This window comes from Clostridioides sp. ZZV15-6383 (assembly GCF_020657735.1).
Taxonomy (GTDB): Bacteria; Bacillota; Clostridia; order Peptostreptococcales; family Peptostreptococcaceae; genus Clostridioides; species Clostridioides difficile_D.
On the sequence record NZ_JAGWCV010000018.1, the window covers coordinates 1 to 57,671 of the forward strand.

A 57,671-nucleotide genomic window follows, 5' to 3' on the forward strand; every position below is an offset into this window, starting at 1 on the left:
AGCTGGGAGAGCACCTGCCTTACAAGCAGGGGGTCACAGGTTCGAGCCCTGTTGGTCCCACCATTTGCGGCCTGGTAGTTCAGTTGGTTAGAATGCCAGCCTGTCACGCTGGAGGTCGAGGGTTCGAGCCCCTTCCAGGTCGCCAAATTAAATAAGCGGGAATAGTTCAGTGGTAGAGCGCAACCTTGCCAAGGTTGAAGTCGCGAGTTCGAATCTCGTTTCCCGCTCCATAATAATTTGGGTGCATAGCTCAGCTGGATAGAGCAACGCCCTTCTAAGGCGTGTGTCCGGGGTTCGAATCCCTGTGCGCTCATTAAGAAAAGTTTACTATAGAATATAGTAAACTTTTATATTGTTTAAAAAGACACAGGATACATGTATATTACCTGTGTCTTTTTCTTTATAAACTTTAAACTATGTAAGAGTTACAGTATATTCATTAATATTGTAAACGTATGAAGGCTAATGTATAATAGTCTACAAGAAGTTTATGAAGGTATAAGTTATATGAAGTCTCAATTGGATAGGAGCTATATACATTATATTGTATAGTATTAATATATTTAAATAGCTTATGAATTTATTTATAAAGAAATTCATTTTACCTAAATAATAAGTATAAGTAATTATAAAAGAAAATTAGATACTATAAAGAATTGACAATTTAATGTAATATTTATAAGTTATGCTAAATGAATTATTATACTATGGATAATAGATATATGACTTTGAAAATATATGTGTTATTTTGGTTATAGAACAACTTACTTAGGTATAGAAGATAAATTTTGATGGTGATTTATAGTAAGACTATTAAAATAAATTTATCTAAACTAAATATCAAATAAATTACTACTTCAATATAAAAATGATATTAATAGGACAATGTTGATAATAGATAATATTTAAATTTTGCAGTTGTTTGTAGTTGATAAGTAGATTATTAAATTTTTACTAATGAATATATATTAAGTAAAGATATATTAAAGATATTTTATAGCATAAAATTGCATTAAGGCGCGAGTACTATTTTGTATTCGCGCCTTGATGGTTTGAATTATTTGAGTAAAAACTAACTTTAATAAAAATATATATTTATTGAATTGATATTTTTGATGTGTTTAGAGATTATTTAACAATCTCTGAATATAAAACTAGAATTATTTACACAAAAGTTAAATAGTTTGTATAGAGTTAGATTTATATAGTATAATACTTAGTGTAAATAATTAAGAAGTTATCAAACAGGAGGATAAAACTGTGTTAGATATAAATTCTTTTTTAAATGGATTTTTTAATATAATATTAAGAATGAGTATATATGATTTAATTGACATATCTATAGTAGCGTATATTTTTTACAAAATATTTATGTTTATAAAAGATACAAGAGCAGAACAAGTATTTAAAGGGATAATATTTCTTTTGTTAGCAACTCAACTTAGTAACACCTTTAAATTGCATACCGTTTATTGGATATCTCTTAAAGCTTTAGATTATGGAGTTATAGCTGCTCTTATAATTTTTCAACCAGAATTTAGAGCAGGGCTTGAGCATATAGGAAGAGCAAAGTTTAATTTATTTGGAAAGAATGTAAATACTTCTGAAGAAACTCTTAATAGAAATATAGAAGAAATTGTAGAAGCTTTATATTCACTTTCTAGACAAAAAATAGGAGCCCTTATCATAATGGAGAGAGAAACTAGAATAAGTGATATAATAAATACAGGAACTATTATTGATGCTGAAATTTCTAGACAACTATTAATAAATATATTTATACCAAATACACCATTACATGATGGAGCAGTTGTAATTAGAGATTCTAAGGTAAAAGCAGCTGCATGTTTCTTGCCATTGACAGAAAGTAAGGACTTAAGTAAAGATTTAGGTACTAGACATAGAGCGGGAATAGGTGTAAGTGAGGTGTCTGACTGTATAACACTGATTGTATCAGAGGAAACAGGAGGCGTATCAATTGCTAAAGCAGGTAAGTTATATAGAGATATTTCTAGAGAAAGAATGATGAATATATTACGTAGTAATTTAAAAACAAATACAGAAACAAGAAGTTTTTTCAAAGGTGGTATATTTAAATGATAAATAGACTAAAAAATAATACCAAAATAAAAATAATATCATTTTTAAGTGCGATTGCACTATGGATGTATGTTATGGCTGTAGTTGACCCTGAAGAAACTAAAGGGTTTGAAGATATACCTGTATCTATAAGTAATATAAGTGATTTAAAAGATAAAAATCTTGTTATATATCCAGACGAAAAATTAACAGCAGATGTATATATAAAAGGTAGTCTATCAAAAGTACAAAGTGTTAAGAAAGAGGACATACATGTATATGGAACTATTGAAGATCCAATACAAGGACAAAAGGAAGTTTATTTAAAAGCAAACATTCCTCAAGGTGTCACTATAGAATTTAAGCATGATGTCTTAGTAGTAAACCTTGAAAAGAATATAAAAGAAAAAAGAGATATAAAGGTAGAAGTAAGTGGAAATTCAAAAAGAAATATAAATAAAATTGAACTTAATAAGGATTTTGTCGATGTATCGGGGCCAAGAACTCTAGTTAAAGAAGTAAAAAGTGTAAGAGCTAATTTAGATGTTGGCAATGAAACAGAAGATTTCTCTAAAAAATTGGAATTAATACCATTAAATAGCGATGGGACTAAAGTTGAAGGTGTAAAATTAAGTTCATCTTTTGTAACTGCGAAAATAGAATTATTAAAGGAAAAAACTGTACCAATAAGAGTAAATTTAAGTGATAATAAATATAATGATACATTGAAAAATTATAAATTAAGTAAGGAACAAGTTACAATAAAAGGTAAAAAAGAAAATATAGACAAAATAAATTATATTAAGACAAAACCTGTTGATTTAGCTGATTTAGCTAATGGAGAAGAAAAAGAAGTGAGCTTAGATGTTCCAGAAGGGATAACTCTCGAGGATAGTTCTATAACAATAAAATTGAATGAGACAAAACAATTGAGTGCAGATTTTCTATATACTGCAGGTGATATTGAGTTAAGGAATATTCCAGCAAATATGGATAATCCAAGTATAATTTCTGATATAGATATAAAAGTTGTCGTAGAATCGACAGAAGATTTGAGTAAGTTAAATAAAAAAGATATTTCATTGTATGTTGATTTATCACAAAGCCCTGAGAAAGATAGTAAATATAAAATAAAATATGAAACAACATATCAATTTAAAAAAATAAATATAGAACCTAATATTGTTGAAGTGGAATGAACAAATATTTTGAATATTTAGTTGTTACAAGATGTGACAAAAAAACCTATAAAATTAAGTTTGTTAATTTTATGTTTTTGTTGCATCTTGTTTATTTTAGTTATATTATAAAATAAGGACAATGAGATATTTGTTAAATCTAAAAAGCACTAAATATATGAAAAAAGACTGCTCAATAGATTTAAATAAATATTTTTGAATTAAATATTTCAATTATATCTAGGAAAACGTTGCTAAACGAGTTATAATTTAATTGAGATATAAAAAGTTCTATTTCAAAAAATTCAAGATGAGGTGGAAATGCATGAGAAGTTTTGAAGAAGTAATTAAATTTGCAAAAGAAAGAGGTCCTAAAACTATATCAGTAGCATGTTGTCAAGATAAAGAAGTCTTAATGGCAGTTGAAATGGCTAGAAAAGAAAAAATAGCAAATGCTATTTTAGTAGGTGATATAGAAAAGACTAAAGAAATTGCAAAAAGCATAGACATGGATATCGAAAATTATGAACTGATAGATATAAAAGATTTAGCAGAGGCATCTCTAAAATCTGTTGAATTAGTTTCACAAGGAAAAGCCGACATGGTAATGAAAGGCTTAGTAGACACATCAATAATACTAAAAGCAGTTTTAAACAAAGAAGTAGGTCTTAGAACTGGAAATGTATTAAGTCATGTAGCAGTATTTGATGTAGAGGGATATGACAGATTATTTTTCGTAACTGACGCAGCTATGAACTTAGCTCCTGATACAAATACTAAAAAGCAAATCATAGAAAATGCTTGCACAGTAGCACATTCATTAGATATAAAAGAACCAAAAGTTGCTGCAATATGCGCAAAAGAAAAAGTAAATCCAAAAATGAAAGATACAGTTGAAGCGAAAGAGTTAGAAGAAATGTATGAACGAGGAGAAATCAAAGGTTGTATGGTTGGTGGACCTTTTGCAATTGATAATGCAGTGTCTTTAGAAGCTGCTAAACATAAAGGTATAAACCATCCTGTAGCAGGAAGAGCTGATATATTGTTAGCTCCAGATATAGAAGGTGGTAATATATTATATAAAGCTTTGGTATTCTTCTCAAAATCAAAAAATGCAGGAGTTATAGTTGGGGCTAAAGCGCCAATAATATTAACTTCTAGAGCAGACAGTGAAGAAACTAAACTTAACTCAATAGCTTTAGGTGTTTTAATGGCAGCGAAGGCTTAATTTTAAGGGGGAAATAGGCAAATGAGCAAAATATTTAAAATCTTAACAATAAATCCTGGTTCAACATCAACTAAAATAGCTGTATTTGATAATGAGGATTTAGTATTTGAAAAAACTTTAAGACATTCTTCAGAAGAAATAGGAAAATATGAGAAGGTGTCAGACCAATTTGAATTCCGTAAACAAGTAATAGAAGAAGCTCTAAAAGAAGGTGGAGTAAAAATATCTGAATTAGATGCTGTAGTAGGTAGAGGAGGACTTCTTAAACCTATAAAAGGTGGTACTTATTCAGTAAGTGCTGCTATGATTGAAGATTTAAAAGTAGGAGTTTTAGGAGAACATGCTTCAAACTTAGGTGGAATAATAGCAAAACAAATAGGTGAAGAAGTAAATGTTCCTTCATACATAGTAGACCCTGTTGTTGTGGATGAATTAGAAGATGTTGCTAGAATTTCTGGTATGCCTGAAATAAGTAGAGCAAGTGTAGTGCATGCTTTAAATCAAAAAGCAATAGCAAGAAGATATTCTAGAGAAATAAACGAGAAATATGAAGATATAAATCTTATAGTTGCCCACATGGGTGGAGGAGTTTCTGTTGGAGCTCATAAAAATGGTAGAATAGTAGATGTTGCAAACGCATTAGATGGGGAAGGACCTTTCTCTCCAGAAAGAAGTGGTGGATTACCAGTAGGTGCATTAGTAAAAATGTGCTTTAGTGGAAAATATACTCAAGATGAAATCAAAAAGAAAATAAAAGGTAATGGTGGGTTAGTTGCATACTTAAATACTAATGATGCTAGAGAAGTTGAAGAAAGAATAGAAGCTGGTGATGAAAAAGCTAAATTAGTATATGAAGCTATGGCATATCAAATCTCTAAAGAAATAGGAGCTAGTGCAGCAGTTCTTAAGGGAGATGTAAAAGCAATACTATTAACTGGTGGAATCGCATATTCAAAAATGTTTACAGAAATGATTGCAGATAGAGTTAAATTTGTAGCAGATGTAAAAGTTTATCCAGGTGAAGATGAAATGATTGCATTAGCTCAAGGTGGACTTAGAGTTTTAACTGGTGAAGAAGAGGCTCAAGTTTATGATAACTAATGATAAAAGAATAAGAATCATAACTGGTCACTATGGAAGTGGTAAAAGTGAATTTGCGATGAACTATGTTGTTAAGTTAAGAGATATGGTTTCTGGCAAAGTTGCTATAGCCGATTTAGATGTGGTAAATGTATACTTTAGAACTAGAGAAAAGAAAGAGTTAATGAAATCTTTAGGTATACAACCAATAGATAGCTCAATTAATGCTCCAACATTAGATTTACCAGCAGTATCAGCAGAAGTAATGTCTCCTATGGTGGATCATTCATACAATTCTGTTATAGATTTAGGTGGAGATAATGTGGGTGCTAGAGTTATAGGAAGATTTAGTCATTTGTTAAAAGAAGGCGACTATGATATGCTTTTTGTAATAAATGCAAATAGGGAGAAAACTCAAACTTCTGAAGAAGTTATCCAATATATAAAAGAAATAGAAAAATCTTCTAAATTAAAGGTAACAGGTCTAATTAATAATACTCATCTTATTAGATTTACTACTATTGATGATGTTTTAAGAGGTCAAAAAGTTGCAAAAGAAGTTTCTGAAAAATGTAATATACCTATAAGATATGTTGCATGTTTAGAAAATCTTGTTGAACAGTTACCAAAAGATTTAGAAGGAGAAATTTTTCCTATAAAATTATATATGAGAGAAGACTGGATGTAGTTTGAGCTCAAATATATAGAAAGTTTAAGGAGGCTTAGGTAAATGGCTAAAGGAAAAGTATCTTTTAATCAAGAACGTTGTAAAGGTTGTGGATTATGTGTTGAAGCATGTCCAGTAAAAATCATACAATTAGACTCAAATGTAATAAACAAAAAAGGGTATAACCCAGCAACTGTTTTTGAAATGGAAAAATGCATAGGATGTGCAAGTTGTGCAACTATGTGTCCAGATGTAGTTATAACAGTAGAAAGAGATTAATTTAATTAATATTTAAGGGGGAATTTTAATGGCTAAGATACTTATGAAAGGTAACGAAGCATTTGGAAAAGCAGCTATAGAAGCTGGCTGCAAGTATTTCTTCGGTTACCCAATAACTCCACAAAGTGAATTACCAGAATATTTATCAAGAGAGTTACCTAAAATAGGTGGAGCGTTCGTTCAAGCTGAATCAGAAGTTTCTGCGATAAACATGGTTTATGGTGGAGCAGGTGCAGGAGCAAGAGTTATGACTTCTTCATCTTCACCAGGAGTTGCTTTAAAACAAGAAGGTATAACATATGCAGTAGGAGCAGAAGTTCCTTGTGTTGTACTTAACGTAATGAGAGGTGGTCCAGGACTTGGAAGTATACAACCTTCACAAGCTGACTACTTCATGTCTACAAGAGGTGGAGGAAATGGAGATTACAGAACTCCAGTATTTGCACCAGCTACAGTTCAAGAAGCTGTTGATATGATAATGGAAGCTTTTGATGTTGCAGACTATTATAGATCACCAGTTATGGTAGTTGCAGATGGTATGATAGGTCAAATGATGGAGCCAGTTGAATTTAGAGCTCCTGAAAAGAAAAGAGAATTGCCTCCTAAAGATTGGGCAACTGTTGGAACTAAAGGAAAAAGAAAACCTAATGTAATAAACTCTCTATACTTAGAGCCAGAAGTACTAGAAGACCACTGCTGGCATTTACAAGAAAAATTTGATGCAATGGAAAAAAATGAAGTACAATACGAAATGTACAAAACAGAAGATGCTGAATTTGTATTTGCAGCTTATGGAACTACTTCAAGAGTAGTAAAAAGCGCAATTGATATATTAAGAGAAGAAGGAATAAAAGCAGGTCTTATAAGACCTAAAGTATTATGGCCATTCCCATTCGAAGCATTTAACCAAATTCCTAATGCTAGAAACATATTAACTGTTGAAATGAGTATGGGACAAATGGTGGAAGATGTTAAAATGGCAGTAGAAGGTAAATTACCAGTTTACTTCCATGGAAGACCAGGAGGAATGACTCCAACACCAGCAGAAATAGTTGAAAAAGCTAAAAAAATTATTGCCGGAGAATTGGTTGCAGGAGGTGCTAGATAATGGCTGTTGTATTTAAGAAAACTGAAGGATTACAAGATACTCAAACTCACTACTGTCCAGGATGTACACATGGTATAATCCATAGATTAGTTGGTGAAGTATTAGAAGAATTAGGAGTATTAGGTGATGCTGTAGGTGTTGTTCCAGTTGGATGTTCAGTTTTAGGATATAAATATTTTAACTGTGATACTCAAGAAGCTGCTCATGGTAGAGCACCAGCTGCAGCTACAGGAATAAAAAGAGTTCATCCTGAAAATACAGTATTCACTTATCAAGGTGATGGAGATTTAGCTTCAATCGGTACTGCTGAAATAGTTCATGCAGCTGCTAGAGGAGAGAAAATAACTACTATATTTGTAAACAATACAACTTATGGTATGACTGGTGGACAAATGGCTCCAACTACATTAGTTGGACAAAGAGCTACTACTGCTCAATCAGGAAGAAATGCTGAAACTCAAGGTTATCCAATAAGAGTAAGTGAAATGTTAGCTACATTAACAGGAGCTGTATTTGTAGAAAGAGTAGCAGTTGATACTCCAGCCCATGTTAGACAAGCTAAAAAAGCTATAAAGAAAGCATTCCAAGTTCAACAAGCAGGATTAGGATTTGGAATAGTAGAAGTATTATCTACTTGTCCTACAAACTGGGGACTGGCTCCAAACGATGCTTTACAATGGTTAAGAGACAATATGATACCATACTATCCATTAGGAAATTTCAAAAATGTTGAAGTTGAGGAGGTGAAGTAAATGTCTACAGCTAGAGTAATATGTGCAGGCTTCGGAGGCCAAGGTGTTATGTCTATGGGACAATTACTTACTTATGCAGGAATGCTAGAAGGAAAAGAAGTTTCTTGGTTACCATCTTATGGGCCAGAAATGCGTGGAGGTACAGCAAACTGTGCAGTAACTGTATCTAATGAGCCAGTTGGTTCTCCACTTATAACAGATGATGCAACTGCAGCTATATTATTAAATATACCAGCATTTGAAAAATTCAAAGATGATGTTGTTCCTGGTGGAAAAATAATAGTAAATAGTTCTTTAATAAAAGAAAAAGTTGATAGAACAGATGTAGATGTTTATTATATACCAGCAAATGAATTAGCAGTTGAGTTAGGAAATGACAAAGTTGCTAATATGATAATGTTAGGAGCTTACTTAAAAGTAGCTGATACTGTAGATATAGAATCTGTATTAGAAGCATTTAAGAAAGTTTTCGGACCTAGAAAAGAAAAATTCGTTCCATTAAACAGAGAAGCTCTACAAAAAGGTATGGATGCTGCATGTTCTGGAGCAACTAACTAATAAAGAAAAAAGATGTCAAAAAAAAGACAATAGAATTATTTCTATTGTCTTTTTTGATGATAAGTATTAAAATGTTTTTATGACTGAAATTAAGAGTATAATGATATTTTATGAACTGTAAAAATATAATACAAATTGCAAGCTTTTCAATTATGAAAGGAGAATCTTTAGTGAGAAAGTATTTTGGAACTGATGGAGTCAGAGGAGTAGCAAATACAGAATTAACATGTGACTTAGCATATAAACTTGGTAGAGCTGGTGGTTTTGTTTTAGCTCAAGGAGACCACAGAGTAAAAGTAGTAGTAGGTAAAGATACAAGAATATCAGGAGATATGTTAGAAGCATCTTTGATAGCAGGACTTATGTCTGTTGGATGTGATGTTATTACTGTTGGAATAATACCAACACCTGCAGTGGCATATTTAACTAGAAAATATGGTGCTGATTGTGGCGTGGTTATATCTGCATCTCATAATCCTGTTGAATATAATGGAATCAAATTCTTTAATAAGAATGGATATAAATTAGATGATGAAATTGAATTAAAAATAGAAGAGTATATAGATGATATAGACAAAATTGAATGTTTACCAATTGGTGAAAATGTAGGAAGAAGATTACATGAACATTATGCACAAAGGGACTATGTAGACTATTTGAAATCAATAATAAGCACTGATTTTAAAGGGTTAAAAGTAGTATTGGATTGTGCAAATGGTGCATCATATAAAGTAGCACCAATAGTGTTTGACGAATTAGGAGCAAGTGTAATTTCAATAAATAGTTCACCAGATGGAAATAATATAAATTATAAATGTGGTTCTACACATCCAGAACAACTTCAAAAAGCTGTTTTAGAACATAATGCTGACCTAGGTCTTGCGTATGATGGAGATGCTGATAGATTAATTGCAGTAAATGAAAAGGGTCAAATTGTTGATGGAGACCATATAATGATATTGAGTGCTTTAAGTTTAAAGAAAAATAATAAATTAGCACAAGATACTTTAGTAGTTACAGTTATGAGTAATATAGGATTGACAATAGCTGCCAAAGATAATGGAATAAATTTATCTACTACAGCAGTTGGAGATAGATATGTTTTAGAAGATATGGTTAAGAATGGATATAATCTTGGTGGAGAGCAATCTGGACACATGATATTTTTAGATTACAATACTACTGGAGATGGAGTGCTTAGTTCTCTAATACTTGCAAATATAATCTTGCAAGAAAAGAAACCTTTATCAGAACTTGCATCAATAATGAGTCAATATCCACAAGTATTAGTAAATGCAACAATAAAAAATGAAAATAAGAACAAATATATGGAATATCCAGAAATAAAAACTGAGATAGAAAGAATAGAATCTATTTTAGATGGAAATGGTAGAGTTTTGATAAGACCATCAGGAACTGAGCCATTAGTTAGAGTTATGTTAGAGGGTAAAGAGGAAGGTCAAATAAAAGAATTAGCAACAAATTTAGCTAATCTTATACAAGAAAAATTATCGTAATTTACAAGGGTATTCTCAGATATAAAGACTGAGGACACCTTTCTAAGCGCCAGAACTTAGTTATAGACATAATTATTAAGTAATATAGGAAACTAAGTTGACGAGGTCAGAGTTAATCGAATTGTCGGCGGATGCTCTGCGGTGTGTTTACCATCGAAAAACTTCTTTAAATAATAGGAGTAATCCTATGGACAAAGGGAAGCCAAAGTAAACTTATATGACCTAACTCTTAAAATATATAAATAATATTTTTAGGAGGACACAAATAATGTGTGGAATAGTTGGATATTTAGGAAGTAGAAAGGCAGCAGAAGTTATAGTAGAAGGGCTTTCTAAGTTAGAGTACAGAGGTTATGACTCAGCAGGAGTAGCAGTTAATAGTTCTAATGGAGAAGAGCTTAATATTAGAAAGTTTAAAGGTAGACTTTCTGTACTGGCAGAAGATTTAGAAAAGAATCCTATTGATGGAAATTTAGGAATAGGGCATACAAGATGGGCAACTCATGGAGAACCATCTGATGTAAACTCACACCCTCATTTTAATCAAGCTAAAACAATAGCAGTTGTTCACAATGGGATAATAGAAAACTATATGGAAATAAAAGAAGAACTAATTGCTGAAGGTGTTAAGTTTGAATCTCAAACAGATACAGAAGTAATAGCACATTTAGTAGATAAATACTATGAGGGTAATTTATTAGATGCTGTATACAAAACTATATCAAAATTAAGAGGAGCTTATGCATTAGGTGTTATATGTAAAGAACATGGAAATGAATTAGTTGCAGTAAGAAAAGATAGTCCTCTTGTAGTTGGTGTTGGTGATGGTGAAAACTTTGTAGCATCAGATATACCTGCTTTATTAAAATATACTAGAGATGTTTATTTCTTAGAAAATGGAGAAGTAGTTCATCTAAAAAATGAAAATGTAACAGTTTATGACTCTAATAGAAATCTTGTAGAAAAAGAAGTATTTCATGTAACTTGGGATGTAGAGGCTGCATCTAAAGGTGGATATGATTACTTTATGTTAAAAGAAATTCATGAGCAGCCAACAGGAGTTAGAGAAACTCTAGAAAGAAGACTTGATGATAATGGAAATATAATCTTAGATAGTATAAATATTTCTAAGGAAGATTTAGAAAAAATAAATAAAGTTTATATTGTGGCTTGTGGAACAGCATATAATGCTGGTTTACTTGGCAAGTATGCTATAGAAAAATTGGTAAATATACCAGTAATAACTGATATAGCATCAGAATTTAGATATAGTGACCCATTTGTAGATGAAAATTCATTAGTAATATTAGTTAGCCAATCTGGTGAGACAGCAGATACTTTAGCAGTATTGAGGGATTCAAAGGCTAAAGGAGCAAGAATACTTTCAATAACTAATGTTGTAGGTTCATCTATAGCAAGAGAATCAGATGATGTATTCTATACTTGGGCAGGACCTGAAGTAGCAGTTGCATCGACTAAGGCATATACTACTCAAATAACTTCTTTATATATGATAGCTTTAGACTTTGCTATCAAAAAAGGAACAATAACTAGAGAATCTTATGATAGTATGATTTCTAAGATGAAAGAAATACCATCAAAAATACAAGAGATACTGGACAATGAAGAATATATAAAAGATGTTGCTAAAACAGTTGTTAGTTCTGAACATGCATTCTATTTAGGAAGAGGAATAGATTATAGTTTATCAATGGAAGGTTCATTAAAATTAAAAGAGATTTCATATATACATGCAGAAGCTTTTGCAGCAGGAGAGTTAAAGCATGGAACAATAGCTCTAATAGAAAAAGGAACTCCTGTAATTGCTATAGCTACTCAAGAGAAATTATTTGAAAAAATGGTTTCTAATATGGAAGAAGTGAGAGCAAGAGGAGCTTATGTTGTAGCAATCGCTCAAAGTCATAATAAAGATGTCGAGAAAGCTGCTGATAAAATAATCTATATACCAAATTCAGATGATATTTTATCTCCTATATTGGCTGTTGTACCAATGCAATTACTCGCTTACCATGTTTCTGTATTAAGAGGATGCGATGTTGATAAACCAAGAAATCTAGCAAAGTCAGTAACAGTTGAATAAAAACAGATTAAAAAGTGCATAGATAATATCTATTAGAAAAAACTCATTCTATTTGTTATAATGTTATAGAATGAGTTTTTTATTATAGATTAAAACTATTGATAATCTGGAGGTGTATTTGTATAAAAGAAGTAAAACTAGAGACATTAAAAAAAATCGAAAAAAATAATGATAATTGTATAAATTGCAAAAAATGTTTTAATGTATGCCCTATGATGAAAGAATTTGGAAACTCACCAAGAGAACTTATGATAGATATTTTACAAAATAAATCAATAGATAAAAATATACCATATTCCTGCATGCTATGTGGAATATGTAAGATAGAGTGTCCAAAAGATATAGATTTAAAAGAAATGTTTTTTAATATAAGGAAAGAAATATTCCAAGAGAATCAGAAAGAATTAAATGATATAGGATATAGAACAATAAAATTCCATCAAACTAATAGTTTCTCTCGATTATTCTCAAAACAATTTATTAAAAAAAACACTAAGAAAATTTTTTTCCCAGGGTGTAGCTTTTCTAGCTATAGTAGTGACTTAGTATTAAAAACATATAAGTATTTAGAAAATCATATAGAAAATATATCATTAGTTTTTGAATGTTGTGGCAAGCCTACTTTTTCTATGGGAGATACAAATAAATTTGATGAATATTATTCTAAAATAGACAAGCTATTTAGAGAAAATGATATAGAGGAAGTAATCGTTGCTTGTCCAAATTGTTTTAATACTATAAGAAATAATAGTGATATAAAAGTGATTTCAATATGGGAGGTAATAAAAGAATTTGGACTTCCAGAAAAACTAAACAATCATTATGATGATCTAAATCAGAAATTTTTATTACATGACCCATGTCCTATAAGAAATGAACATAATATACATGAGTCAGTTAGAGAGATACTAGATTTTATGGGAATAAAAGTAATTGAATTTGAAAAAAATAGAGAGAATACAGAATGTTGTGGTTCTGGAGGTATGGTAAGGGTTACTAATAGTAAAGTTGCTATAAACCAGACCCAAAATAGAGCAAATAATGAAAAAACAGATTATGTAATCTCATACTGTCAATCTTGTTGTGAGTCTATGTTAATGGCAGATAAAAAAGTACTACATGTATTAGATTTTATTTTTGATGTTGATGTTATAAATAAAAATAGATTAACCCAGAAAAAAACATTATCTATTAAAAAATGGAGCACAAGATATAAAGGAATAGCATTAGCAAAGAAGATGAATATAGAAACTTAATAAATGCACATAAAAAGTATATAAGCTAATGAAAGGAAATGATATGTTAGATACACATGCAAGAAAATATGTAGAGCCATTTATAAGCAAAGGAGCAGAGTTCTTTTTAAAACTTAAATTAACCCCAAATAACGTAACAATAATAGCGCTTATAGTTGGAATATCTACGTCTTTATTTATATATCTCGATATGAAAGTGCTAGCAATAATTACATTATGGGTTTCAGGATACTTAGATGCTGTAGATGGTGATATGGCTAGAAGTAGTAATAAAACATCCTTATTTGGAACATTAATGGATATTACTTTTGATAGAATAGTAGAAATAAGTATGATTTTAGTATTTGGTTTGAAGATGATTGATGTAAGATTAAATCTAATGATTCTTTTAAGTAGTATTCTTATGTCAATGACTATATTTTTAACTGTTGGTGCTTTAACTGATAAAAAAGGTATGAAATCATTTTATTATCAAGCTGGCGTAGCTGAAAGGAGTGAGGGATTTATACTTTTTACTTTGATGATTTTATTTCAAAGTTATATTGGGATAATAGCAAATATATTTTCTATAGTAGTTTTATTTACAGCAGTTCAAAGATTACTAGAAGCAAAAAAAATATTATAAATTAATTTTCGAGAGGGGAAAAAATGAAAAAAAGGATATTAACAATACTATTATGTTTAGGACTTATATTTGGATTGGTAGGGTGCTCAAATAACGATAAAAAAGAAGAGCCTCAAAAAGACATATTAGAAAGTAGCAATGAAGAGATTTTAAAATCTGCAAAAGGTACAACAGTTAACTTTTATGGATATGGTGGAAATGAAGTAATGAATAAATGGTTTGATAGTTATGTAATTCCAAAGATGAAAGAAGACTATGACATAACTGTAAAAAGAGTAGGAATGGATATAGAAAACATTCTTAATAAACTATTGTCAGAAAAACAAGCTGGAAATGCTAACGGCACTATAGATGTAGTTTGGATAAATGGAGAAAACTTTAAAACAGCAAAAGAAAATGAATTACTATTTGGACCCTTTGTAGATAAACTTTCTAATTATAAAAAGTATATTGATTCATCTTCTGAGGATATTACTACAGATTTTGGAGTGAAAGTAGATGGTATGGAAGCTCCTTGGGGTAAATCTCAATTTGCAGTTGTAACAGATACGTCTAAGATTAATACAAAAATAACTAATGCAGAAACACTAAAAGAAGTAATTGCATCTAATCCTGGTAAATTTACTTATCCAGCTCCACCGGATTTTACAGGAAGTGCATTTGTTAGAAATATAATATATGATGTAGTAGGATATGAGAAAGTAAAAAATTTACCAGAAGATGAAGCTAAAGTAAAACAAGCCATACAACCAGCTATGGACTATCTTAAAGAAATAAAACCATACTTATGGAATAAAGGTAAAACCTATCCTGCGACATCTTCTCAGTTAGATAATATGTATTCAGATAATGAAACTTATTTTACAATGACTTATGCTCCAAATGTATTATTAGGAAGAATCGCAAATGGAGAGTTTAGTAAATCTACAAAAGCAATAGAATTTGAAAAAGGAAATATAAGCAATACACATTTTGTTGCTATACCAGATAATTCTCAAAATAAAGAAGGTGCAATAGCATTAATAGATTTCTTAATGAGTATAGATGCACAGTCTTCTAAAACAGAAACTAAAAATTGGGGAGACACATCTGTTTTAGATATGAAAAAGATTCCAAGTGAAGATGTTAAGAAATTTAGTGAAACTATAGTATTAAAAAATTCAGTCCCAGAATTAAAAGCAGGAATAGTACCAATAATAGAAAAAATATGGATTCAAGAGGTATTAGAAAGTGAAAAGTAAAATAATTAATGATAAAATAATGCCATACTTATTAATAGCACCTGTATCTGTAATCTTGATACTTATAATGGGTGTAGGAATTATAAATTGTATCTCGCAAAGCCTAGGATTTTTTCCTCAGATTGGTCTTAATCAAATTACACTAAGTTATTATAGAGAAATTTTTAGAGATTCTAATTTTTTAGAGTCTCTTATCTTTAGTTTGAAGATTTCTTTAGTATCATCAATTCTAGCTGTTATTATAGGAATACTTTTAGCATATATAATGTCTCAAAATAGATTTTCTAAAGTTAGATATATGATTCTAAATATTCCACTAATAGTTCCACATATAATAGTTGTATTATTAGTATTTATAATATTTTCTCAAACAGGCATAGTTTCAAGAGTATTTTACTTTTTCCATATAATAAAAGATTCATATGAATTTATATCAATGGTTTCTGATAAAAATGGAATAGGAATAATTTTAGTTTACCTGTGGAAAGGAGTACCATATATAACCCTAATGGTTTATAATATATTGAAAAATATAAATGATAATCTACAACAAGTATCTATAAATTTAGGTGCGAGTAAACTTCAAACTTTTAGATATATAGTGTTACCACTTGCAATGCCAACAATAATTTCTTCATTTATAATAATTTTTGCTTTTTCGTTTGGTTCTTTTGAAGTTCCTTTTTTAATAGGAGCATCAACTCCAAAAGCATTACCAGTTCAAGCATATCTAATCTATACTAGCTCAGATTTAATGCAAAGACCAATCTCAATGTGTATCAATGTTGTATTATCTGGAATAAGTTTCATACTATTAATAATTTATAATAGATTTTTTAATAAAATATCAAAATATAATGTATAGGAGTATTTATGAATAAAAAATTTAATATAGTTCTCAATATCATGCTTGTAGTTATTATAGCTCCTATAATACTATTGGCAATATGGGGAGTTGTAAATACATGGCCATTTCCAAATCTTTTACCTAAGGAGTTTTCATTAAGAGGATTTAGATATATTTTGGATATAAGTAATCTGAATATTATTTTGAGAAGTATTATAATATCAATAATTGTAGTCTTAATCACTATTTTACTAAGCATACCAGCATCTAAAGCATTAGCATTATATAATTTTAAAGGAAAGAGATTTTGTGAGTTACTAATATTATCTCCAATTATAATTCCACTAATATCTATTGCTATGGGTATACATATAGCATTTATAAGAATAGGTCTAGCCAATAATATTTTGGGAGTCATTATTATAAATATACTTCCATGCATACCCTATTCAGTTCGAATAATAACAGATGTCTATAAATTAATAGGTGATAATTTAGAGATACAAGCTAAAGTACTTGGTGCAAATAGATTTAATACATTTAGATATGTTACTTTACCTTTGATTTTACCAGGGATATTGGGTGCATCAAGTATGTCTTTTATAATATCCTTTAGTCAATATTTTTTGACTCTTCTTATAAGCGGAGGTAGTGTCATAACTTATCCAATGATTATGTTTCCGTATATACAAAGTGGTGACAGAACAATAGCATCTTTGTATGGTATGTTATTTTTAACAATAAGTTTATTTATCTTAATAATAATAGAATACAATGTAAAAAAGAAATATAAGTATATTCAAAATACAAGGCTATTTTAGTTTGATTGGAGGTGTAACAATTGTCATCAGTTAAACTTGTAAATTTATGTAAAAGTTTTAACAAAATAAAAGTTTTAAACAATATAAATTTGGATATAAAAGAAGGAGAAATAGTTTCTCTTTTAGGTCCATCCGGTTGTGGGAAAAGTACTACTTTAAAATTAATTGCCGGTATTTTACATCCTGATTACGGAGATATACTTTTAAATAATGAATCCATATTAGATATACCTATAGGAAAAAGAGATACTGTAATAGTTTTTCAAGATTATTTACTATTTCCCCATATGACTTTATATGAAAATATAGAATTTGGACTTAAGATGAAAAAAATAAACACGAACATAAGAAAAAGTAAAATAAATAATCTTATAAATTTAGTTAAGTTAAAAGGATATGAAAATAAATATCCAAGTGAACTCTCAGGAGGACAACAACAACGTGTGGCAATAGCGAGGTCTTTAGCAATAAATCCAAAGGTGTTATTATTAGATGAGCCATTCTCAAATTTAGATATTAATTTACGAAATGATATGAGAGAATTTGTATTAGGATTACAAAAACATCTAAAGATAACAACCATATTAGTAACACATGACAAAGAAGAAGCGTTGATGATGAGTGATAGAATAGCAGTTATATTAAATGGTGAAGTTAAACAATTCGACACTCCATGCAATCTTTATGAAAATCCTAAGAGCAGAGAAGTTGCGAATATATTTGGAGAAAAAAATTATTTAATAGGAAATATAAGAAACGGCGAGTTTATAAATGATATAATTTCTATTAAATTAAATAAATATGAAAATATAAATATAGATAATGTCGAGTTAATGATACCAAAAGAAAATATAATCCTAAAAACGATTAATAATGATATAGGAAGAGAAGGGACTATATTAAAAAAGAGATATGCAGGAGATAAAGTTTACTATGATGTAGATATTGATGGAATGGTATTAAAAGCTAGTAGTAACAATAATTTATATGATATAAATGAAAAGGTAGATGTGCTTATAGAACCAAAAAAAATTCTATTCTTTTCGCTTGAAATATAGAAAAAAACTATAGATGTAAATTAAGTAAATAAGTATCAAATATATTTTAATTTTGTTATAATGAATTCGAATACCATAATAAAATAAGATTTTATATAAAAAAGGAATATTTTTAATATTTGGAGGGTAATTTTATGAAGTTTAGTAAAAGATTTAAAGTTTTAGTTATTGGTTTAACTTTAGTATTAACATTAGGGAGTGTAGTTGGTTGTAATTCTAAAGAATCAGAAAAATCAAAAGAATCTTATCAAAGCCAAGATAAGGCTAGTTATAAGGAAGCTACAGGGGAAGAAGCTGTAAAAATGATGAAGAAAAATAAAGAGTTATTGATACTAGATGTAAGAGGTGCAGAGGACTATGCTAAAGGTCATATTACAAATGGTATAAATATATCAGTAGATGATTTAGAAGATAAATTAAGTGATTTAGAGGGATATAAGGATAAAACTATATTAGCATATTGTAATTCAGGTAATAAAAGTGCAAAAGCTGCTGAAATATTAGTAAAAAATGGATTTAAAGATGTATATAATGCAGAAGGTGTAAAGGATTTTGATTATGGATTAGTTACGTATAATGATATAACTGCACCTGAAATGTTGAAGTTAATAAGTGAAAATAAAGATGCTATAGTAATAGATTCTAGAAAGTCAAAAGAGTTTGAAACTGGACACTTAAAAGAATCTATCAATATACCATTGGAAGATACAGAAAAGAAAATGGGAGAACTTGATAAAAATAAGAATATAATCTTATACTGTAGAACTGGAAATAGAAGTGGACAAGCAGCTAAAATACTTTCAGAGAATGGATTTACAAAAGTATACAATTCAATTGATGGCGTAGATGAATATGATTTTGATTTAGTTAAGTAGATTTAAAATAATAAAAGATTGAGTAGAAATCCGAGTACAAATTATGTTAAAGAAATTCAGAGAAGAATATAGGAGAAGATTTTTTGCTAATGTTAAATCAATTTCTATAGAAGATTTTGAAGAGAAAGTACAAGATGAGTCTTTGGATATAGTTTATACTCGTTTAAATGAGGTATTAACATATGCAAATTTTATGGTATGGAGTATTGATGATTTAAATACAATTGAAACAGGAGAGCAAGATAGAATTTTGTAAAAAATATAATAGAATTGTTTAAAATGAAGGTATATTCAGTTTATTGAGTTGAATATACCTTTATTATGTTTTAAAATATAAATGTAGTTATAATATGATTATATAAATATAACTTATTTAAACATATTATTAGCAACATAGAATTATAAATTTGTATTATGAGGTGTGAGATATGATTAGCAAAGACAAAAAAGTAAAGTTAAAAGCGGAAGGTATATTGGCTCAAAGCCAGGAAGGATATTTCTCAATAAGAATATTGAGTAGAGCTGGAAACTTTACAGCAGAACAACTTATCAATTTATCAAAGTTATCTGAAAAATACGGCAGAGGTTATTTAGGTGTTACAACTAGATTAGCTGTTGAAATACCATGGATAAAGTATGAAGATATAGATTCAATAAAAGAAGATTTGAAAGCAGTAGGTTTAAAACATGGTGGTACAGGAAAAAAAGTAAGACCATTAGTTGCATGTAAAGGCACTGTATGTCAACATGGAATCTATGATACACAAGAACTATGTGGAAAGTTACATGATTCATATTTTGGGTATGATTTGCCATCTAAAACTAAGATTACTTTAGTTGGATGTCCAAACAATTGTGCAAAGGCTAATACTAATGATGTGGGTATTGTAGGACAAGTATATGTAAAATTTAATGAAGATAAATGTAAGAATTGTGGATTGTGTACATCATCTTGTAGACAAAAATCAGTTTATATGGAAAACAACAAATTAGTGTGGAACGAAGAAGAGTGTGTAAATTGTGGTAAATGTGCTCAAGTATGTCCATTTGGAGCTATGGAAGTTGATAAAAAAGGGTTAGCCGTTTATCTTGGTGGTAGAATGGGAAGAGGTTATAGATTTGGGGATAGACTTAGCAATTTATATACAGAAGAAAATATAGAAGAATTAGTGCAAGACATATTTGATACATATAAAAAATTAGCAAGCCCAGGAGAAAGAATAAGTAAAGTGTTAGAGAGAATTGGTATTGAAGAGTTTGAAAGACATTTAATGAATATAAAATCCCAAAGTGCATAAAAATATATATTGAGAAAGTATATCTCTCTTAAATTTGTTAATAATTCTATTATACAGAAAAACATATTTAAGGGGGATTTTTTATTATGAAAAGAATAAAATTAGCTATAAGCTTTTTTATATTAATGATTATAGGAGTAACAATATCTTATGCAGATACAAGTATAAATACTAGATATAATAGATTAACTAATGCTCTTGAAATTTCAGAAGCAGATTTCAAATTTTATAATGTCAAAATTAATTCTGTTATAAATTATAATTTATCAAATCAGGAATTTTATAATATTTTTATAGAAATAATTAACAATCTAAAGTTAGATGAAAAAGGAATAAATTGGAACAAAAAAGGGTCTGGCGATAAAATGCAATTGTGTGTTACTATAAAAGGTAGCGATAAAGAAATTTCTATAAAAGGAATAAACAAAAATAATAAAGAAAGTTACATAATAGTTGACATATTGGATAACAAAGTATATAAACATAAAGAGGATATTTGTAATAACGTAGAAAATGTGTTAAATAAATATTCATATCAAGTAGATGTGTCTGCTTGTATTGTTGGAGAATACACAAAAAGGTTACAAAACAACAAATATGATGATATTTTACAAAAAATATTATATAATATGAGTGCTAAGCAAATAGATAAAGTGAAGGACGTAAACTTTTTATCTATAACAGCATATAGTAAAGTATTAAATGATGATGATTTAGAATATTTAGGGGAAAAAATTAATTTAAATATAGGAATCAAATACAATGAGGATGATGAAAAAACACTCATATATATTGCCACACCAATTATAAAATTAGATTATTAATTATGAGGAGATCAAAAAATATGGCTAAGATAATAGTAAAAAAGAGTAATCCACTTAAAGGTAGTGTTAAAATAGATGGTGCAAAAAATGCAGTTTTACCAATAATAGCAGCGACTTTATTAGCAAACGGAAAATCAACATTAAATGGAGTACCAAATTTAAGAGATGTTCATGTTATATCAGATTTATTGAGACATATAGGAGCAGAAGTTGAATATAAAGAAAATACACTTACTGTTGATGCAAGTAATATAAAAACTTGTGAAGCTCCATATGAGCTTGTAAGAAAAATGAGGGCTTCTTTTTTGGTTATGGGACCATTACTTGCTAGATTTAATAGTACAAAAATTTCTATGCCAGGAGGATGTGCTATAGGAACAAGACCTATAGACTTACATCTAAAAGGATTTAAAGCTTTAGGAGCAAAGATAGAGATGGACCATGGTTTTGTTGAAGCAGCAACAGAAAAATTAGTAGGAAATAAATTATATTTAGACTTTCCATCTGTTGGAGCAACTGAAAACATAATGATGGCAGCTTCTTTAGCAGAAGGTACTACAATAATAGAAAATGCAGCAGAGGAGCCAGAAATAGTAGATTTAGCAAATTTCTTGAATGAAATGGGAGCAGATGTTAAAGGCGCAGGTACTAACACTATAAAGATAAACGGTGTTAAAGAGTTAAAAGGAGCAGAGCATAATGTAATTCCAGACAGAATAGAAGCAGCAACTTATATGGTTGCAGCAGCTATGACAAAAGGTGATATAACTGTTGAAAATGTTTTAATGGAGCATTTAAAACCAGTCGTAGCTAAATTAAGAGAAGCTGGTTGTGAAATTACAGAAATGGACAATTCTGTAAGAGTAGTAGGTCCTAAAGTATTAAAACCAATAGATATAAAAACTTTACCACATCCAGGATTTCCTACAGATGTTCAAGCACAATTTATGGCTATGCTTACTGTAGCTAATGGAACTGGTGTAGTTATAGAAACTGTTTTTGAAAATAGATTTATGCATGTTGCTGAGTTCAATAGAATGGGTGCTAATATAAAAATAGATGGAAGAAGTGCGGTTGTTAATGGTGTAGATGAGCTACATGGTGCAGCAGTAAATGCTACTGATTTAAGAGCAGGGGCAGCACTTATTTTATGTGGTCTTATAGCAGAAGGAGAAACTCAAATAGGAGAAATATACCATATTCAAAGAGGCTATGTTGATATAGATAAGAAGATAACAGCATTAGGTGGTCAAATCGAAATAGTAGAAGATTAATAATTGGTTTAGAGAAGAAAGTTATAAATTAATAGGGTTGTTCATATACTTAAATACAAGGTTTTAAAAGCTAAGGAGGAGAGTATATGAAGAACTCATTGGTTGTTTTGTTAGGATTTGTGACTTGCTCTGTGTTAGTTCCATCACTTATAACTTTAGTGTCTTATAAAAATATAGAATTAACTGAAAAACCAGAGAGACCAGTATCTATAAACAAAACTATTAAAAAAAGTGATATTAAGGACAAAAGTAATAAAGAAGAAAAAAAAATAGTGAACTATGAAACTGTAAATAAAAAAACACCAGTCATCAACGTTTATAATCATATAACAGGAAAAACTGAAAAAATGGACATGGAGAACTATTTATGTGGCGTACTAGCTGGTGAGATGTCATCAGAGTTTGATATAGAAGCTTTAAAAGCTCAATCTGTAGCAGCTAGAACATATGTAGTATATAAACAGGAACATAGTAAATCAAGTAAACATAAAAATGCAGTAGTATGTACTGATTATAAACACTGCCAAGAATATAAGAGTTATGATACTCTTAAAAAGCTGAATGGTGAAGAATGGATTAAAAATAAATATTCTAAAATCCAAGAAGCAGTTAGAGAAACTAAAGGGCAGATAATAACTTATAATGATAAGGCAATACTTCCTCTTTATTTTTCTACATCTTCAGGGAAAACTGAAAATAGTGAAGAAGTATTTTCTGCAAAATATCCTTATCTAAAGTCTGTAGAAAGCCCTTATGATAAGTATTCTCCTAAATTTGCATCAACTCTTAAAATAAGTAATACTGATTTTGTTAAGAGTCTTAGAAGATCATATAGCACTATTGTTATAGATGTGAATAATTTAAGCAAACAAGTTTTAATAACTAAAAGAAGTGATGCTGGAACTGTAGAAAAAATAAAATTAGGAAATAAAGAATTGACTGGAAAAGAAATTAGAACTGTTTTTAAGTTGAACTCTGCAAACTTTGACATAAAATTTGGAGAAGGATACATAGATTTTGTAGTAAAAGGATATGGTCATGGCGTTGGAATGAGCCAGTGGGGAGCAGAAGGAATGGCAGAAGAAGGCTATAAATATTATGATATATTATCACATTACTACACAGATACAAAAATAAAAGATATATACTAATAATTGTATAAAATGCTAAAAACACGTCAATAATCCAAATGTAGAAATATATTTGGAGGTGCAAAATGAAGAAAAAGCTGTTAGAAAAAGATGGTTTTTATTTATCTTTATTTGTATGTGTTTGTTTATTAGCAGTAGGTGGAGTTTGGTTTACAAATAATAATGTAGATAAATTGGCTTCTAATAAAGGCATGATAGAAAATGCTAATAAAGATAGTGAAGAGGAAATACATTTAATTGAAAAAGATAAGAAAGATGCTATTCCTACTGCAACGGATTCAAAACAAAACTTAGAAAAAGCTAAGTCAAAAGAGGAAAATAAGTTAAGTGCAACAAAATTAAATTACATTGGAGATAAAGTAATAAAAGGCTATTCAGAAAAAGAACCTAGTTATTCTAAAACACTTGATGTTTGGGAAACTCATAAAGGTGTAGATATTAGTTGTACTAAAGGTAAAGAAATAAAATCTCTATTAAACGGAATAGTAGTAGATGTATTTAACGATGAAGAATATGGAGAATCAGTAAAAATAAAAAGTGACAATAATATTGTAGTAGTATATTCAAATCTAGATAAAAATGTTAGTGTTAAAAAAGATCAGAAAATAACAGAAGGACAATCTCTAGGTACTGTAGGAAGTACTTCACAGGTAGAAAGTGAAGAAGGTATACATGTACATTTGGAGGCATATAATGGAGATAAATCTATAGACCCAATGAGTCTAATTAAGTAAAAGTATAACAAGTTTAATCATATTTGGTTAAGCTTGTTATATTTTTTGGTGTTTTTACATATATATCATTAAAGCTATTATGTGAGGGGGGTAATCTTTGAGATCTCATATAGAGGAAAGGGCCATAGTGGTAGCAAAATATATACTTGAAAAAAACACTACAGTAAGACAAACCGCCAAGACATTTGGAGTAAGTAAAAGTACAATTCATAAGGATGTTACAGAAAGATTGAAGGAAATAAATCCATCCCTTGCCAAAGAAGTTAAAAATGTGCTAGACAAAAATAAATCAGAGAGACATATTAGAGGGGGATTAGCAACGAAATTAAAATATGAGAAAGAACATAAAAAAATGTAGGTTAAAAACCTACTTTTTTTATTGAATTAAATTATTGTAAGAAATATATTAAATAATTATAAATAGCAAAATAATAATGCTCTCAAAACATTTATTTTCTCTTGATTAAAGCGAGTTTTTTGTATATGCTTTATTATAGGAGTATTAAAATAGGCTTATAATATAACCTAATATAGAAATGAAGGAGTTGAAAAAATGGCTGGAGCTGATATAGGCATAGATTTAGGTACTGCAAATGTACTTGTTTATGTTAGTGGTAAAGGAATCGTTTTAGAAGAACCATCTGTTGTGGCGATAGACAACAGAACAGATTCTGTTTTAGCTGTAGGAGAAGAAGCTAAAAAAATGATAGGGAGAACACCAGGTAACATAGTTGCTATAAGACCTTTAAGGGATGGTGTAATTTCAGATTATGATGTAACTGAGAAGATGTTAAAATCTTTTATAGATAAGATAGCTGATAAAAAGGGATTTGGAAGATTTTTTATGCCAAGAATTATGGTATGTGTACCAACAGGTGTTACAGAAGTAGAAAAAAGAGCAGTAGAAGATGCAACTAGACAAGCTGGAGCTAGAGAAGTATATATCATAGAAGAGCCAATAGCAGCAGCCATAGGAGCTGGTGTAGACATATCACAACCTAATGGTAATATGATTATAGATATTGGTGGAGGTACTGTAGATATAGCTGTAATATCTTTAGGAGGAGCTGTTGTAAGTGAATCTATAAAAGTTGGTGGAGATAGATTTGACGATGCTATAGTCAAATACATGAAAAAACAACACAATCTTCTTATAGGAGAAAGAACAGCAGAAAAAATCAAGTTTGAAATAGGTTCTGCATTTAAGAGAGAAGAAGAAAAATATATGAAGATAACAGGAAGAAATTTAATTACAGGGCTTCCTAGTTCTATAACTATAAATTCAACAGAAATGTTAGAAGCACTTAGAGAATGTGTTGAGCAAATAGTAGTGGCTACTCATGCTGTTTTAGAAAAAACACCTCCCGAGCTAGCAGCAGATATAGGAGATGTTGGTATAATAATGACTGGTGGAGGTTCATTATTATATGGATTAGATAAAATAATAGAACAAAGAACAGGAATAACTGTTACAATAGCAGATGAACCATTATCTTGTGTTGCAAAAGGTACAGGAATAGCTTTAGGTTCAATAGACTTACTTGAAACTGGTGGGTCTTTTAAAAGAAAATAATTAGGAGAGTTTTAGGATGCTAAATATAGATGAAATAAAAAAATTAATACCACATAGATATCCATTTTTATTGGTAGACAAGATTATAGAGTTAGAAGTTGGAAAAAGAGCTGTTGGCATAAAAAATGTAACAGTTAATGAGCCATTTTTTCAAGGTCACTTTCCAGAATATCCTTTAATGCCAGGAGTATTAATAGTAGAAGCTCTAGCACAAGTGTGTGGAGTTGCAATGATGTCTGTAGAGGAAAATAAAGGAAAATTAGGTGTATTTGCAGGTATAGATAAAGTTAGAATTAAGAGAGAAGTAAGACCAGGAGATACATTAACTATGGAAGTTGAAATGACAACTCTTAGAAGAAATATAGCTAAGGCAGATGCTAAGGCATATGTCGGTGAAGAACTTGTCTGTAAAGGTGAATTAATGTTTGCTTTAGTAGAAAAGTAAAAACTTGAAATATAAAAGTAAAAAGGTAGATAATTTAGAGTATTTAATCAGATGCTCTAAAATATCTACCTTTTTATATAAAGAATTTTATCAGTTAGTTTATATTGGGATTAAGTGGATACCAATAAAGCTAAGGCTATTGTTTCAGCTAAGTCCAATATAAAGCTAAGACGTATATTATTAAATGAAAGTCTATTATTTTCATCAATTTTATCTACAATTCCTACTATAGAATAATTTCCTATTTGAGGTAGTTTTTTGCCAACACCTTTTCCGGGCAGGATAGGTCCTTCTCTAATCTGTATATTACCTATGTTACTCTGCGACCCCAAGCAAGCATCTATAGCCAAGAAGTTACCTTGTATATGTGTATTTTTTATAGTATCTAGAGACTCATATATATTTAAGGCGTGAATAGGGTTATCTAGTGTACCGTAAACGGGGTATTTAAAGTTACTGTTTTTAAGTATTGTTCCAACTAAAGGGCCCAAAGTATCACCTATAGCCCTGTCTGTTCCTATGCAAACAACAATCGTATTTTCATTAATTATAGTTTTTAGAACTGAACTTAGCATCTGTATAACATCATCATCGCTGTAATTTACTTTAGCTAAATACAATAGGAACACCCCCTTCAAAAAAATATATGAATAAAAAGCATTAAAAAGACCTAACTTTGAATTTCAGATAGATAGAATATTTTATTTGTCTTACAAAAAAAGGAATAAAAAAAATATGACTAAAAATCTTGACAAAATTTTAAAAAAATAGTAAGCTGATAAAGTAAAACAAAACTTAAATCTTGATTACCTTATCAAGAGAGGCTGAGGGATAGGCCCTGTGAAGCCCAGCAACCACCCAAATGGGAAAAGGTGCTAATTCCTACAAGACAAAAGTCTTGAAAGATGAGGTCAGTTAATTAGTATGTAATTACGATTATTAACCTCTTCTTATTAAGGAGAGGTTTTTTATTTTGAGTAAAATTTCTAAAATTAAAAATAAGGTAAAACCTATAATAAAAATTAAGAATGAATAAGGGGGAATAAAAATGGCAAGACATTTATTTACGTCAGAATCAGTTACAGAAGGACATCCTGATAAGATATGTGACCAAATATCAGATTCAATATTAGATGCATTATTAGAAAAAGACCCACAATCCAGAGTAGCTTGTGAAACTACAGTTACAACTGGTTTAGTTTTAGTAGCAGGAGAAATAAGTACATCTGCTTATGTAGACATTCCTAAGTTAGTAAGAGAAACAGTAAGAGAAATTGGATATACAAGAGCAAAATATGGATTTGATTGTGATACTTGTGCAGTTATAACTTCTATTGACGAGCAATCTGGAGATATAGCTATGGGAGTTGATGAAGGTCTAGAAAGTAAGACTGGAGAAGAGATGGAAGAAGAAATAGAAAAGGTTGGAGCTGGAGACCAAGGTATAATGTTTGGATTTGCATGTAATGAAACTCCAGAGTTAATGCCACTTCCAATATCTTTAGCACATAAATTATCAAGAAGACTTACAGAAGTTAGAAAGACAGGTCTAGTTGATTATTTAAGACCAGATGGAAAAACTCAAGTTACTGTTGAATATGAAGGAAGTAAAGCTGTAAGAGTACATACAGTTCTTATATCAGCTCAACATTGTGAAACAGTATCAAATGATAAGATAAGACAAGATTTAATTGAGCATGTTATAAAATCAGTTATACCAGCTGAATTACTTGATGAAGATACTAAAATTTATATAAATCCAACTGGAAGATTTGTTATAGGAGGACCTCAAGGAGATACAGGTCTTACAGGAAGAAAAATAATAATAGATACTTATGGTGGATATTCTAGACATGGTGGAGGAGCTTTCTCAGGAAAAGACCCTACAAAAGTTGATAGATCTGCTGCTTATGCAGCTAGATATGTTGCAAAAAATATTGTTGCAGCTGGTCTTGCAGATAAATGTGAGATAGAACTTGCATATGCTATAGGTATAGCTAGACCATTATCTATATTTATAGATACTTTTGGGACAGGTAAAGTTTCAGAAGAAAAACTTGTTGAATTAGTAAATAAACACTTTGATTTAAGACCAGGAGCTATAATAAGAGACTTAGATTTAAGAAAGCCTCTTTATAAAAAAGTTGCTGCTTATGGTCACTTTGGTAGAACTGATATAGATTTACCTTGGGAAAGAACTGACAAAGTTGAACAGTTAAGAAAAGATGCTTTAGGTGAATAATTTTTAACTAAAAAGCTGTTAGAATGTAATTTTATGATTACTTTCTAACAGCTTTTTTATTATGAGTTAAATATTTTTAATAAATATTAATTTCTCATCATATAATAAATTAAACAATATTTAATTAGATTAGTACATTTTGTTTTACAATACTATATTAAATTTATACATATTATAGGATATATGTTAAAAACTAGTTAAGATTGTGTTAACTGATGTTAAATAATTAAAAATATATTGAAACATAACAATAATGAGTCTAATATAATCTTAATAAACTTACACTTTAAAAATAATTTTAATTAGGGGGAGTAGTGTATGTCAGGTAAAGTAAATATTAAAACTGTTATAAGCTTTGCTGGAGCTTATGTAGCTACTGTAATAGGTTCTGGATTTGCAACTGGTCAAGAAATACTGCAATTTTTTACGTTTTATGGATATGCTGGTATTATAGGAGGAATCATATCTATGATACTATTTTCATGGTTTGGAGCAGAAGTTATAGAGAAGGGAAGAGAATTGAAGCTTAAAGAACCAATAAAGATTTATCAAGTATATTGTGGAAAGTATCTTGGAACATTCTTTGAATGGTTTGGACCATTGTTTTTATTTGGAACATTAGTAATAATGATTGCAGGAGCAGGAGCTACATTATCAGAATACTATGGATTAAATCCATATGTAGGTAGAATTGGTATGGCAATCGTTTCTCTAATAACTGTTTCATTAGGTTTGACAAGACTTTCTAAGATACTAGGTAATATAGGTCCTATAATAATAATATTTACACTTTTAGTAGGAGCAATTAGTTTATTTAGTAATATTGATGCTTTATCAAATGCAGGAACTATGGTCGATAGCTTAAACATTAAAACTGCTACATCAAATGGATATTTCTCAGGAGTGCTTTATACATGTTATAATGTAATAATAGTAATAACATTCTTGACAGGAATGGGAGCTTCTGCAGTAAATAAGAAAGACGCTGTGTGGGGTGGTATAGTAGGTGGAGTAGCACTTATGGCAGCAGCTATAATGATGAATTTAGCATTACTTTCAGACATAGGAAATATATATACAAAAGAGATACCAGCACTTTACTTAGCTGATAAAATATCTCCAATAATAGGTATTTTATTCTCAGTAGTACTTTTGTTAGGGATATATACTACAGCTGTACCATTACTATGGTCAGTAACTAACAGATTTGTAGAAGATGACCACCCTAAATTTAAAATTATAACAATAGTAGTAAGTATATTAGCTTGTATAGGAGGTCTACTGCCATTTGATAAACTAGTAGGTACACTATATCCGTATACAGGTTATATGGGAATTTTAATTTTATTATGCATGCTTTATAGAAGAATCACTAAAACCGAGGGGTACAAAGAAAATAAATCTGAAATAAGTTAGTATTATGAATACATTTATGAAATCTAATTTGTACGCTAAACATAGAGTAATTAAAATAAAATAGCTATTTAAACATGGTACCTGTATCTTATGGTACCATATTTTTTGGATGCAGATTTTTTTTGTTTCTGATAAAATGTATAATAGTTGGAAATTACGTTAAGTATAAAAATATAAAACTTTTCTAGGACTATCATAGTTTTAACAGATAAGGTATACTAACGTTTAAACGGAGCGATTATTAGTATTTTTAGGAGATAAAAATGGAAAAATTAGAAGGAATGATAAGTGAAATAGTCTTTAAAAATGAAGATAATGGCTATACAATAGCTCATCTGGTAAATGAAAGTGATGAAATTGTCGTTGTAGGATGTATGCCTACTTTGGCAATTGGAGAAAGTATAGAAGTTGAAGGAAAGTGGGTAAACCATAAGATTTATGGGACTCAATTTGAAGTTAATAGTTTTATGCCAGTGACACCATCATCCTTAGAAGGAATTTATGTTTACTTATCTTCTGGAATGATACATGGTATTGGTGAAAAAATGGCTAAGAGAATAATTGATAAGTTTGGTGTAGATACATTAAATGTGATACAAAATTCGCCAGAAAAGCTACAAGAAGTAGAGGGGATAGGAAGTAAAAAAGTAAAACAAATAGTAAAAAGTTATGAAGAAGATAGAGAATTGAGAAATATAATAATAGAGTTGTCTCCTTTTGGAATAACACCAAATTACTGTCTAAAAATATATAAGAAATATAAAAGTAGTGCAATAGAAATTATAAATAAAAACCCATATCAACTTGCTGAAGATATAAGAGGAATTGGATTTAAGGTAGCTGATAGTATAGCAAATAAAATTGGTATAGATAAAAATTCTAAAGATAGAGTTTGTCAGGGCATCTTATATACTTTAAATAAATCTCTAAGTAACGGACATACATATTTACCAGAACATGTTCTAATACAAGATTCAGAAAAGTTATTAGAGTTAAATGGAGAAATAATAAAAGAGTGTATAGTGATGCTAGTTTATAACCAAAAAATACATATAGAGAGAGTAAACAATGAAAATCTTATATATCTTATGCCTTACTATTTAGCTGAAAATGGAGTATGTAGCCAAATAGTAAAATTATCACAGTATGAATTTGAAGACTTAAAAATAGATATAGATAGTGAGATTAATGCTTTAGAAGAAGATAAAAAAATTAAGTTAGCAGAAAAACAAATTTTAGCAGTCAAAGAATCTGTTAACAGTGGAGTATTAATTATAACTGGTGGTCCAGGAACTGGTAAAACAACTACTATTAATGCTATTATAGATATATTTGAAAATAATGGGAAAAATGTAACTTTGGCAGCTCCAACGGGAAGAGCAGCTAAGAGAATGAGTGAAACTTCTGATAAAGAGGCGAAAACTATACATAGGTTATTAGAGATGGGGTTCTCAACAGACGATGATTTAACTTTTTTTAAGGCTGAAGAAGACCCAATAAATTCAGATGTAATAATTGTTGATGAGGTATCAATGGTAGATATTATCTTAATGTACAATTTGCTTAGAGCTATAAAGCTAGGAACAAGAGTAATTTTGGTTGGAGATAGTGACCAATTGCCTTCTGTAGGTGCTGGAAATGTACTTAAAGATATGATTGATTCTAATATTATAAATGTAGTTAAATTAAATGAAATATTTAGACAAGCACAAGAGAGCATGATAATTGTAAATGCCCATAAGATAAACAATGGAGAGCCCCTTTATTTAAATACAAAAGGGAAAGATTTCTTTTTTATAAGAAAGTCTACCAATGAAGAAATTTTAAATGAAATAATAGGATTAGTTAATGAAAGATTACCTAAATTTTATAAAGTTGATAAATTGAAAGATATACAAGTTTTATCTTCAATGAGAAAAGGTGAGTTAGGAGTTACTAATCTCAACATAGAGTTACAGAAGTATCTTAACAAAAAAGAAAAATTTAAAGTTGAAGAAAGTTTTTCTAAAAGATTATTTAGAGTTGGCGATAAGGTAATGCAAGTAAAAAATAATTATACAAAAAAATGGGAAACAGAAGACCAAAAAGAAAGTGGAGAAGGTATATACAATGGAGATATAGGATATGTTTATCACATAGATAAAGATAAGAAAACTATTTATGTATTATTTGACCAAACTAAAATTGTATCATATTTATATGATGAATTAGATGAAATTGATCATAGTTTCTGTACAACGATACATAAAAGTCAAGGAAGTGAATTTCCAGTTGTAGTATTGCCAATAACTTGGGCTCCTCCTATGCTACTTAGCCGTAATTTGTTATATACAGCAGTAACAAGAGCAAAAAAATTAGTTGTATTAGTTGGAGATGTGAAATATCTTGAATATATGATAAAAAATAACAGAGTGAATCAAAGGTATTCAAATTTAGGATATAAGCTGAATAAATTCAAGCGAGAAGGGCTGTTGATAGAATAAATATGAAAATATGCAATGATAACTTTATTAAGAGTTTTAAAAATATGATTAATAAATGTCTGGATTTTATATATCCTGAGAATATAAGTTGCATAATTTGTGATAAATCTATAAAGAAAACAAATACTTATTCAATATGTAAAAGCTGTTTTAAAGAGATGAATTTTATACAGGATGGTTGCATGAAGTGTGGAAAGCCAATAATACGTCATTCAATTGAAAAAGAGTTTGTTGAAGAGTGTAGCTATTGTTTTAATAAAGATTTTTATTTTGACAAATCAATATCCTGCATTGAATACAATGATGTAACTAAAAAGATAGTATTAGGGCTAAAGTATAATCAAAAAACATTTATGGCTAAATATATAGCTCAGATAATGAAAGAAAAATTGTATTTAGAAAATATAAAATTTGATTATATATTATTTGTTCCACTTCATAAAAAAAGGCTAAATAAAAGAGGCTTTAATCAGGCACAAAAAATAGCATTTAATTTAAGTAAAATGGTAAATATTCCATTATTGGATTGTATAAGTAGAAAAAAATATACAAGAATGTTATATAAATTAAACAAGAAGGAACGAAAAGAAGAACTAAAAAATGTATTTGTCGTCAAAGAAAATATCAAATTAATAAATAATAAAAATATACTTTTAATAGATGATATATTTACTACTGGTTTGACAACAAATGAAATTTCTAAACTTTTAAAATTATCTGGTGTTAATAAGGTCTTTGTATTGACTTTACTCACAAAAGCAAATGATAATTATATTATGGAATAATCTTATATATTGACAATTTTAATTTAAAATATTAAAATGGATAAGTGATATTTAGGTCTGTGGTTGAAAGTCCAAGCCAGTCGCAGGCAAAGGGATCCACGTAAGTTAACACTAAAAATTGGGTTAATGATCATGGTGCGGCTTAGAAGTAAGGCCTACCGATAATAAAATCGAGAGAGAGTAGTAGTGCGGCGAACCCAAGCGAACCCTCCAGTAGGCGAGTGTGGGGTCAAAAACCAGGTCAGCTAAATATCATATTAAAAGAGAGCTAGCATAATACTTTTATGTGTAGCTCTTTTTTATATATAATAAATTCAGGTTGAGTCATAAAGAGGTGATATGTTTGAATAAAAGACAAGAAAATTTATTGACAACATTGCTATTAAAAGAAGAATTTATAAATGTCAGTGAGATTGCTAATGATTTTGAATGTTCAGAAAGGACAATAAGAAATGATTGCAAATATATTGATGAATGGTTATCCACTTTTTGTAATGCTTATATAAAAAGAAAACCTAATATAGGAATTAAATTTAGTGGAGATAGTACAGATAAGATACTGGTAAATCAGAAGTTACGAGGTGAAGTTAAAAGAGTAAATAGTGAGCTTCATAAGCAAGTTGAGATATTAAATTTATTGCTTTGTAACAATAAAAAAGTCACTTTGAATGATTTATCTAATAAATTGTATATAAATAAAAATATTGTCAGAGAAGAAATAAGTAAATTATCAGTGGCATTAAATAATTATAACTTAAATATCTCAACCAAAAAAGGTAGTGGTATATATATCGAGGGGGATGAGAAAGACATAAGAATAATGCTAGTATCATTCTTATTTAAATACATAGATAAATATAGGTTAAATATAGATGAAATAGAATATTTCCATATAGTAGATATAATAATTGTCAAAAACATAATGTCCACTATAGAGGATAATATGGATATAAGGCTTACAGATATATCATTTAAGCAATTGATGTTATTTTTACTTATAAACATAATACGAATAAGGCTAGGAAATTCTTTAAAAATATCAAATGCCAAGAAAGAACTTAAGCTAAAAATACTTATCTTAGGTATAGAAGATGAGCTAAAATCTAATTTATCTATAGCATTAAATTACGAAGAAAAATTGTTTATAGAATCCCTAATATTTGGTATGAATAAACAAATAAATAGTAGCAATACTAAAAAATCACTATATCTAAATGAAGAATTAGTAAATTATACAAAAAAAATTATAAATTTAGTATCAGAAGAATCAGGAATAAATTTCAATAATGATAGATTACTTTATGAGCAATTAATATGTCATTTGAATGTTACAATGCACCAAATGAAAAGTAATGTTTACTTAGAAAATCCACTTTTAGATAATATAAAGACTAAATTTTGTTTTTTATTTACAGTAATATCAAGTTCAATAGAAATTGAATTAAAAGGAAAACAAATAACTGAAGATGAAATCGGTTATCTTACACTTCACTTTCAAACCTCTCTGGAAAGAAAATACAATAAAAAGGAACCAGATAAAAAAGCAAGTATTGTATGTCCATTTAGTTTTGGAGTAAGTATGTTATTAAAAGTAAAGATAGAAAAGAGATTTGATAACATAGAAATTGTTGAAACATTAAGAGAGGAAGATTTAAAAAGAGATAACTTTAATAAGAAAATAGATTTTATAATTGCATTTCAAGAGTATGAGAATATTCAAAAGCCAATTTTTATAACAACACCATTATTTACTGATGAGGATGAAAACAAACTCAAAGACTTTACAAACAAAATAAAAGAAAAAGATACTTCGTATAAGCTTATGAACAGATTAATGATGTCTGATTATTTAATAAGGGAGTTAGAGCATGATGATATTTATGAAGCTATAACATATTTAACTAATTTATTAATTGAAAAACATTATGCAGAAAAAGAGTATTTACAATCCATTATAACAAGAGAAAAGTCATATCCAACCAATGTTGGTAAAGGAATATTATTCCCTCATGGAGATATGAAATATATAAAGCAATCTGTTCTATGTTTTGCAAGGTTAAAAACACCAATAAAAATTAGAAATGGAAAGGATATAAAAATTATACTTTTATTAGCTTATAAAAAGGATGATGATAGAAAAGTATTTAGAGAATTATTTAAAGAAATATCTAATTTAACAGAAGATGAAAATATGCTAGATATTCTAAGTAAATGTGATATTGAAAAAGTAAAATATATTCTTATATAAAATTCATAGTGAAATATGGATAAGCACAAAATTTTCCATGTGATGGAAAAAGTTGTGCATGTTTTTTTGTTTTTATGCGATATTATATGTTTGTAAGGTATAAATAAGCTAAAAGCAGATAAGCAACTTAGGAGGAAAAAATGGAAGAAATAGTTTTAAAAATTATAATTCATGCTGGTAATGCAAAATCTATGCTTTATGAAGCACTTGATTGTGCAAAGGAAAACGATTTTAAAAAAGCAGATGAATTAATGGAAAGTGCGAATGAAGAAATCTTAAAAGCACATAAAGTACAAACTGAACTTATACAAAGGGAAGCTGGAGGAGATAAGTCAGATATATCTATCTTATTGATTCACTCTCAAGACCATTTAATGACTTGCATGAGTGAGAGAAATCTTGTAAAAGAAATGATTATATTAAGAAAAGAAATTCAAAAATTAAAATAAAAAAATTAAGGGGGATTTAAAAGAATGAAAAGAAAAGTATATTTATTTTGTAGCTTTGGGATGTCAACAAGTTTACTTGCAGAGAAAATGCAGAAGGTAGCAGATGAACACAATTTACCAATAGAAGTAGAGGCATTTCCAATAGCAGAGATTGATAAAATAGTAGGAGAAAAAAATCCAGATTGTATATTATTAGGACCACAAGTTAAATACATGCTAAAGGAATTAAAACCAAAATTTGAAGCTCAAGGTAAACTTATAGACATAATCAATGAAGTTGATTATGGAACTATGAATGGGGAAAAAGTACTAAAGCTCGCTATAAAGCTAATAAAATCTAAACAAGCATAGAATTACAATAAAAAATAATGAGAAATGAGGGTGGATAGATGAATAGATTGGAAAGAATACTTATGCCATTGGCTGAAAAAATAGGTAAAAACAAGTTATTAATTGCAATTAGAGATGGTTTTTTAATATCATCACCATTATTAATAATAGGTTCATTATTTTTATTAGTATCAAATTTCCCAATAAAAGGATGGAATGAATTTGTAGGTCAAATTTTTGGTCCAGATTGGGCTGTAAAATTGCAACAACCAACTGTAGCAACATTTGAAGTAATGACCTTACTAGCAGTTTTAGGAATTGGATATTCTTATGCAAAGCAAATAGATGTAGACCCAATAGCATCAGCAGCAGTTGCAATAGTTGCTTTTTTTATAGTAACACCATTTGTAATACCATATACACCAGAGGGAACAGAATTAGTCTACATGGTAACAGGTATACCACTAGGATGGATGGGTTCTAAGGGAATGTTTGTAGGTATGATAACAGCAATAACTTCTGTAAAATTATTTGCTGTAGTTGTAAAAAAAGGATGGACATTGAAAATGCCAGATGGAGTTCCTCCAACTGTATCAAAATCATTTGCAGCATTAATACCAAGTGCAATAGTTATGATAGTTTTCTTTTTAGTTAAGATAGCTTTTGAAGCTACACCATATGGAAGCATACATGAATTTATATTTAAATTTTTACAAATACCATTATTAAAATTAGGAAATACTTTAAGTGCTACAGCAATCGCTTATGTATTCTTACATCTATTCTGGTTCTTTGGAATAAATGGAAGTAGTGTTGTTGGGGCTGTGTATAATCCCATATTAAAAATTCTATCAGCTGAAAATTTAGCTGCTTTTCAAGCTGGTACAAAACTACCGAACATAATAACTGCTCAATTTCAAGACATGTTTGCAACATTTGGTGGAGCAGGTAGTACATTATCATTAATTATAGCTATGTTATTAATATGTAAAAGTAAACGTATAAAGTCAATAGGAAAATTATCAATTTTACCAGGAATATTTGGTATAAATGAGCCATTGATATTTGGTCTACCAATAATGCTTAATCCAATACTATTGATACCATTTGCACTAGTTCCAACAGTAAATATAATAATAGCTTATTTCTGTATGTCAACAGGATTAGTGCCACTTACAAATGGAGTTCAGTTACCGTGGACAACTCCAATTATATTCTCTGGTTTTCTAACAACAGGATGGCAAGGTGCAATTTTACAAGTAGTACTTCTTATACTAGGAATATTTATGTATATACCATTTATAAAAATGCTAGACAAACAATATTTGAAAGACGAAAAATCAAATGTTGAAGAGGAAGATGATGATATATCTTTTGATGATTTAGTATTATAGGAGGAAGATTATGAAGAAAATAGTTATGATATTGGACCAAATACAAGCTGGAGCTGGAGGAAAAGAGAAAAGTAATATACCTCCTGCTGGAAAATCAAGCCCATTAGGACCAGGTATAATGATGGAACCATTTTTAAATGAATCTAAGGTAATAGCTACATTATTTTGTGGAGATGAATTTTTTGTAAATAACGAAGAAGAAGTAACAAACAAGATGATAGCTATGGTAAAAAAATTAAACCCTGATGTAGTAATTTGTGGGCCAAGTTTTAATTATGAAAACTTTTCTAAGATGTCGGCAATACTATCTAGAAACATAAATGATAAGACTGATATACCAGCTTTTGCAGCTATGTCAGAAGAAAATGTAGATGTTATAAACGAATATAAAAACGATATATGTATAGTTAAGACTCCAAAAAAAGGCGGAATTGGGCTTAACGATTCATTAAATAACATATGTAAGTTAGCGAAAGCAATGGCAAATAAAGAAGATATAACTATGATGAAAGAAGAATTTTGTTATTAATTAAAGTATCAATAATTAACAAGTTTGAATATTATACTATTTACAATAAATATACATTAGTAGAATCTATATAATAAGGAGGGGAATTTTAACATGTGGGGTATGATAGCGACATGGAGAATGGCCCTAGAAGGGATAACTGAGGCATCAGAACATTTAGAAAAAGGCATGGAAGCAGGTGATGCTGTAGAGCTTGCTGTAAGAAGAGTTGAAGATTATCCATTCTATAAATCGGTTGGATATGGTGGACTTCCAAATGAAAACTGTGAGGTAGAACTTGATGCTGCATTTATGGATGGTAACACATTAGATATTGGAGCGGTTGCAGGTATAAGAGATTATTCTAATCCTGTCAGCATAGCTAGGAAGTTAAGCTATGAGAAGGTAAATAATTTCTTAGTTGGAATAGGTGCTGAAGAATATGCTCATAAAAATGGATTTGAAAGAAAAAATATGTTGACTGATAGAGCAAAGTTACATTATAAGAAGAGAAAAAAAGAAACTTTAGATAAGGGATTAAGTCCATATGCTGGTCATGATACTGTGGGTATGATATCTTTAGATAAAAATGGAAAGATGTGTGCAGCTACATCAACAAGTGGATTGTTCATGAAGAAAAGAGGTAGAATAGGAGATTCTGCACTATCTGGTTCGGGATTTTTTGTTGATAGTAGTGTAGGAGGAGCTACAGCTACTGGTCTGGGAGAAGATTTGATGAAGGGATGTATATCTTATGAGATAGTTAGACTTATGAAAGAAGGAAAACATCCACAAGAAGCGTGTGATATAGCAGTAAATGAACTTGACAAACAGCTTATCAAAAGAAGAGGAAAAGCTGGTGATTTATCATTAGTTGCCATGAATAATAAAGGTGAATGGGGAGTAGCTACAAATATAGCGGATTTTACTTTTTCAGTAGTAACTAAAGAGGAACCCCCTACTGTATATATTTCAAATAGAGTAGATGGAAAGACTATACATAAGGTTATATCAAATGAGTGGATGGAAGCATATGAAGCTAGAATAAAAGCACCAATAGAATTAAGTGAATAAAGTAGCTACATAATAAAGTAGAGTTTTTATAATAAGGAGATTTTTATGAATATCATAAGTAATAAAATAGATGAATTAAAAGAAGATTTATTAAGTGATATTATAGATATTGTAAAAATACCTAGTGTTAAAGGGGAGTCAGAAAATGGCTTCCCTTTTGGTGAAAAAGTAGGGGAAGCACTTAATAAAGCATTAGAAATTTCAGAAAAATTGGGATTTAAGATTAGAAATTTAGATAATTATATTGGTTATGCAGAATATGGAGATAGCGAAGAATATGTCTGTGTAATTGGGCATGTAGATGTTGTACATGAAGGAGAAGGTTGGAAGTATCAGCCTTATGAAGGAAAAGAAATTAAAGGAAGAATTTATGGCAGGGGAGTATTAGATAATAAAGGTCCTATAATGTCTGCTTTATATGGATTATATGCTATTAAAGAATTAAACCTAAAATTAGATAAAAAAATTAGGATAATATTTGGTACAAATGAAGAAAGTGGATTTGAAGATATACCATATTACTTGAAAAAAGAAAAAGCACCTATTATGGGATTTACACCAGATTGTAAGTATCCTGTTGTGTATGGTGAAAAAGGTATGGCTAAGATTAGAATCAAAAGTAAAAACAATTATGAAGAAGATACATTCTTAGGTTTTATAGAAAGTATGTCTGAAAATGTGCTTGTTACATATAAAGAGTTACATAAAGAAAATAGTAATATTATATTGGATATAAAGGTAAAATACGATTTTAGTTATAAACTAAAAGATGTGTTAGATGAGATAAAATGTAGTTTTCCAAGTAGTATTGAGATAGAGGTAATCTCTAATTTTAATCCTGTATACTTTGATAAAGAAAGTAAGCTTATTAAAAAACTTCAGATAGCTTATGAAAGGGTAACATCATTAGATGGAGCTCCAGTAACGACTAATGGAGGGACATATGCAAAAGTAATGCCAAATATAGTTCCATTTGGGCCTTCATTTCCAGGACAAAAAGGAATAGCTCATAATCCTGATGAATACATGGACATAGAAGATATAATATTAAATGCAAAGATATTTGCAAATGCAATATATGAATTGGCAAAGGAGTAGTTATGTTAGAGATAATAGGAATGACAGTAGAAGATGCTAAAATTATAGAAGATTGTGGTGCAGATAGAATAGAGTTAGTTAGTGCCTTAACTGAAGGTGGGTTGACACCAAGTTTTGGTCTTATAGAAAGAGTTGTTAACAGTGTAAAGATACCTGTGAACGTAATGGTAAGACATCATGCGAAAAGTTTTGTATATAGCAAAGAAGATATAAGTATAATGCAAAAAGATATAAGCGTAATTAAAGAGATTGGTGCTAATGGAGTTGTGTTTGGGGTATTGGATAAAAACAACAATATAGATGAGAAAAATCTAAATATCTTATTGAAATATTGTGATAATCTTGATGTTACATTTCATAGAGCTATAGACGAATCAAACACAATGGATAGTGTTAAAACTTTGAAGGATTATGATAAAATTACAAACATACTAACATCAGGGGGTAAAGGAAGTATAGTTGATAACATACAAATAATAAAGAATATGATGCTTAGTTCTAATCACATAAAAATTCTTTTAGGTGGAGGACTTAATTTTAATAATATAGAAAAAATAAAGGAATCAACTAAATCAAGTAATTTTCACTTTGGTACAGCTATTAGAATAAATAACAGTCCTTTTGAAGATATAGATAGACAAAAGCTTAAACAACTCGTAAATATAATTTCAAGATAGTTATAGATAAAAATATAAAATACTTAGTTTAAATAAAGAGTGTGAGTTAATTATAATTTGGGTATATGAATGTTAATAGGTATAAAATATGAAATTATTGTTGAGGGTGCTTTATCACTTTTGGATAGTATTAAATATAAATAATGAAAGAAAAGATAGAATATGGAGGTTTTAGAGGGTTTATATTTATAAAAGTTAAATGGCATATAATACATATAATTTCCTAAAATTACCAACTTATGACATGAATTCACATATTAATAAACAATTAATGGAGATTTTTGTGGATAGAAATGGATATAAGTAGTAGTAAAAATAGCTTTAAATAAACAAAAACAAGAGTTATTAACAATTTTATCCACATTATCCACAGGTATTTGTAATAATATTAATCCACATGAGTATTAAGATAACTAAAAATAATAAATAATTCTATCAATTGAATAGAAAAAATCATAAAAGTTAATAATAAAAAGAGGATTATGAGAGTTCGTGTAGAATATATTATTTAAAGTATAAATTTTCTTATACTGGCATAATTGAAGGGAGATGTACTTATGAACATAATTATATCTGGAAAACAAATCGAATTAACTGATGCAATAAAAAATAAAATCGAAAGCAAACTAAGTAAGTTAGATAATTACATCCATCCAGACACTGATGTAAAAGTTACAGTAAGTGCTAGAAAAGCAAGACAAAAAATAGAAGTAACAATAGCTACTGTAAATGGACCTATAATTAGAGCAGAAGATATGCAGGAAAATTTATACACAGCTATAGATGTGGTATACGATAAATTAAGTAAACAATTAAAAAAATATAAAAAGAGATTACAAGATAAACATAAAGATAACAAGAGTATAAGATTCCAAGATGCAGAGATAAATCTAGCTGATGAACAAGAGGATTATGGAGATGAAAATCAAGAGTTAGTAATTCAAAGACGTAAAAAATTTAGTGTTAAGCCAATGAGTGAAGAAGAAGCTGTATTACAGATGGAGTTAATAGGACATGATTTTTATATGTTCAAGAACATAGATTCAGATGAAATAGCAGTAGTTTATAAACGTCATAATGGTGGATATGGTATAATAGAACATGAATAAAGCAATTTAGATTTAATCATATTAGCTATCGATAAATAAATTATCGATAGCTTTTTAAATTAATATTAAAAGTATAGTTTTTATGGTAAAATGAATAATAGTACAATAAAGAACGAGGAGAGATGTAAAATATGAGCTTTATGGATAATTTATTCAACATGGCAGATAAAAAAGAATTAAAAAAGTTCAATAAAACTGTTGATATAATAGATTCATTAGAACCTAAGTTTGAATCTATGGCAGACTCGGAACTTAAAAATATGACAAATATATTTAAAGAGAGATTAGCAAATGGTGAAAGTATAGATGATATACTTCCAGAAGCTTTTGCAGTAGTTAGAGAAGTTTCTAAGAGAGTGTTAGGACTTAGACACTACAGAGTTCAAATGATTGGAGGTATAGTTCTACATCAAGGAAGAATAGCAGAAATGAAAACAGGTGAAGGTAAAACTTTGGTTGCAACTGCCCCTGTTTATTTGAATGCGCTTACTGGAAAAGGGGTACATGTTGTAACAGTAAATGATTACCTTGCAAAACGTGATAGAGACCAAATGGCAAAAATCTATGAGTTTTTAGGAATGAGTGTAGGTGTTATTATACATGGTCAAAATCCAAAAGTTAGAAAAGAGCAATATGATTGTGATATAACTTATGGTACAAATAATGAGTATGGATTTGACTACTTAAAGGACAATATGGTAATACACAAAGAGCAAAGAGTTCAAAGAGGATTAAATTATGCTATAGTGGATGAGGTTGACTCTATACTAATAGATGAGGCTAGAACACCACTTATAATATCTGGGCCTGGAGACAAATCAACTCACTTATATTCAGATGCAAATACATTTGTTTTAACTTTAAAACCAGATGATTATGAATTAGAAGAAAAAGATAAGGCTGTATCTCTAACAGCGTCAGGTATACAAAAAGCAGAAGTATATTTTAATGTTGATAATATAACAGATATATCTCATACAGAATTATATCATCATATAAATCAAGCTTTAAGAGCACATGTAATAATGAAGAAAGATGTTGATTATGTTGCTAAAGATGGAGAAATAGTAATAGTAGATGAGTTCACAGGTAGACTTATGTTTGGTAGAAGATATTCAGACGGTTTACATCAAGCAATAGAAGCAAAAGAAGGTCTTAAAATACAAAGAGAGTCCAAAACATTAGCTACTGTAACATTCCAAAATTACTTTAGAATGTACAAAAAACTTTCTGGTATGACTGGTACAGCAAAAACAGAAGAAGAAGAATTTAAAGCAATCTATAAAATGGATGTTTTCCAAGTGCCTACTAATAAACTTATGGTAAGAGAAGATTTACCAGATTGTGTATACAAAAGTGAAGCAGGTAAGTTTAATGCTGTAGCTCAAGAAATAATTGAAAGACATAAGGTTAATCAACCAATACTTGTAGGTACAGTATCAATAGAAAAGTCAGAGTTATTGTCACAAATACTAAAGAAAAAAGGTATTAAACATGAAGTATTAAACGCTAAACATCATAATAAAGAGGCAGAAATAATAGCACAAGCTGGTAGACTTGGAGCTGTTACAATAGCCACTAATATGGCTGGCCGTGGTACCGATATAGTTCTAGGTGGGAACCCAGAGTTCTTAACTAAGAGAGAAATGAGAAGAAATGGATTTAAAGAGGAAATAGTAAATAGAGTAGATACTCCAATAGAAGGAATACCTGTAAAAGGAAATGAGATTCTATTTGAAGCTAGAGCAGAGTATGAAAAACTATTTGAAAAGTTTAAGCAACAAACACAAGAAGAACAAAAACAAGTTATAGAAGCAGGTGGACTTGCTATAATTGGTACAGAAAGACACGAGTCTCGAAGAATAGATAACCAGTTGAGAGGTCGTGCTGGTCGTCAAGGTGACCCGGGTAGTTCAAGATTTTATATAGGTCTTGATGATGACCTTATGAGATTGTTTGGAAGTGATAGAATATCTGGAATCGTAGATAAAATCGGTCTTGAAGAAGATATGCCTATAGAACATAGAATATTGTCTAAATCTATTGAAGGAGCACAAAAGAAAGTCGAAGGTAAAAACTTTGGAATAAGAAAGCATGTACTTCAATACGATGATGTTATGAATAAACAAAGAGAAATAATATATGCAGAGAGAAAGCGTGTACTAGAAGGTGAAGATTTACAAGAACAAGTACAATCAATGACTCATTCTATAATAGAAGAAGCGGTTACTCTTTATACGCAAGATAAAGGATTTGATGAAGAAGGATTTAAAGAACATATGTATAATCTGTTCTTACCAAAAGGTAGTATAGAAATCCCAGAAATAGAAAAACTTAATCCAGTTGAAATAACAGAAAAGGTTTATGAAATAGCTATGAAGATATATACTTCAAAAGAAGAACAGGTTGGATATGAGAGAATGAGAGAGGTTGAGAGAGTAATCTTACTTCAAGCTGTTGATAACCATTGGATAGACCATATAGATGCTATGGACCAATTACGTCAAGGTATAGGTCTTCGTGCTGTAGGTCAACAAGATCCAGTTATTGCCTATAAAATGGAAGGTTTCGACATGTTTGATGAAATGAATAAACATATCAAGGAAGATACTGTAAGATATTTATTTAATATAACAATAGAAACTCCAGTGGAAAGAAAAGCAGTTGTAGATGTTGAAAATCTATCTTCTCCATCAGATGGAACACTTCCAACAAGTAAAACAGTTAAAAAAGATGAAAAAGTTGGAAGAAATGACTTATGCCCTTGTGGAAGTGGTAAGAAATATAAAAACTGTTGTGGAAGATAATCTCGGAGGATTAAATGTTAAAGTTACAAGAGTATAGACATAGTATGGAGCATATAGCTTCAAATTTAGAAGAATTGAGGGTTTCTCTTTGACATGGCTTCGTTGATGGAAAAAATACAAATCAATGAAGAAAAGATGAATAAACAAGACTTCTGGAACGATAATGAGGTCGCTCAAAGAGTACTTCAAGAAAATAAATCTTTAAAAGAGACATTAGAAGAATATGAAAGCTTAAAAAACTTATTAGAAGATATAGAAGTATTGATTGAAATAGGCATAGAAGAAGATGATGATTCTGTAGAAAAAGACATAGAAAAGTCCATAGAGTTAATAGAAGAAAAATTATCTGAAATAAAAATAAAAACTCTTCTAAATGGAGAGTATGATAAAAATAATGCTATATTATCTATAAACGCTGGTACTGGTGGTTTGGATGCTCAAGATTGGGCTCAAATGCTTTTGAGAATGTATATAAGATGGTCAGAAAGTAAAGGTTATAAAGTTAAGCTCTTAGATATAATATCAGACCCTGAGGCTGGAATAAAGACAGCTACAATTCTTGTAGAAGGAACAAATGCTTATGGATATTTAAAGAGTGAAAAGGGAGTTCATAGGTTGGTAAGAATATCTCCATTTGACCCATCAGGAAAAAGGCATACTTCATTTGCATCTATAGATGTAACACCAGAGCTAGATGAGAATATCGAAGTGGAAATTAATCCATCAGATTTGAAGATAGACACATATAGAGCATCTGGTGCTGGAGGTCAACATGTAAATACAACTGATTCAGCAGTTAGAATAACACATATTCCTACAGGTGTAGTAGTTCAGTGTCAAAATGAAAGGTCTCAACATCTGAACAAAGACAGAGCTATGAGACTTTTAATGGCAAAGTTGATAGAATTAAAAGAGTTAGAACAAAAAGAAAAAATAGAAGATATACAAGGAAAATACTCACAAATAACTTGGGGTAGTCAAATTAGGTCATATGTTTTTCAACCATATAAGCTGGTTAAAGACCATAGGACAAATGCTGAGTTTGGAAATGTAGATAGTGTAATGAATGGAAATATAGACTTGTTTATTAATGAATACTTAAAAATGAATAAAACAGTTTAATAAATATGCACTGTAATAAAGATATACGTATAGGAAGGTTAGTGTTTAATATGCACTTACAGCACTTAGGCTGAGGACTACAACCCTCAGCCTTCGTTCTGTCTTATTATACTTATGAAAAAACTAACATTAGGAGTGAATAAATTGGATATAAATCAAATCTTAAAAAAAGAATTTAATCTTAGAGATGAACAAATAAATAATACATTAAAACTTATTGATGAAGGAAATACAATACCATTTATAGCTAGATACAGAAAAGAAATGACCGGCGAAATGAGTGATGTTACATTAAGAGAATTCTATGAAAAATTGATGTATTTGAGAAACCTTCAAAGTAGAAAAGATGATGTAGTTAGACTAATAGATGAACAAGGTAAGTTAACAGATGAAATAACACAAAATATAGAAAAAGCAAAAACATTGCAAGAAGTAGAAGATATATATGCTCCATATAAGCAAAAGAAAAGAACCAGAGCAACAATAGCAAAAGAAAAAGGACTAGAAAACTTAGCATTGTCAATACTAGAGAATAATTTAGATAGTATAGAAATAGAGGCAAAGAATTATATAGATGAGGAGAAAGAAGTTCTTTCTGTTGAAGATGCTTTAAAAGGTGCTAGAGATATAATTGCAGAATTAGTATCAGATGATGCTAAGGTTAGAAAGTATATAAGAGAATTAGCTTTAAGAGAAGGCATGATAGTTAGCAAAAACTCTACTGATGAGAAATCAGTTTATGATATGTATTATGATTATAGTGAAGCAGTAAAAAGCATGGCTCCACACAGAGTTTTGGCAATAAATAGAGGAGAAAAAGAGAATTTTTTAAAGGTTAAGTTAGAAATAAATAATGATAAAGTTTTAAATTACATAATAAATGAATATGTAAATGATAAAAATTTTAAAAATAAAGAAGAAATCGTAAGTTCAATAGAAGATTCTTATAAAAGATTAATTTTTCCATCAATAGAAAGGGAAATAAGAAATCATTTAACAGAAATAGCTCAAGAAAGAGCTATAAGTGTATTTGGAAAAAATGTTAAAAGTTTATTACTTCAACCACCAGTTAAAGACAAAGTTGTTATGGGATTTGACCCTGCTTTTAGAACTGGATGTAAAATAGCTGTAGTAGATAAAAATGGTAAACTACTAGATTATACAACCGTATATCCAACAGACCCTCAAAATGATGTAGAAGGAGCAAAGAAAGTTTTAAAAGGATTGATTGAAAAATACGATATAGATATAATTTCAATTGGCAATGGGACTGCATCCAGAGAATCAGAGACTTTTGTATCAGAAATGATAAAAGAGATAGATAGAGAAGTACAGTATGTTATAGTTAGTGAAGCTGGAGCATCTGTTTATTCAGCATCTGAACTTGCAAATGAAGAACATCCAGATATAAATGTATCAATAAGGGGAGCTATATCTATAGCTAGAAGATTACAAGACCCATTAGCAGAACTTGTAAAAATAGACCCTAAAAGTATTGGTGTGGGTCAATATCAGCATGACTTAAATAAAAAGAGACTAGAAGAAGTACTAGATGGAGTTGTTGAAGATTCTGTAAATAGTGTTGGAGTAGATTTAAACACAGCATCATACTCTTTGCTAGAACATATTGCAGGAATAAGCAAGACCATTGCAAAAAATATAATAGCATATAGAGAAGAAAATGGAGATTTTACATCAAGAGCACAACTGAAAAAAGTAAAAAGACTGGGAGTTCAAGCATTTACTCAATGTGCTGGATTTATGAGAATTTTAGAGGGCAAAAATCCACTAGATAATACAGGTGTGCATCCTGAAAGTTATGACATATGTAAAAAAATGATTGAGATAATTGGATACTCTTTAGATGATGTAAAGAATAAAAATATAGAAGAAATAGATGAAAAAATAAAAGAGATTGGCTTGAAAGAATTAAGTGAAAAACTAGAAGTAGGACAAGTTACTTTAAAAGATATCATAGCTGAAATCAAGAAGCCAGGAAGAGACCCGAGAGAAGAAGGTATAAAACCTATACTTAGAACAGATGTCTTAAAAATTGAAGATATACAAGAAGGTATGACTTTAAAAGGTACAATAAGGAATGTTGTAGATTTTGGTGCATTTGTAGATATTGGAATAAAAAATGATGGATTAGTTCATAAATCAGAAATGAGTAATAGCTTTGTAAAAGACCCTATGAGTATTGTTACAGTAGGTGATATAGTAGATGTAAAAGTCATTGGAATTGACTTAAATAAAAAAAGAGTCGCCTTATCAATGAAAAAGTAGATAAGTTTATGTATGATTATAATGACCAAACTCTATGTCTGTAAACACGATTCATAGAATATATAAATATTAAAAAATGTAAAAGTATTTTGTAAGAAAATAGTGTTAAAAAGAAGTACGATAGTCTTGAAAATCAGGAGGAAAATGAATGGTTTTTATAAAAAATGGTAAAATAAATACCATAACAAATGGGATAATTCATGGAGATATCCTTATAGAAGAAGGAAAAATAATAGAAATAGGAAAAGATTTGATAGCACCTTTGGATGTAGATGTAATAGATGCTAGTGATAAACTTGTGTTTCCTGGATTTATAGATGCACATACTCATTTAGGTTTGTGGGAAGATGGTATAGGGTTTGAAGGAGCAGATGGAAATGAAGAAACTGACCCAATAACACCACAACTAAATCCTATAGATGGAATCAATCCAATGGATAGGACTTTTAAAGAAGCCTTTGAAGGTGGAATAACTTCTGTTTGTACAACTCCTGGAAGTGCAAATGTTATGGGTGGTCAATGTATAGCTATAAAAACATATGGAAAAAGAATTGATAAAATGGTAATAAAAAATCCAGTTGCATCTAAAATAGCATTTGGAGAAAATCCAAAGAGTTGTTATGGTCAGGATGATAAATCTCCTCAAACTAGAATGGCTATAGCAGCATTGATTAGAGAAAATTTAAAAAAAGCAGAAGAATATCTAGAAGATATTGATATGTATGAAAGTAATGATGAAGAAGATTGTGAAAAGCCTGAATACGATATAAAAATGGAAAGTTTAATACCTGTTTTAAGAAGAGAAATTCCTTTCAAGGCACATGCTCATAGAGCAGATGACATGTTTACAGCAATAAGAATTGCAAAAGAATTCAATTTAAAACTTACATTAGACCATTGTACAGAAGGTCATCTTATTGTAGATGAATTAATGGAGGAAGGATTTCCTGTAATAGTAGGTCCATCTTTATCAGAAAGGTCTAAATTTGAACTTAGAAATTTGACATTTAATACAGCTGGAATACTTTCAAATGCAGGTCTTAATGTATGTATAATGACAGACCATCCAGTAATACCAGTTCAATATCTTCCAATCTGTGCAGGTATTGCAGTCAAACATGGTATGAAAGAAGAAAAAGCAATAGAATCAATTACAATAAATCCAGCTAAGATTTTAGGGATAGAAGATAGAGTAGGCTCTATAGAAGTTGGTAAAGATGCAGACATAGTAATTTGGGATAATTCTCCACTGGAGATTCAAAGTAATGTACTTTACACTATAATAAATGGCAAAGTAGTATATGAGAAAAAATAACTTGACAATTATTAAAAAATTAACTAATATAAGAGTGTAAGGAAAATTAAAAATCAAAGAAGATCTTCGGGGCAGGGTGAAATTCCCTACCGGCGGTATAGCCCGCGAACTACTTAGGTGGTTGATTTGGTGAGATTCCAAAGCCGACAGTAAAGTCTGGATGAGAGAAGATATTTATGGAAGATAAATAAGTTTATTTTAGTTTGTTTAAACTATATCCATAAAAACTCGAAGATAGGGTCTTCGAGTTTTTTGTTTTTCCTAAAAAATATAAACATATTGATTAGGGGGAAAATAATTATGCAAAACACAGCAAAAAGAGGAAATATGATTTCAACAAGAACTTTAGTAGTAATGTCCATTTTATCTGCAATATCTTATTTATTAATGTTTATTCAAGCACCAATACCAGGTATATTTCCAGATTTCTTAAAAATAGACTTATCAGATATTCCAGCAATATTTGGAGGAATGTCTCTAGGACCATTAGTTGGATTTGGAATAGTTGTAGTAAAAAATGTGCTACAAGCGATAACAGCAACAACAACTGGAGGAATAGGAGAATTTGCAAATATATTAATTGGTGGTTCTTATGTAATGATACTTTGTTATTCATATAAGAGAAGCAGAGACTTAAAAGGTGTGTTGATTGGTTTTGTATTAGGAACAATAGCTATGACTATAATTGGTTCATTAGTAAATTATTTTGTAATGTTGCCATTTTATGGTAAATTTATGGGACTAAACGCTATAATAGGTTTAGGTTCAGCTATAAATCCTCAAGTTCATGATTTATTCACTTTTGTAATTTGGATTATAGCTCCATTTAATGTCTTGAAGGCTGTTATAATATCTTTAGTAACAGTACCACTTTATAAAAAAATGGGAAATATAATAAAAAATAATTAGACAAGAAAATATAAAATTTCAAAATTAAATGTATTGAATAGCCATAATTTATTTGTAACTTCAGTCCTATATTGTGATTGATATATTAAATATATTATGGCTTTATTAATTTATCAAAAAATGTATATAAAATAAGAAATATTTAGACAAATTTAATTTTTAAAATAAAGGAAGAATTAAAACGATTAACTATTAAAATATGAAAAAGGTATCTACAATATACAGAGCGAATTCATAATAAACAAAAAATAAAGCTACTATTAAAAATATATAAAGATTAATAATCAAATTTTTAATAGTAACTAATTTAATAATGATGGGAGTGTATATTCATGAGCTTATCTAAAAAAATAAAAAAACTATTTTTAGATGATAAAGGGTATTATTTTAATAGTAATTGGGAAAATATTCATATTGGTATTTATGATACAAAATTAGGAGATTCTTTAAAGTATATCACTAATGAATATATTGAAAATATGGAAAGGGTAAAGTACGATTATCGTGAATTAAAAAATATAAAAAATCAAACAGATGGTATGTGTATTTTAGCTATAAGGCAGAGTTATAAGGCATTAGAGTATGTAAAAAATCAAACAGAAGAAATATGTTTAGAAGCTATAAAGTACAACTATAGAGCACTTGAATATGTAAAAGAACAAACAGAGTATCTATGTCTTGAAGCTATAAAAAAGGATTGTAATGCACTTAAGTATGTACGAAATCAAACAGAGGAGCTTATTATAAAAGCAATAAGACACTCTTCCAATATAGATGTTGTAAGTATATTAAAGGCTTTAGATGTTCAAACAAGAGGTATATGTTTAGAAGCAATTAAAAAAGATGGCAGGTGTCTTGCATATGTTAGAGAGCAGAGTGAAGAATTATGTATAGAAGCCATTAAGCAAAATTATAAAGCATTAAAATATGTACAAAATCAAACGGAAAAAATGTGTATAGAATCTGTAAGCCAAAATGGTATGGCATTACAATATGTAAATAAACAAACTGACAAAATATGTATGGAAGCTGTCAAACAAGATGGCAGGAGTCTACAATTTGTTAATAATAAGACAGAAGAAATATGTATAAATGCGATAAGATATTTAAATAAAAGATACAATATTAAAGATGTATTATGTTACATAGATAACTATACAGAGGATATATGTATAGAGATTGTAAGACAAAATGGAAAGATGCTCATGTATATAAAAAATCAAACAGAAAGAATGTGTATTGAAGCAGTAAAAGAGAATTATAAGTCTCTTAAGTATGTAAAAGAGCAATCTGAGAGAATATGTAAAGAAGCATTAAAGCAAAATTATAAAGCAAAAGAGTACGTAAAAATTGCTATTGACGATTGTATATAAGGTGTAGATAAAGCCATCAATAGTAAAAGATAAAAAAAGATAAATACAAGTACTTTATAATAATCTAGGCTTATACTATAATTAATTAAGCAGTGATATAAATTCACATGACGATTATATCAAAATGGAGATGAATTGATGGTAAAAATATACTTAGAAAATGAAAATAAAACTAGAGAAATAGGATATAAATTAGGTAAACTTTTAAAAGAAGGTAGTGTTATCTGTTTAGTAGGAGATTTAGGGGCTGGCAAAACTACAATGACACAAAGTTTGGCAGATTCATTAGGTATAAAAGATTATATAACAAGTCCTACTTTTACTATAATAAATGAATATGAAGGGAAAATACCTTTGTATCATTTTGATGTTTATAGAATAGTTAGTAGTGATGAAATGTATGATATTGGATATGATGAATATATAAATTCAAATGGAATTTGTATAATAGAATGGGCTAATCTAATAGAAGAGATACTTCCAAAAGAATATTTAAATATAGAATTGAGATATAAGGATGAAGGAAGAGAAATGATATTAACTCCAAAAGGAGAGGTTTATAAAGAGATAGTTGAGGAGCTGACTAAATAATGAAAATACTAGGTATGGATACATCTTCTATGGCAGCAAGTGTATCAGTTGTTGAAGATGATAACTTAATATGTGAGTTTACAGTGAATAACAAAACAACACATTCACAAAAGCTTATGCCAATGATAGAAAATATGTTAAGCATAAGTGATTTAAGTATAAAAGATATGGATTTATTGGCTGTATGTATAGGGCCAGGTTCATTTACAGGTCTTAGAATAGGTATGGCCACAGTAAAAGCTATTGCTCATGTAAATAATATACCAATAATAGCTGTGAATTCTTTAGAATCTCTAGCAAATAACATGAATTTCTGTGATAGAAAGATATGTTGTATATTAGATGCACAAAAAAATCAAGTTTATTCAGCTAAATACAAGTTTGAAAATGGAGAGCTGATAGAATTAGATGGTGTTGATGTTGTAGAATTTGATACTTTAGTGGATGAAATTGTATCAAGTAACGAAGAATTTATAATAGTTGGAGAAGCTGTATACAAATATAAAGATAAGCTAGAGAATATAAAAAATATAAAAATACTCTCACAAGCTCATAATGTATCTAATGCAGGAAGCTTATGTTCTCTAGCACTAAATAAATATAATAAAAATATAGATGTACATACTTGTTATACAATAAATCCTATGTATATCAGAAAATCTCAAGCTGAAGTACAATATGATGAAAAAATGAAGAGGCTAAATAATGAAAGATAATACAAAATTAATAGCAGATGATATAAAAATAGAAGAAATGACCATTAAAGATATAGATGAAGTTTTTGAAGTAGAAAAAAATTGTTTTGAAGATTACTGGTCAAAAGAGTCTTTTAGAAAAGAGTTGTCTAATGAAGTCGCAAGGTATATAGTAGCTAAGTTAGATGGAAAAATTGTTGGATATGTGGGAATTTGGCTTATATTTGATGAAGGCCATATAAATAATGTGGCTGTTCATAGTGACTATAGAGGTAAAAAAATAGGGGACAAGTTAATAAAAGGCATAGTTGATTTATGTAAAGATAATAATATTGCATCTATGACATTAGAAGTTAGAGCATCAAATAAAATAGCACAAAATTTATATAGAAAATATGGATTTAAAATGGGTGGAATAAGAAAAGAATACTACAGTGATAATAAAGAAGATGCAATTATAATGTGGAACCAATTAAAAGAGGTGTAGAGTTTATGAGTGATATAATAACATTAGCTATAGAAAGTAGTTGTGATGAAACAGCTGCATCAGTTTTAAAAAATGGTAGAGAAGTACTTTCAAACATAATCTCTACTCAAATAGAGACACATAAAAAATTTGGCGGTGTAGTTCCTGAGGTAGCTTCAAGAAAACATGTGGAGAATATTGATATAGTTGTTCAAGAAGCTTTATACAAAGCAAATATAGGATTTAGTGATATAGACCATATTGCAGTTACATATGGACCTGGATTAGTAGGAGCTTTATTAGTAGGTCTATCTTATGCTAAGGCACTTGCATATACCTTGAATATTCCACTTGTAGGAGTGAATCATATAGAAGGTCATCTAAGTGCAAATTATATAGAGCATAAGGACTTGAAACCTCCTTTTATAACATTGATAGTATCTGGAGGTCATACTCATTTAGTAGAAGTTAAAGATTATGGTAAATATGAAATTTTAGGAAAGACAAGAGATGATGCGTCTGGAGAAGCCTTCGATAAGATTTCAAGAGCTATGAATTTGGGTTACCCAGGAGGGCCTATTATTGATAATTTAGCTAAAAAGGGAAATAAGTATGCTATAGAATTTCCAAGAGCTTATTTAGAAGAGGATAGCTATGACTTTAGTTTTAGTGGTCTAAAATCTTCTGTATTAAATTATCTAAATGGAAAAAGGATGAAAAATGAAGAAATAGTAGTTGAAGATGTTGCTGCATCTTTTCAAGAGGCTGTAGTTGAAGTTTTAACTACTAAAGCATTAAAAGCAGTAAAAGATAAAGGCTATAATATCATAACTCTTTCTGGTGGAGTTGCTTCTAATTCAGGTCTTAGAGCTAAAATAACAGAGCTTGCAAAAGAGAGTGGTATTGTTGTTAAATATCCTCCTCTAATTTTATGCACAGACAATGCAGCCATGATAGGGTGTGCAGGATATTATAATTTTATAAATGGTAAAACACATGATATGAGTCTAAATGCAGTTCCAAATTTAAAGATAAATCAGTAATATGAACCAAATTTATAAATATATTAAGAAATTGTTTTAAAACAATAAATAAAAGTAAAATTAAATATAATAAAATAAGTTCAGTATATATTAAAACTTGAAGTAAAACTATATATAACCTTTATATTCTGATGAATTTCAATGTGTTTAGGATATAAATATTATTTATGGTTTGAATTTGCTTCAAGTTTTATTTTTTTGTAGAAGGATTATTTTAAAAAGTGGGTAATGTGCCCTTTTTTTTCATTGTAAAAAAGTTTTATACTAATTATAGAAATATTAAGGAGGGGAAGAAATGAGTCAAAGTAAAGAAGAGAAAATAAGAAGTATTTTGGAAGCAAAAAATATTAAGTCAAATTTTCAGAATAAAGAAAATTTAAATGAATTTAATGAAAAAAAAGCAAGTAAAAGAGCTGACGATTTATTAAATGTATACTACAATACATTATCTACAGCTGATATGGAATTTCCATATTGGTATAATAGAGAATATAGAAAATCAGATGGTGATATACCAGTAGTTAGAAGAGCTAAAGCTCTTAAAGCTGCTTTTTCCCATATGACTCCAAATATAATACCAGGTGAAAAGATAGTAATGCAAAAAACACGACATTATAGAGGGTCATTCCCAATGCCTTGGGTAAGTGAAAGTTTCTTCGTGGCTCAAGGAGAACAAATGAAGGAAGAAGCGAAGAAGTTAGCTAGTAACACAGCAGATGAACTTACAAAATTTGGTTCTGGTGGGGGAAATGTAACTGAAAGCTTTGGAAATGTTGTTTCAATAGCTGGTAAATTTGGAATGAGAAAAGAAGAAGTACCTGTACTTGTAAAAATGGCTAAGGAATGGGTTGGAAAATCCGTTGAAGATTTAGGTTTTCACTATGAAAAAATGATGCCAGATTATGATTTGAAAGAAAATTTAATGAGTACACTTATTTGTATGTTCGATTCAGGGTATACACTTCCTCAAGGTAGAGAAGTTATAAATTACTTTTATCCTTTAAATTATGGATTAGATGGAATTATAGAAATGGCAATGGAATGTAAAAAAGCAGTTGCAGGAAATGCATCTGGAGATGGGCTTATTGGAATGGACCGTCTATATTTTTATGAGGCTGTTATTCAAGTTATTGAAGGATTACAAACTTGGATTTTAAATTATGCAAAGCATGCAAAATATTTAGAAAGTATAGAGACGGATTTAGAAGCTAAAAAAGAATATTCAGATTTAGTGGAAATATTAGAACATATTGCACATAAACAACCTCGTACATTTAGAGAAGCCATTCAATTGACTTATACAATTCATATAGCATCAGTAAATGAGGATGCTATATCTGGTATGTCTATAGGTCGTTTTGGTCAAATTTTATATCCTTGGTATGAACAAGATATAGAAAAAGGAATAATTACAAAAGAAGAGGTTATAGAATTATTGGAGCTTTATAGGATAAAAATCACTTGTATTGACTGTTTTGCTTCAGCAGGTGTAAATGGAGGAGTATTATCAGGAAATACATTTAATACTTTATCTATAGGTGGATTAAGAGAAGATGGTTCTACAGGAGCTAACGAATTAGAAGAGTTATTATTAGAAGCAAGTATGAGATGTAGAACTCCTCAACCTAGTTTAACTATGTTATATGATGAAAAGCTTCCAGAAGATTTCTTAATGAAAGCTGCTGAATGTACAAAGCTTGGTTCTGGTTATCCAGCATGGGTGAATAACTCAAATGGAACAACATTTATGATGAAACAATTTGCTGAGGAAGGTATGACTGTTGAGGAAGCAAGAGCATTTGCATTAGGCGGATGTTTGGAAACATCTCCAGGATGTTGGAAACAATTGATTTTAAATGGAAAAACATACTCTATTGCAGGTGGAGCAGGACAATCTGCTGGCTCTGGAGTCCATTTTATAGCTAATCCTAAAATCTTAGAACTTGTTCTTATGAATGGTAAGGACCATCGTATGAATATACAAGTATTTGAACCTCATAATAAGCCATTAGATACTTATGAAGAAGTTATAGAAGTATTTAAAGATTATTATAAACAAGCAATAAATGTTTTAGAAAGAGCAAACAATATTGAGTTAGATATATGGAGAAAATTTGATACTTCTATAATAAATTCACTATTAAAACCAGACTGTTTAGACAAAGGTCAACATATAGGAAATATGGGGTATCGTTATAATGCAACATTAAATGTAGAAACTTGTGGTACTGTTACTATGGTTAATTCATTTGCAGCGCTTAAAAAACTTGTATATGATGACAAAGCGTTTACAATAGAGGAAATGAAGGATGCTATATTAAATAACTTTGGATTTAAAGATGCATTAGAAGTTGGAAATTATTCTATGGCAGACCAAGTAAAAGTAGATAAAACTGGTAAGTATGATGTTATTTACAAGGCCTGTCTTGATGCACCTAAATATGGAAATAATGATTTATATGCAGATAATATTCTTAAAAACTATGAGGTATGGTTATCAAAAGTATGTGAAGAAGCACAATCTTTATATGCTAAGAAGATGTATCCTTGCCAAATATCTGTTTCTACACATGGACCACAAGGAGCTGCTACTTTGGCTACTCCAGATGGTAGACTAAGTGGAACAACATATTCAGATGGTTCAGTTTCTGCATATGCAGGAACAGATAAAAATGGTGTATA

The 57,671-nt window shown here is 29.4% G+C and carries 52 protein-coding genes, 3 tRNA genes and 2 riboswitches (1 of these 57 running past the window's edge); of the genes, 54 read left to right on the forward strand and 1 reads right to left on the reverse strand.

Translation table 11 applies throughout. The features are described 5' to 3' along the window. Positions 1 to 68: 68 nt before the first annotated feature. From KGF42_RS08635 to fabZ, 30 genes are all read left to right on the forward strand, one after another. A tRNA-Asp gene (locus KGF42_RS08635) sits at positions 69 to 145 on the forward strand. 10 nt (positions 146 to 155) lie between these two features. Further along, positions 156 to 230 (forward strand) — tRNA-Gly (locus KGF42_RS08640). Between the two features lie 9 nt (positions 231 to 239). Beyond that, positions 240 to 313, forward strand: a tRNA-Arg gene (locus tag KGF42_RS08645). 947 nt (positions 314 to 1,260) lie between these two features. After that, complete coding sequence (gene cdaA, locus KGF42_RS08650) at positions 1,261 to 2,100, forward strand: diadenylate cyclase CdaA (protein WP_003420697.1); 840 nt, start codon at positions 1,261 to 1,263, stop codon at positions 2,098 to 2,100. Next, positions 2,097 to 3,278, forward strand: a complete 1,182-nt coding sequence (locus KGF42_RS08655) for a CdaR family protein (RefSeq protein WP_227826135.1) — start codon at positions 2,097 to 2,099, stop codon at positions 3,276 to 3,278. Before cdaA ends, KGF42_RS08655 begins: the two co-directional genes overlap by 4 nt. A gap of 304 nt (positions 3,279 to 3,582) precedes the next feature. Next, the gene (gene ptb / locus KGF42_RS08660; RefSeq protein ID WP_054272842.1) at positions 3,583 to 4,485 is read left to right on the forward strand and encodes a phosphate butyryltransferase; all 903 of its coding nucleotides are present in this window, start codon (positions 3,583 to 3,585) and stop codon (positions 4,483 to 4,485) included. Positions 4,486 to 4,506: 21 nt separating this feature from the next. Continuing rightward, positions 4,507 to 5,586 carry a butyrate kinase gene (gene buk, locus KGF42_RS08665; RefSeq protein ID WP_227821163.1) on the forward strand — a complete coding sequence of 360 codons (1,080 nt, stop codon included), beginning with the start codon at positions 4,507 to 4,509 and terminating at the stop codon, positions 5,584 to 5,586. After that, positions 5,576 to 6,253, forward strand: a complete 678-nt coding sequence (locus KGF42_RS08670; protein WP_003420704.1) for a hypothetical protein — start codon at positions 5,576 to 5,578, stop codon at positions 6,251 to 6,253. The genes buk and KGF42_RS08670 overlap by 11 nt, the downstream gene beginning before the upstream one ends. 42 nt (positions 6,254 to 6,295) lie before the next feature. Then, positions 6,296 to 6,511: a 4Fe-4S binding protein gene (locus KGF42_RS08675; RefSeq protein ID WP_003420706.1), complete on the forward strand. Its 216-nt coding sequence runs from the start codon at positions 6,296 to 6,298 to the stop codon at positions 6,509 to 6,511. A gap of 28 nt (positions 6,512 to 6,539) precedes the next feature. Then, complete coding sequence (locus tag KGF42_RS08680; RefSeq protein WP_003432442.1) at positions 6,540 to 7,619, forward strand: 3-methyl-2-oxobutanoate dehydrogenase subunit VorB; 1,080 nt, start codon at positions 6,540 to 6,542, stop codon at positions 7,617 to 7,619. Continuing rightward, on the forward strand, positions 7,619 to 8,371 hold the full coding sequence (locus tag KGF42_RS08685; RefSeq protein ID WP_003420710.1) for a thiamine pyrophosphate-dependent enzyme: 753 nt from the start codon (positions 7,619 to 7,621) through the stop codon (positions 8,369 to 8,371). The genes KGF42_RS08680 and KGF42_RS08685 overlap by 1 nt, the downstream gene beginning before the upstream one ends. After that, positions 8,372 to 8,929 carry a 2-oxoacid:acceptor oxidoreductase family protein gene (locus KGF42_RS08690; protein WP_227821164.1) on the forward strand — a complete coding sequence of 186 codons (558 nt, stop codon included), beginning with the start codon at positions 8,372 to 8,374 and terminating at the stop codon, positions 8,927 to 8,929. It abuts the gene before it with no gap. Positions 8,930 to 9,099: 170 nt separating this feature from the next. Continuing rightward, entirely contained in the window at positions 9,100 to 10,446 is a 1,347-nt protein-coding gene (glmM, locus tag KGF42_RS08695; protein ID WP_227826136.1) for a phosphoglucosamine mutase, read from the forward strand. Positions 10,447 to 10,714: 268 nt separating this feature from the next. Next, the gene (gene glmS, locus KGF42_RS08700) at positions 10,715 to 12,547 is read left to right on the forward strand and encodes a glutamine--fructose-6-phosphate transaminase (isomerizing) (RefSeq protein ID WP_227821166.1); all 1,833 of its coding nucleotides are present in this window, start codon (positions 10,715 to 10,717) and stop codon (positions 12,545 to 12,547) included. Between the two features lie 98 nt (positions 12,548 to 12,645). Next, the gene (locus KGF42_RS08705; RefSeq protein WP_227826137.1) at positions 12,646 to 13,803 is read left to right on the forward strand and encodes a (Fe-S)-binding protein; all 1,158 of its coding nucleotides are present in this window, start codon (positions 12,646 to 12,648) and stop codon (positions 13,801 to 13,803) included. A 28-nt stretch (positions 13,804 to 13,831) separates the two neighbouring features. Then, the gene (locus tag KGF42_RS08710; RefSeq protein ID WP_227821168.1) at positions 13,832 to 14,428 is read left to right on the forward strand and encodes a CDP-alcohol phosphatidyltransferase family protein; all 597 of its coding nucleotides are present in this window, start codon (positions 13,832 to 13,834) and stop codon (positions 14,426 to 14,428) included. A gap of 23 nt (positions 14,429 to 14,451) precedes the next feature. Next, the gene (locus KGF42_RS08715; protein ID WP_227821169.1) at positions 14,452 to 15,669 is read left to right on the forward strand and encodes an ABC transporter substrate-binding protein; all 1,218 of its coding nucleotides are present in this window, start codon (positions 14,452 to 14,454) and stop codon (positions 15,667 to 15,669) included. Beyond that, positions 15,659 to 16,534 carry an ABC transporter permease subunit gene (locus tag KGF42_RS08720; protein WP_227826138.1) on the forward strand — a complete coding sequence of 292 codons (876 nt, stop codon included), beginning with the start codon at positions 15,659 to 15,661 and terminating at the stop codon, positions 16,532 to 16,534. Before KGF42_RS08715 ends, KGF42_RS08720 begins: the two co-directional genes overlap by 11 nt. Positions 16,535 to 16,542: 8 nt before the next feature. After that, positions 16,543 to 17,337 carry an ABC transporter permease subunit gene (locus KGF42_RS08725; protein ID WP_227821171.1) on the forward strand — a complete coding sequence of 265 codons (795 nt, stop codon included), beginning with the start codon at positions 16,543 to 16,545 and terminating at the stop codon, positions 17,335 to 17,337. Between the two features lie 20 nt (positions 17,338 to 17,357). Then, the gene (locus tag KGF42_RS08730; RefSeq protein ID WP_227821172.1) at positions 17,358 to 18,395 is read left to right on the forward strand and encodes an ABC transporter ATP-binding protein; all 1,038 of its coding nucleotides are present in this window, start codon (positions 17,358 to 17,360) and stop codon (positions 18,393 to 18,395) included. 134 nt (positions 18,396 to 18,529) lie between these two features. Next, positions 18,530 to 19,270, forward strand: coding sequence for a rhodanese-like domain-containing protein (locus tag KGF42_RS08735; RefSeq protein ID WP_227821173.1), 741 nt, complete (start codon positions 18,530 to 18,532; stop codon positions 19,268 to 19,270). A gap of 43 nt (positions 19,271 to 19,313) precedes the next feature. After that, positions 19,314 to 19,526, forward strand: a complete 213-nt coding sequence (locus KGF42_RS08740) for a hypothetical protein (RefSeq protein WP_227826139.1) — start codon at positions 19,314 to 19,316, stop codon at positions 19,524 to 19,526. Between the two features lie 172 nt (positions 19,527 to 19,698). After that, on the forward strand, positions 19,699 to 20,568 hold the full coding sequence (locus KGF42_RS08745; RefSeq protein ID WP_227826140.1) for a 4Fe-4S binding protein: 870 nt from the start codon (positions 19,699 to 19,701) through the stop codon (positions 20,566 to 20,568). Between the two features lie 86 nt (positions 20,569 to 20,654). Beyond that, on the forward strand, positions 20,655 to 21,392 hold the full coding sequence (locus KGF42_RS08750; protein WP_227826141.1) for a YwmB family TATA-box binding protein: 738 nt from the start codon (positions 20,655 to 20,657) through the stop codon (positions 21,390 to 21,392). A gap of 20 nt (positions 21,393 to 21,412) precedes the next feature. Then, positions 21,413 to 22,666 (forward strand): UDP-N-acetylglucosamine 1-carboxyvinyltransferase, encoded by a 1,254-nt coding sequence (gene murA / locus KGF42_RS08755; RefSeq protein ID WP_227821176.1) that lies wholly within the window; start codon positions 21,413 to 21,415, stop codon positions 22,664 to 22,666. Between the two features lie 86 nt (positions 22,667 to 22,752). Further along, positions 22,753 to 23,817: a stage II sporulation protein D gene (gene spoIID, locus KGF42_RS08760; RefSeq protein WP_227821177.1), complete on the forward strand. Its 1,065-nt coding sequence runs from the start codon at positions 22,753 to 22,755 to the stop codon at positions 23,815 to 23,817. A 65-nt stretch (positions 23,818 to 23,882) separates the two neighbouring features. After that, a complete protein-coding gene (locus tag KGF42_RS08765) occupies positions 23,883 to 24,551 on the forward strand; it encodes a M23 family metallopeptidase (RefSeq protein ID WP_227826142.1) in 669 nt (222 codons plus the stop codon). Between the two features lie 97 nt (positions 24,552 to 24,648). Beyond that, positions 24,649 to 24,909 carry a sporulation transcriptional regulator SpoIIID gene (gene spoIIID, locus KGF42_RS08770; RefSeq protein ID WP_003420727.1) on the forward strand — a complete coding sequence of 87 codons (261 nt, stop codon included), beginning with the start codon at positions 24,649 to 24,651 and terminating at the stop codon, positions 24,907 to 24,909. A 195-nt stretch (positions 24,910 to 25,104) separates the two neighbouring features. Beyond that, positions 25,105 to 26,124, forward strand: coding sequence for a rod shape-determining protein (locus tag KGF42_RS08775; protein ID WP_227821179.1), 1,020 nt, complete (start codon positions 25,105 to 25,107; stop codon positions 26,122 to 26,124). 16 nt (positions 26,125 to 26,140) lie between these two features. Continuing rightward, complete coding sequence (gene fabZ / locus KGF42_RS08780; RefSeq protein WP_054272854.1) at positions 26,141 to 26,569, forward strand: 3-hydroxyacyl-ACP dehydratase FabZ; 429 nt, start codon at positions 26,141 to 26,143, stop codon at positions 26,567 to 26,569. Positions 26,570 to 26,679: 110 nt separating this feature from the next. Here fabZ and yyaC read toward each other — a convergent pair whose 3' ends face one another. Beyond that, entirely contained in the window at positions 26,680 to 27,189 is a 510-nt protein-coding gene (gene yyaC / locus KGF42_RS08785; RefSeq protein ID WP_227821180.1) for a spore protease YyaC, read from the reverse strand. A gap of 188 nt (positions 27,190 to 27,377) precedes the next feature. Further along, positions 27,378 to 27,481, forward strand: a riboswitch (SAM riboswitch). Between the two features lie 136 nt (positions 27,482 to 27,617). On the opposite strand from yyaC, the gene metK reads away from it, so the two are divergent. The 24 genes from metK to hpdB form a co-directional block, all read left to right on the forward strand. Next, on the forward strand, positions 27,618 to 28,811 hold the full coding sequence (metK, locus tag KGF42_RS08790) for a methionine adenosyltransferase (RefSeq protein ID WP_227826143.1): 1,194 nt from the start codon (positions 27,618 to 27,620) through the stop codon (positions 28,809 to 28,811). A 318-nt stretch (positions 28,812 to 29,129) separates the two neighbouring features. Continuing rightward, a complete protein-coding gene (locus KGF42_RS08795; protein WP_054272857.1) occupies positions 29,130 to 30,227 on the forward strand; it encodes a hypothetical protein in 1,098 nt (365 codons plus the stop codon). A gap of 263 nt (positions 30,228 to 30,490) precedes the next feature. Next, a complete protein-coding gene (locus KGF42_RS08800) occupies positions 30,491 to 32,710 on the forward strand; it encodes an ATP-dependent RecD-like DNA helicase (RefSeq protein ID WP_227826144.1) in 2,220 nt (739 codons plus the stop codon). Positions 32,711 to 32,754: 44 nt separating this feature from the next. Further along, the gene (locus tag KGF42_RS08805) at positions 32,755 to 33,495 is read left to right on the forward strand and encodes a ComF family protein (RefSeq protein ID WP_227826145.1); all 741 of its coding nucleotides are present in this window, start codon (positions 32,755 to 32,757) and stop codon (positions 33,493 to 33,495) included. Between the two features lie 334 nt (positions 33,496 to 33,829). Then, a complete protein-coding gene (locus KGF42_RS08810) occupies positions 33,830 to 35,743 on the forward strand; it encodes a BglG family transcription antiterminator (protein WP_227826146.1) in 1,914 nt (637 codons plus the stop codon). Positions 35,744 to 35,883: 140 nt separating this feature from the next. Next, positions 35,884 to 36,192 (forward strand): PTS lactose/cellobiose transporter subunit IIA, encoded by a 309-nt coding sequence (locus tag KGF42_RS08815; RefSeq protein WP_227826147.1) that lies wholly within the window; start codon positions 35,884 to 35,886, stop codon positions 36,190 to 36,192. Between the two features lie 24 nt (positions 36,193 to 36,216). Continuing rightward, complete coding sequence (locus KGF42_RS08820; protein WP_054272862.1) at positions 36,217 to 36,543, forward strand: PTS sugar transporter subunit IIB; 327 nt, start codon at positions 36,217 to 36,219, stop codon at positions 36,541 to 36,543. A gap of 38 nt (positions 36,544 to 36,581) precedes the next feature. Further along, positions 36,582 to 37,916, forward strand: coding sequence for a PTS cellobiose transporter subunit IIC (gene celB, locus KGF42_RS08825; protein ID WP_227821186.1), 1,335 nt, complete (start codon positions 36,582 to 36,584; stop codon positions 37,914 to 37,916). A 10-nt stretch (positions 37,917 to 37,926) separates the two neighbouring features. Beyond that, positions 37,927 to 38,445: a GrdB-related putative oxidoreductase gene (locus tag KGF42_RS08830; protein WP_054272864.1), complete on the forward strand. Its 519-nt coding sequence runs from the start codon at positions 37,927 to 37,929 to the stop codon at positions 38,443 to 38,445. Between the two features lie 93 nt (positions 38,446 to 38,538). Beyond that, positions 38,539 to 39,498, forward strand: coding sequence for a N(4)-(beta-N-acetylglucosaminyl)-L-asparaginase (locus KGF42_RS08835; RefSeq protein ID WP_227821188.1), 960 nt, complete (start codon positions 38,539 to 38,541; stop codon positions 39,496 to 39,498). A 45-nt stretch (positions 39,499 to 39,543) separates the two neighbouring features. Continuing rightward, the gene (locus tag KGF42_RS08840) at positions 39,544 to 40,596 is read left to right on the forward strand and encodes a Sapep family Mn(2+)-dependent dipeptidase (protein ID WP_227821189.1); all 1,053 of its coding nucleotides are present in this window, start codon (positions 39,544 to 39,546) and stop codon (positions 40,594 to 40,596) included. 2 nt (positions 40,597 to 40,598) lie between these two features. Next, complete coding sequence (locus tag KGF42_RS08845) at positions 40,599 to 41,273, forward strand: copper homeostasis protein CutC (protein WP_227821190.1); 675 nt, start codon at positions 40,599 to 40,601, stop codon at positions 41,271 to 41,273. Positions 41,274 to 41,830: 557 nt separating this feature from the next. After that, complete coding sequence (hpf, locus tag KGF42_RS08850; protein WP_054272868.1) at positions 41,831 to 42,382, forward strand: ribosome hibernation-promoting factor, HPF/YfiA family; 552 nt, start codon at positions 41,831 to 41,833, stop codon at positions 42,380 to 42,382. 131 nt (positions 42,383 to 42,513) lie between these two features. Next, the gene (gene secA, locus KGF42_RS08855; RefSeq protein WP_227821191.1) at positions 42,514 to 45,189 is read left to right on the forward strand and encodes a preprotein translocase subunit SecA; all 2,676 of its coding nucleotides are present in this window, start codon (positions 42,514 to 42,516) and stop codon (positions 45,187 to 45,189) included. Between the two features lie 14 nt (positions 45,190 to 45,203). Continuing rightward, a protein-coding gene (prfB, locus tag KGF42_RS08860; protein WP_227821192.1) for a peptide chain release factor 2 occupies positions 45,204 to 46,311 on the forward strand; the annotation gives its coding sequence in 2 pieces (ribosomal slippage) (positions 45,204 to 45,278 and positions 45,280 to 46,311; 1,107 coding nt in all). Between the two features lie 144 nt (positions 46,312 to 46,455). Then, a complete protein-coding gene (locus KGF42_RS08865; RefSeq protein WP_227821193.1) occupies positions 46,456 to 48,597 on the forward strand; it encodes a Tex family protein in 2,142 nt (713 codons plus the stop codon). A gap of 148 nt (positions 48,598 to 48,745) precedes the next feature. Then, positions 48,746 to 49,912, forward strand: coding sequence for an amidohydrolase (locus tag KGF42_RS08870; protein ID WP_227821194.1), 1,167 nt, complete (start codon positions 48,746 to 48,748; stop codon positions 49,910 to 49,912). A gap of 58 nt (positions 49,913 to 49,970) precedes the next feature. Beyond that, positions 49,971 to 50,088: riboswitch (FMN riboswitch) on the forward strand. Positions 50,089 to 50,212: 124 nt separating this feature from the next. Further along, the gene (locus KGF42_RS08875) at positions 50,213 to 50,821 is read left to right on the forward strand and encodes an ECF transporter S component (RefSeq protein ID WP_227826148.1); all 609 of its coding nucleotides are present in this window, start codon (positions 50,213 to 50,215) and stop codon (positions 50,819 to 50,821) included. A 332-nt stretch (positions 50,822 to 51,153) separates the two neighbouring features. Continuing rightward, the gene (locus KGF42_RS08880; RefSeq protein WP_227821196.1) at positions 51,154 to 52,194 is read left to right on the forward strand and encodes a DUF4116 domain-containing protein; all 1,041 of its coding nucleotides are present in this window, start codon (positions 51,154 to 51,156) and stop codon (positions 52,192 to 52,194) included. Positions 52,195 to 52,332: 138 nt separating this feature from the next. Continuing rightward, the gene (gene tsaE / locus KGF42_RS08885; protein ID WP_227821197.1) at positions 52,333 to 52,785 is read left to right on the forward strand and encodes a tRNA (adenosine(37)-N6)-threonylcarbamoyltransferase complex ATPase subunit type 1 TsaE; all 453 of its coding nucleotides are present in this window, start codon (positions 52,333 to 52,335) and stop codon (positions 52,783 to 52,785) included. Continuing rightward, entirely contained in the window at positions 52,785 to 53,501 is a 717-nt protein-coding gene (gene tsaB, locus KGF42_RS08890) for a tRNA (adenosine(37)-N6)-threonylcarbamoyltransferase complex dimerization subunit type 1 TsaB (protein ID WP_227826149.1), read from the forward strand. Before tsaE ends, tsaB begins: the two co-directional genes overlap by 1 nt. Further along, positions 53,491 to 53,967 (forward strand): ribosomal protein S18-alanine N-acetyltransferase, encoded by a 477-nt coding sequence (rimI, locus tag KGF42_RS08895; RefSeq protein ID WP_227821198.1) that lies wholly within the window; start codon positions 53,491 to 53,493, stop codon positions 53,965 to 53,967. Before tsaB ends, rimI begins: the two co-directional genes overlap by 11 nt. Positions 53,968 to 53,972: 5 nt before the next feature. Then, the gene (gene tsaD / locus KGF42_RS08900; protein ID WP_227821199.1) at positions 53,973 to 54,989 is read left to right on the forward strand and encodes a tRNA (adenosine(37)-N6)-threonylcarbamoyltransferase complex transferase subunit TsaD; all 1,017 of its coding nucleotides are present in this window, start codon (positions 53,973 to 53,975) and stop codon (positions 54,987 to 54,989) included. Between the two features lie 295 nt (positions 54,990 to 55,284). Then, on the forward strand, positions 55,285 to 57,671 hold the 5' portion of the coding sequence (gene hpdB / locus KGF42_RS08905) for a 4-hydroxyphenylacetate decarboxylase large subunit (RefSeq protein ID WP_227826150.1). 322 nt of this gene lie beyond the right edge of the window; the window shows 2,387 of its 2,709 coding nt (coding positions 1-2,387); its start codon is at positions 55,285 to 55,287; its stop codon lies off the right edge, out of view.

Coding starts and splice junctions, on each gene's coding strand:
- KGF42_RS08795 (WP_054272857.1), top strand. CDS start 29,130: ATGTCAGGTAAAGTAAATATTAAAACTGTTATAAGCTTTGCTGGAGCT.
- KGF42_RS08880 (WP_227821196.1), top strand. CDS start 51,154: ATGAGCTTATCTAAAAAAATAAAAAAACTATTTTTAGATGATAAAGGG.
- metK (WP_227826143.1), top strand. CDS start 27,618: ATGGCAAGACATTTATTTACGTCAGAATCAGTTACAGAAGGACATCCT.
- KGF42_RS08735 (WP_227821173.1), top strand. CDS start 18,530: ATGAAGTTTAGTAAAAGATTTAAAGTTTTAGTTATTGGTTTAACTTTA.
- KGF42_RS08830 (WP_054272864.1), top strand. CDS start 37,927: ATGAAGAAAATAGTTATGATATTGGACCAAATACAAGCTGGAGCTGGA.
- KGF42_RS08675 (WP_003420706.1), top strand. CDS start 6,296: ATGGCTAAAGGAAAAGTATCTTTTAATCAAGAACGTTGTAAAGGTTGT.
- KGF42_RS08875 (WP_227826148.1), top strand. CDS start 50,213: ATGCAAAACACAGCAAAAAGAGGAAATATGATTTCAACAAGAACTTTA.
- KGF42_RS08815 (WP_227826147.1), top strand. CDS start 35,884: ATGGAAGAAATAGTTTTAAAAATTATAATTCATGCTGGTAATGCAAAA.
- hpf (WP_054272868.1), top strand. CDS start 41,831: ATGAACATAATTATATCTGGAAAACAAATCGAATTAACTGATGCAATA.
- KGF42_RS08680 (WP_003432442.1), top strand. CDS start 6,540: ATGGCTAAGATACTTATGAAAGGTAACGAAGCATTTGGAAAAGCAGCT.
- KGF42_RS08800 (WP_227826144.1), top strand. CDS start 30,491: ATGGAAAAATTAGAAGGAATGATAAGTGAAATAGTCTTTAAAAATGAA.
- KGF42_RS08690 (WP_227821164.1), top strand. CDS start 8,372: ATGTCTACAGCTAGAGTAATATGTGCAGGCTTCGGAGGCCAAGGTGTT.
- KGF42_RS08725 (WP_227821171.1), top strand. CDS start 16,543: ATGAATAAAAAATTTAATATAGTTCTCAATATCATGCTTGTAGTTATT.
- murA (WP_227821176.1), top strand. CDS start 21,413: ATGGCTAAGATAATAGTAAAAAAGAGTAATCCACTTAAAGGTAGTGTT.
- KGF42_RS08820 (WP_054272862.1), top strand. CDS start 36,217: ATGAAAAGAAAAGTATATTTATTTTGTAGCTTTGGGATGTCAACAAGT.
- spoIID (WP_227821177.1), top strand. CDS start 22,753: ATGAAGAACTCATTGGTTGTTTTGTTAGGATTTGTGACTTGCTCTGTG.
- tsaD (WP_227821199.1), top strand. CDS start 53,973: ATGAGTGATATAATAACATTAGCTATAGAAAGTAGTTGTGATGAAACA.
- KGF42_RS08715 (WP_227821169.1), top strand. CDS start 14,452: ATGAAAAAAAGGATATTAACAATACTATTATGTTTAGGACTTATATTT.
- tsaB (WP_227826149.1), top strand. CDS start 52,785: ATGAAAATACTAGGTATGGATACATCTTCTATGGCAGCAAGTGTATCA.
- KGF42_RS08685 (WP_003420710.1), top strand. CDS start 7,619: ATGGCTGTTGTATTTAAGAAAACTGAAGGATTACAAGATACTCAAACT.
- KGF42_RS08870 (WP_227821194.1), top strand. CDS start 48,746: ATGGTTTTTATAAAAAATGGTAAAATAAATACCATAACAAATGGGATA.
- fabZ (WP_054272854.1), top strand. CDS start 26,141: ATGCTAAATATAGATGAAATAAAAAAATTAATACCACATAGATATCCA.
- rimI (WP_227821198.1), top strand. CDS start 53,491: ATGAAAGATAATACAAAATTAATAGCAGATGATATAAAAATAGAAGAA.
- glmS (WP_227821166.1), top strand. CDS start 10,715: ATGTGTGGAATAGTTGGATATTTAGGAAGTAGAAAGGCAGCAGAAGTT.
- secA (WP_227821191.1), top strand. CDS start 42,514: ATGAGCTTTATGGATAATTTATTCAACATGGCAGATAAAAAAGAATTA.
- KGF42_RS08775 (WP_227821179.1), top strand. CDS start 25,105: ATGGCTGGAGCTGATATAGGCATAGATTTAGGTACTGCAAATGTACTT.
- KGF42_RS08765 (WP_227826142.1), top strand. CDS start 23,883: ATGAAGAAAAAGCTGTTAGAAAAAGATGGTTTTTATTTATCTTTATTT.
- KGF42_RS08840 (WP_227821189.1), top strand. CDS start 39,544: ATGAATATCATAAGTAATAAAATAGATGAATTAAAAGAAGATTTATTA.
- KGF42_RS08845 (WP_227821190.1), top strand. CDS start 40,599: ATGTTAGAGATAATAGGAATGACAGTAGAAGATGCTAAAATTATAGAA.
- KGF42_RS08835 (WP_227821188.1), top strand. CDS start 38,539: ATGTGGGGTATGATAGCGACATGGAGAATGGCCCTAGAAGGGATAACT.
- KGF42_RS08805 (WP_227826145.1), top strand. CDS start 32,755: ATGATTAATAAATGTCTGGATTTTATATATCCTGAGAATATAAGTTGC.
- tsaE (WP_227821197.1), top strand. CDS start 52,333: ATGGTAAAAATATACTTAGAAAATGAAAATAAAACTAGAGAAATAGGA.
- KGF42_RS08670 (WP_003420704.1), top strand. CDS start 5,576: ATGATAACTAATGATAAAAGAATAAGAATCATAACTGGTCACTATGGA.
- KGF42_RS08655 (WP_227826135.1), top strand. CDS start 2,097: ATGATAAATAGACTAAAAAATAATACCAAAATAAAAATAATATCATTT.
- KGF42_RS08710 (WP_227821168.1), top strand. CDS start 13,832: ATGAAAGGAAATGATATGTTAGATACACATGCAAGAAAATATGTAGAG.
- KGF42_RS08740 (WP_227826139.1), top strand. CDS start 19,314: ATGTTAAAGAAATTCAGAGAAGAATATAGGAGAAGATTTTTTGCTAAT.
- KGF42_RS08745 (WP_227826140.1), top strand. CDS start 19,699: ATGATTAGCAAAGACAAAAAAGTAAAGTTAAAAGCGGAAGGTATATTG.
- ptb (WP_054272842.1), top strand. CDS start 3,583: ATGAGAAGTTTTGAAGAAGTAATTAAATTTGCAAAAGAAAGAGGTCCT.
- KGF42_RS08750 (WP_227826141.1), top strand. CDS start 20,655: ATGAAAAGAATAAAATTAGCTATAAGCTTTTTTATATTAATGATTATA.
- celB (WP_227821186.1), top strand. CDS start 36,582: ATGAATAGATTGGAAAGAATACTTATGCCATTGGCTGAAAAAATAGGT.
- buk (WP_227821163.1), top strand. CDS start 4,507: ATGAGCAAAATATTTAAAATCTTAACAATAAATCCTGGTTCAACATCA.